47 protein-coding genes and 2 pseudogenes (2 of these 49 running past the window's edge) are annotated in these 57,671 nt (G+C 73.8%); 14 read left to right on the forward strand and 35 right to left on the reverse strand.

All coding sequences use genetic code 11. From position 1 onward, the window contains the following. Both GA0070608_RS01835 and hflX read right to left on the reverse strand, forming a co-directional pair. On the reverse strand, positions 1–1,452 hold the 5' portion of the coding sequence (locus tag GA0070608_RS01835) for an SMP-30/gluconolactonase/LRE family protein (RefSeq protein ID WP_176733611.1). 417 nt of this gene lie to the left of the window's left edge; the window shows 1,452 of its 1,869 coding nt (coding positions 1–1,452); the start codon lies at positions 1,450–1,452; its stop codon lies off the left edge, out of view. Between the two features lie 51 nt (positions 1,453–1,503). Further along, positions 1,504–2,961, reverse strand: a complete 1,458-nt coding sequence (gene hflX, locus GA0070608_RS01840) for a GTPase HflX (RefSeq protein ID WP_091620464.1) — start codon at positions 2,959–2,961, stop codon at positions 1,504–1,506. Between the two features lie 175 nt (positions 2,962–3,136). On the opposite strand from hflX, the gene GA0070608_RS01845 reads away from it, so the two are divergent. Beyond that, positions 3,137–4,603 (forward strand): NAD-dependent malic enzyme, encoded by a 1,467-nt coding sequence (locus GA0070608_RS01845; RefSeq protein ID WP_091620468.1) that lies wholly within the window; start codon positions 3,137–3,139, stop codon positions 4,601–4,603. Between the two features lie 243 nt (positions 4,604–4,846). Here the strand turns inward: GA0070608_RS01845 and dapF are convergent, their stop codons facing one another. From dapF to GA0070608_RS01860, 3 genes are read right to left on the reverse strand one after another with little or no spacing between them, the layout of a single operon-like run. Continuing rightward, positions 4,847–5,698 carry a diaminopimelate epimerase gene (dapF, locus tag GA0070608_RS01850; RefSeq protein ID WP_091620471.1) on the reverse strand — a complete coding sequence of 284 codons (852 nt, stop codon included), beginning with the start codon at positions 5,696–5,698 and terminating at the stop codon, positions 4,847–4,849. Between the two features lie 7 nt (positions 5,699–5,705). Further along, positions 5,706–6,632, reverse strand: coding sequence for a tRNA (adenosine(37)-N6)-dimethylallyltransferase MiaA (gene miaA, locus GA0070608_RS01855; protein WP_091620474.1), 927 nt, complete (start codon positions 6,630–6,632; stop codon positions 5,706–5,708). After that, positions 6,629–7,348: a class III extradiol ring-cleavage dioxygenase family protein gene (locus GA0070608_RS01860; protein WP_091620478.1), complete on the reverse strand. Its 720-nt coding sequence runs from the start codon at positions 7,346–7,348 to the stop codon at positions 6,629–6,631. Before GA0070608_RS01860 ends, miaA begins: the two co-directional genes overlap by 4 nt. A 280-nt stretch (positions 7,349–7,628) precedes the next feature. On the opposite strand from GA0070608_RS01860, the gene GA0070608_RS01865 reads away from it, so the two are divergent. Next, a complete protein-coding gene (locus tag GA0070608_RS01865; RefSeq protein ID WP_091620483.1) occupies positions 7,629–8,837 on the forward strand; it encodes a DUF349 domain-containing protein in 1,209 nt (402 codons plus the stop codon). A 104-nt stretch (positions 8,838–8,941) separates the two neighbouring features. On the opposite strand, the gene miaB is transcribed toward GA0070608_RS01865, so the two are convergent. Next, positions 8,942–10,441, reverse strand: a complete 1,500-nt coding sequence (gene miaB / locus GA0070608_RS01870) for a tRNA (N6-isopentenyl adenosine(37)-C2)-methylthiotransferase MiaB (protein ID WP_091620488.1) — start codon at positions 10,439–10,441, stop codon at positions 8,942–8,944. A 52-nt stretch (positions 10,442–10,493) separates the two neighbouring features. Between miaB and GA0070608_RS01875 the strand changes: the two genes are divergently transcribed. Next, positions 10,494–10,724: a DUF2277 family protein gene (locus GA0070608_RS01875; RefSeq protein WP_091620491.1), complete on the forward strand. Its 231-nt coding sequence runs from the start codon at positions 10,494–10,496 to the stop codon at positions 10,722–10,724. 157 nt (positions 10,725–10,881) lie between these two features. Here the strand turns inward: GA0070608_RS01875 and GA0070608_RS01880 are convergent, their stop codons facing one another. Both GA0070608_RS01880 and selD read right to left on the reverse strand, forming a co-directional pair. Continuing rightward, entirely contained in the window at positions 10,882–11,361 is a 480-nt protein-coding gene (locus tag GA0070608_RS01880; protein ID WP_091620494.1) for a hypothetical protein, read from the reverse strand. Between the two features lie 467 nt (positions 11,362–11,828). Beyond that, positions 11,829–12,824, reverse strand: coding sequence for a selenide, water dikinase SelD (selD, locus tag GA0070608_RS01885; protein ID WP_411970761.1), 996 nt, complete (start codon positions 12,822–12,824; stop codon positions 11,829–11,831). 182 nt (positions 12,825–13,006) lie between these two features. Between selD and GA0070608_RS01890 the strand changes: the two genes are divergently transcribed. Genes GA0070608_RS01890 through GA0070608_RS01905 form a run of 4 tightly spaced genes read left to right on the forward strand, consistent with a single transcriptional unit; the run spans position 13,007 to position 16,418 of the window. Then, positions 13,007–13,762, forward strand: coding sequence for an amino acid ABC transporter ATP-binding protein (locus GA0070608_RS01890; RefSeq protein WP_091620503.1), 756 nt, complete (start codon positions 13,007–13,009; stop codon positions 13,760–13,762). A gap of 58 nt (positions 13,763–13,820) precedes the next feature. Then, positions 13,821–14,702: a glutamate ABC transporter substrate-binding protein gene (locus tag GA0070608_RS01895; RefSeq protein ID WP_091620507.1), complete on the forward strand. Its 882-nt coding sequence runs from the start codon at positions 13,821–13,823 to the stop codon at positions 14,700–14,702. 40 nt (positions 14,703–14,742) lie between these two features. Beyond that, positions 14,743–15,450 (forward strand): amino acid ABC transporter permease, encoded by a 708-nt coding sequence (locus GA0070608_RS01900; protein WP_091620512.1) that lies wholly within the window; start codon positions 14,743–14,745, stop codon positions 15,448–15,450. Continuing rightward, on the forward strand, positions 15,447–16,418 hold the full coding sequence (locus GA0070608_RS01905; RefSeq protein WP_091620516.1) for an amino acid ABC transporter permease: 972 nt from the start codon (positions 15,447–15,449) through the stop codon (positions 16,416–16,418). The genes GA0070608_RS01900 and GA0070608_RS01905 overlap by 4 nt, the downstream gene beginning before the upstream one ends. Before the next feature lie 92 nt (positions 16,419–16,510). Here GA0070608_RS01905 and rny read toward each other — a convergent pair whose 3' ends face one another. The 9 genes from rny to GA0070608_RS01950 all read right to left on the reverse strand — a co-directional run bounded on the left by rny (position 16,511) and on the right by GA0070608_RS01950 (position 27,140). Continuing rightward, positions 16,511–18,277, reverse strand: coding sequence for a ribonuclease Y (rny, locus tag GA0070608_RS01910; protein ID WP_091620520.1), 1,767 nt, complete (start codon positions 18,275–18,277; stop codon positions 16,511–16,513). Positions 18,278–19,185: 908 nt separating this feature from the next. After that, positions 19,186–19,899 carry a 3-keto-5-aminohexanoate cleavage protein gene (locus tag GA0070608_RS01915; RefSeq protein ID WP_091620524.1) on the reverse strand — a complete coding sequence of 238 codons (714 nt, stop codon included), beginning with the start codon at positions 19,897–19,899 and terminating at the stop codon, positions 19,186–19,188. Positions 19,900–20,148: 249 nt separating this feature from the next. Beyond that, the gene (locus GA0070608_RS01920; protein ID WP_091620528.1) at positions 20,149–20,844 is read right to left on the reverse strand and encodes a regulatory protein RecX; all 696 of its coding nucleotides are present in this window, start codon (positions 20,842–20,844) and stop codon (positions 20,149–20,151) included. 14 nt (positions 20,845–20,858) lie between these two features. After that, complete coding sequence (gene recA, locus GA0070608_RS01925; protein ID WP_091620532.1) at positions 20,859–21,905, reverse strand: recombinase RecA; 1,047 nt, start codon at positions 21,903–21,905, stop codon at positions 20,859–20,861. A 184-nt stretch (positions 21,906–22,089) separates the two neighbouring features. Continuing rightward, the gene (locus tag GA0070608_RS01930; RefSeq protein WP_091620536.1) at positions 22,090–22,290 is read right to left on the reverse strand and encodes a DUF3046 domain-containing protein; all 201 of its coding nucleotides are present in this window, start codon (positions 22,288–22,290) and stop codon (positions 22,090–22,092) included. A 4-nt stretch (positions 22,291–22,294) separates the two neighbouring features. Then, entirely contained in the window at positions 22,295–23,665 is a 1,371-nt protein-coding gene (locus GA0070608_RS01935; RefSeq protein ID WP_091620540.1) for an MFS transporter, read from the reverse strand. Positions 23,666–23,742: 77 nt separating this feature from the next. Then, positions 23,743–24,885, reverse strand: coding sequence for an acyl-CoA dehydrogenase family protein (locus tag GA0070608_RS01940; RefSeq protein ID WP_091620543.1), 1,143 nt, complete (start codon positions 24,883–24,885; stop codon positions 23,743–23,745). Between the two features lie 61 nt (positions 24,886–24,946). Next, entirely contained in the window at positions 24,947–25,651 is a 705-nt protein-coding gene (locus GA0070608_RS01945; RefSeq protein ID WP_091620547.1) for a UdgX family uracil-DNA binding protein, read from the reverse strand. A 148-nt stretch (positions 25,652–25,799) separates the two neighbouring features. Next, positions 25,800–27,140 (reverse strand): aminotransferase class I/II-fold pyridoxal phosphate-dependent enzyme, encoded by a 1,341-nt coding sequence (locus GA0070608_RS01950; protein WP_091620550.1) that lies wholly within the window; start codon positions 27,138–27,140, stop codon positions 25,800–25,802. Between the two features lie 34 nt (positions 27,141–27,174). Here GA0070608_RS01950 and GA0070608_RS01955 point away from each other — a divergent pair, with 34 nt between their 5' ends. Both GA0070608_RS01955 and leuE read left to right on the forward strand, forming a co-directional pair. After that, on the forward strand, positions 27,175–28,419 hold the full coding sequence (locus tag GA0070608_RS01955; protein ID WP_091620552.1) for a bifunctional pyridoxamine 5'-phosphate oxidase family protein/GNAT family N-acetyltransferase: 1,245 nt from the start codon (positions 27,175–27,177) through the stop codon (positions 28,417–28,419). Continuing rightward, the gene (gene leuE / locus GA0070608_RS01960; RefSeq protein ID WP_091620556.1) at positions 28,416–29,084 is read left to right on the forward strand and encodes a leucine efflux protein LeuE; all 669 of its coding nucleotides are present in this window, start codon (positions 28,416–28,418) and stop codon (positions 29,082–29,084) included. Before GA0070608_RS01955 ends, leuE begins: the two co-directional genes overlap by 4 nt. Positions 29,085–29,327: 243 nt before the next feature. Here leuE and GA0070608_RS01965 read toward each other — a convergent pair whose 3' ends face one another. The 10 genes from GA0070608_RS01965 to GA0070608_RS02010 all read right to left on the reverse strand — a co-directional run bounded on the left by GA0070608_RS01965 (position 29,328) and on the right by GA0070608_RS02010 (position 39,823). Further along, positions 29,328–30,254 carry a sporulation protein gene (locus GA0070608_RS01965; RefSeq protein WP_091620559.1) on the reverse strand — a complete coding sequence of 309 codons (927 nt, stop codon included), beginning with the start codon at positions 30,252–30,254 and terminating at the stop codon, positions 29,328–29,330. A 306-nt stretch (positions 30,255–30,560) separates the two neighbouring features. Further along, complete coding sequence (locus GA0070608_RS01970; protein ID WP_091620562.1) at positions 30,561–31,625, reverse strand: hemolysin family protein; 1,065 nt, start codon at positions 31,623–31,625, stop codon at positions 30,561–30,563. Beyond that, complete coding sequence (locus GA0070608_RS01975; RefSeq protein WP_091620565.1) at positions 31,622–32,971, reverse strand: hemolysin family protein; 1,350 nt, start codon at positions 32,969–32,971, stop codon at positions 31,622–31,624. The genes GA0070608_RS01970 and GA0070608_RS01975 overlap by 4 nt, the downstream gene beginning before the upstream one ends. A 246-nt stretch (positions 32,972–33,217) precedes the next feature. Next, positions 33,218–33,550, reverse strand: coding sequence for a monovalent cation/H(+) antiporter subunit G (gene mnhG / locus GA0070608_RS01980; RefSeq protein WP_091620569.1), 333 nt, complete (start codon positions 33,548–33,550; stop codon positions 33,218–33,220). Beyond that, positions 33,550–33,819 (reverse strand): MrpF/PhaF family protein, encoded by a 270-nt coding sequence (locus GA0070608_RS01985; protein ID WP_091620573.1) that lies wholly within the window; start codon positions 33,817–33,819, stop codon positions 33,550–33,552. The genes mnhG and GA0070608_RS01985 overlap by 1 nt, the downstream gene beginning before the upstream one ends. A gap of 3 nt (positions 33,820–33,822) precedes the next feature. Next, positions 33,823–34,392, reverse strand: a complete 570-nt coding sequence (locus tag GA0070608_RS01990; RefSeq protein ID WP_091620577.1) for a Na+/H+ antiporter subunit E — start codon at positions 34,390–34,392, stop codon at positions 33,823–33,825. Beyond that, complete coding sequence (locus tag GA0070608_RS01995; RefSeq protein ID WP_091620584.1) at positions 34,389–35,894, reverse strand: Na+/H+ antiporter subunit D; 1,506 nt, start codon at positions 35,892–35,894, stop codon at positions 34,389–34,391. Before GA0070608_RS01995 ends, GA0070608_RS01990 begins: the two co-directional genes overlap by 4 nt. 70 nt (positions 35,895–35,964) lie before the next feature. Further along, positions 35,965–36,444, reverse strand: coding sequence for a Na(+)/H(+) antiporter subunit C (locus GA0070608_RS02000; RefSeq protein ID WP_091620588.1), 480 nt, complete (start codon positions 36,442–36,444; stop codon positions 35,965–35,967). Then, positions 36,441–39,275 (reverse strand): Na+/H+ antiporter subunit A, encoded by a 2,835-nt coding sequence (locus GA0070608_RS02005; RefSeq protein WP_091620592.1) that lies wholly within the window; start codon positions 39,273–39,275, stop codon positions 36,441–36,443. The genes GA0070608_RS02000 and GA0070608_RS02005 overlap by 4 nt, the downstream gene beginning before the upstream one ends. Before the next feature lie 161 nt (positions 39,276–39,436). After that, complete coding sequence (locus GA0070608_RS02010; protein ID WP_176733612.1) at positions 39,437–39,823, reverse strand: hypothetical protein; 387 nt, start codon at positions 39,821–39,823, stop codon at positions 39,437–39,439. Positions 39,824–39,995: 172 nt separating this feature from the next. On the opposite strand from GA0070608_RS02010, the gene GA0070608_RS02015 reads away from it, so the two are divergent. After that, positions 39,996–44,651: an ATP-dependent helicase gene (locus tag GA0070608_RS02015; protein WP_091620599.1), complete on the forward strand. Its 4,656-nt coding sequence runs from the start codon at positions 39,996–39,998 to the stop codon at positions 44,649–44,651. A gap of 248 nt (positions 44,652–44,899) precedes the next feature. On the opposite strand, the gene GA0070608_RS02020 is transcribed toward GA0070608_RS02015, so the two are convergent. After that, on the reverse strand, positions 44,900–45,499 hold the full coding sequence (locus tag GA0070608_RS02020; RefSeq protein ID WP_091620604.1) for a hypothetical protein: 600 nt from the start codon (positions 45,497–45,499) through the stop codon (positions 44,900–44,902). A 217-nt stretch (positions 45,500–45,716) separates the two neighbouring features. Here GA0070608_RS02020 and GA0070608_RS33215 point away from each other — a divergent pair. Together GA0070608_RS33215 and GA0070608_RS33220 are read left to right on the forward strand one after the other, a co-directional pair. After that, positions 45,717–46,064: pseudogene (locus GA0070608_RS33215) on the forward strand (GNAT family N-acetyltransferase); the annotation flags it as partial. A 213-nt stretch (positions 46,065–46,277) separates the two neighbouring features. After that, entirely contained in the window at positions 46,278–47,066 is a 789-nt protein-coding gene (locus GA0070608_RS33220) for an SAM hydrolase/SAM-dependent halogenase family protein (RefSeq protein WP_245716060.1), read from the forward strand. A 55-nt stretch (positions 47,067–47,121) separates the two neighbouring features. Here the strand turns inward: GA0070608_RS33220 and GA0070608_RS02030 are convergent, their stop codons facing one another. After that, positions 47,122–48,330, reverse strand: coding sequence for a hypothetical protein (locus GA0070608_RS02030; protein ID WP_091620611.1), 1,209 nt, complete (start codon positions 48,328–48,330; stop codon positions 47,122–47,124). A 110-nt stretch (positions 48,331–48,440) separates the two neighbouring features. Here GA0070608_RS02030 and GA0070608_RS02035 point away from each other — a divergent pair, with 110 nt between their 5' ends. Together GA0070608_RS02035 and GA0070608_RS02040 are read left to right on the forward strand one after the other, a co-directional pair. Then, complete coding sequence (locus GA0070608_RS02035) at positions 48,441–49,298, forward strand: zinc finger domain-containing protein (RefSeq protein WP_091620615.1); 858 nt, start codon at positions 48,441–48,443, stop codon at positions 49,296–49,298. A 301-nt stretch (positions 49,299–49,599) separates the two neighbouring features. Then, the gene (locus GA0070608_RS02040) at positions 49,600–53,250 is read left to right on the forward strand and encodes a hypothetical protein (protein ID WP_091620619.1); all 3,651 of its coding nucleotides are present in this window, start codon (positions 49,600–49,602) and stop codon (positions 53,248–53,250) included. Here GA0070608_RS02040 and pspM read toward each other — a convergent pair whose 3' ends face one another. The 6 genes and pseudogenes from pspM to rimO all read right to left on the reverse strand — a co-directional run. Further along, a complete protein-coding gene (gene pspM / locus GA0070608_RS02045; RefSeq protein ID WP_091620622.1) occupies positions 53,251–54,030 on the reverse strand; it encodes a phage shock envelope stress response protein PspM in 780 nt (259 codons plus the stop codon). Positions 54,031–54,053: 23 nt separating this feature from the next. Further along, the gene (locus GA0070608_RS02050; RefSeq protein WP_091620625.1) at positions 54,054–54,926 is read right to left on the reverse strand and encodes a PspA/IM30 family protein; all 873 of its coding nucleotides are present in this window, start codon (positions 54,924–54,926) and stop codon (positions 54,054–54,056) included. A 205-nt stretch (positions 54,927–55,131) separates the two neighbouring features. After that, entirely contained in the window at positions 55,132–55,569 is a 438-nt protein-coding gene (locus tag GA0070608_RS02055) for a helix-turn-helix domain-containing protein (protein WP_091620628.1), read from the reverse strand. 319 nt (positions 55,570–55,888) lie between these two features. Further along, positions 55,889–56,395: pseudogene (locus tag GA0070608_RS02060) on the reverse strand (CinA family protein); the annotation flags it as partial. Between the two features lie 147 nt (positions 56,396–56,542). Further along, positions 56,543–57,136: a CDP-diacylglycerol--glycerol-3-phosphate 3-phosphatidyltransferase gene (gene pgsA, locus GA0070608_RS02065; RefSeq protein ID WP_091620636.1), complete on the reverse strand. Its 594-nt coding sequence runs from the start codon at positions 57,134–57,136 to the stop codon at positions 56,543–56,545. Positions 57,137–57,213: 77 nt separating this feature from the next. Next, positions 57,214–57,671, reverse strand: the end of a protein-coding gene (rimO, locus tag GA0070608_RS02070; protein WP_245715665.1) for a 30S ribosomal protein S12 methylthiotransferase RimO. Its footprint extends 1,099 nt past the window's final position; the window shows 458 of its 1,557 coding nt (coding positions 1,100–1,557); the start codon falls outside the window, past its right edge; the stop codon is at positions 57,214–57,216.

Genomic DNA, 57,671 nt, shown 5'->3' on the forward strand with positions numbered 1-57,671 from the left:
GCCGCCGGGTGGTGGCCCACCAAAGCCGGGCGGGCCACCGACGGGCGGGCGAGCGCCGCCGTAGACACCGGCACCGCCGCTGCCAGCGGCCGGACGGGCGCCTCCGTAGACGCCACCGCCGGCCGGGCGGACTCCGCCGTGGCCCCCGCCACCGGTGGGCGCGACACCGCCGCGCCCACCACCGGCCGGGCCGCCGTAGACACCGCCGGCCGGCGCACCGCCGTAGACACCGCCCCGTCCCCGGTCGCCAGGCGGCAGGAAGCCGTCGTCCGCCGACCCACGCCGGTCGTCGGCGACGACGCCGTCGCGGTCAGGATCGTCGTCGCGGGTGGGCGCCGGCTTGCGCCGGGCCCGCAGGATGCCGAAGACGCCGGCCGCCACCATCAGCGCGCCGACCACCCCCACGGCCGCGATCAGGTACGTGATGTCGCTCAGGCTCAGGCCGTCGATCCAGGACTGGCCTTCCTTCTTCGGCGCGTCCGCCCCGCCGGCCACCGGCTTCGCGCCCTCCGTGGAGGGCGTGTAGCCGAGGATGTCAATGGGGGTGTCCTCGTCGAGCTGGCCGCCGTCGGAGACGGTGAGGAAGGTCTTGCCGTCGGGGCTGTAGGTGATCGCCTCACCGAACGGGTCGGCGAGCGCCGTCACCCGGGGCTTGCCGCTGGTCAGGGCCGCCACGACGTTCCCGCCGGTCACGTCGTACTCGAAGGCGTCGGCGTAGGTGCGCAGCACCACCCGGGAGCCGTCGGGGGACCGGGCCGCACCGGTGATCGCCACGCGCCCCGGAGCGCCGAGCCGGTTGTCCGTGTCGGTCGCCGGCAGGGCGATCTCGCCGACCTGCTTCATCGGCACCGCCGGGGTGTCCCCGCTCTTCAGGGGCCCGGTAGGGCTGAAGATCTGGGCCTTGCCGGACATCACCTTGGTGATGATCAACGGGTTGCCGTCGTCGCCGATCAGCAGCGCCTCGGCGTCGTGCGGCTTGCCCTCGGGGTAGCCGAGGCGGTGCAGCACCGGCCGCTTGGACCCGTTGACCGGCATGCTCCACAGCGCCACCCGCTCGCGGCGCTCGCGGCTGGTGACGTTGTCGCCGGTGTCGGCGATCCAGAGCGTCGTGCCGTCCGGGGAGAGCGCCAGGTCCTCCGTGTCGAACGGTCCCTGTCCCGAGTAGCGGACCGGCTCCTTCGCGATTCCACACTTGGCGTCGAGGAAGAAGACCCGCTTGCGGCTCTCCACGTCGGTGCCGTCGTTGATCACGATGTAGCCGCTCTTGGTGGCCACCAGGCCGGACAGCTCCCGCAGCCGCTCGTCGGTGACCGTGCACCGCTTCTTGCCCGGGGCGGCTGCGAGCGGGGACGAAGCCGAGGCGGGCGCCGCCGCCAGGGCGACCCCGGTACACGCCACGGTCGCCCCCAGCAAGCCGAGGACGACCGTGACCGAAGAAACAGCGCGGCGCATTGAATCAGTGTCGCATGCCGGACGTTTCCGCCGGGTGACGCAGGGAGGCCGTCATCGCGCGCCCGCGACCGGCTGGCCTTCCTCCGATCGGAACGGCGCCAGCTCGGCGGCGAGCGCCTCGCCGACCCGGACGTGCACCAGGGTGCCTTCCGGCAGGTGGGAGGTGCTCAGCACCTCGCCCTGACGGTGCACCCGGGCCACCAGGTCACCCCGGTCGTACGGCAGCACCGCGCGGATTTCCACCGCCGGGCGGGGCAACCGCGCCTCGACCACCTCGCGCAGCCCGTCGATCCCGCGACCCGTGTGCGCGGAGACGAAGACCGCGTCCGGCCAGAGCCGCTTGAGCCGCAGCAGCGTCTCCTCGTCGGCCGCGTCGGTCTTGTTGACCACCAGCAGCTCGGGGAGCCGGTCGGCGCCCACCTCCGCGAGCACCTCGTGGACCGCCCGGACCTGCTCCTCCGGATCCGGGTGGGTGCCGTCGACGACGTGCACCACCAGGTCGGCCTCGGCGACCTCCTCCAGGGTCGAGCGGAACGCCTCGACGATCTGGTGCGGCAGGTGCCGGACGAACCCGACCGTGTCGGAGAGGGTGTAGAGCCGCCCGTCGGCCGTGGTGGCCTTGCGGGTGGTCGGGTCGAGGGTGGCGAAGAGCGCGTTCTCCACCAGCACGCCCGCCCCGGTCAGCCGGTTGAGCAGGCTCGACTTGCCGGCGTTGGTGTAGCCGGCGATGGCCACGGCCGGCACGGCGTTGCGGGAACGCCGGGCGCGCTTGGTCTGGCGTACCGTCCGCATGCCCTTGATCTCCCGGCGCAGTCGGGAGATGCGGTGACGGATCCGGCGCCGGTCGGTCTCCAGCTTCGTCTCACCGGGGCCGCGCAGACCCACGCCACCGCCGGCGCCGCCGCCACGACCGCTACCACCGGACTGCCGGGACAGGCTCTCACCCCAACCGCGCAGGCGCGGCAGCAGGTATTCGAGCTGGGCGAGCTCGACCTGCGCCTTGCCCTCCTTGCTCTTGGCGTGCTGGGCGAAGATGTCGAGGATCAGCGCGGTGCGGTCGACCACCTTGACCTTGGTGCGCTGCTCCAGGTTGCGCAGCTGGGACGGCGACAGCTCGCCGTCGCAGATCACCGTGTCGGCGCCGCTGGAGAGCACGACCGCGCCGAGGTCGTCGACCTTGCCCCGACCGATGTAGGTGGCCGGGTCGGGGCGGCTGCGCCGCTGGATGAGCCCCTCGAGCACCTCCGAACCGGCGGTCTCCGCCAGCGCGGCCAGCTCGGTGAGGGAGTTCTCGGCGTCGTTCTGCGTGCCCTCGGTCCAGACGCCGACGAGGACCACGCGCTCCAGGCGCAGTTGGCGGTACTCGACCTCGGTGACGTCCGCGAGCTCGGTGGAGAGGCCGGGGACCCGCCGCAGCGCCTGCCGCTCCGACAGCTCGAACTCACCGGTGGTCGTGGTGGCGTCGAGCTCGTCGTCCTCGTAGGGAAGAAGGGTCTCCTGGTTGTGCAAGCCGGTCTCCTGTCCGTTCTGTCACGTACCGAGCAATCCTGACATGTGTCAACGCGGAACGCACCCGCTATATGCCCACCGCGATAAGCCACAAAAGTGGGGGCGGCTGCCTGACGGGACGGCCGGGGCGAGTAGAAATGCGGGGCGAGCCGTTCAGCGTCGACGGAGGGATCCCGTGGCCATCACCCGACTTCCAAGTGCCGGATTCTCGATCACGATCCGGATCGCCGTACCGGCGGACGCATCCTCGATCGGCCGGCTGACCACCTCCGTCGGTGAGGCCGGGGCGATCGTCACCGCGCTCGACGTGGTGGACTCCGACCCCACCCACGTGCTCGTCGACCTGACCTGCGACACCGCCGACGCCAGCCACGCCGACCAGGTGGTCGACGCGTTGACGGCGCTGGACGGCGTGGACGTACGCAAGGTCTCCGACCGGACCTTCCTCCTGCACCTCGGCGGCAAGATCGAGGTCAGCTCGAAGGTGGCGCTGCGCAACCGTGACGAGCTGTCCCGGGCGTACACCCCGGGGGTGGCCCGGGTCTGCATGGCCATCGCGGAGAACCCGGCCGATGCCCGCCGGCTGACCATAAAGCGCAACACCGTCGCCGTGGTCAGCGACGGCTCCGCCGTGCTGGGCCTGGGCAACCTCGGGCCGGCGGCGTCGCTGCCGGTGATGGAGGGCAAGGCGGCGCTGTTCAAGCGCTTCGGTGGCGTGGACGCCTGGCCGGTGGTGCTCGACACCCAGGACACCGACGAGATCGTGCAGATCGTCAAGGCGATCGCCCCGGCGTACGGCGGGATCAACCTGGAGGACATCGCCGCGCCGCGGTGCTTCGAGATCGAGGCGCGGCTGCGCGAGGCGCTGGACATCCCGGTCTTCCACGACGACCAGCACGGCACCGCGATCTGCGTGCTGGCCGCGCTGACCAACGCGCTGCGGGTCGTGGGCAAGCAGCTCGCGGACGTCCGGGTCGTGGTCTCCGGCGCGGGCGCGGCCGGCACGGCGATCATGAAGCTGCTGCTGCGCCAGGGCGTCGGCGACATCATCGCGTACGACCGGCAGGGCGCCCTGCACCGTGGGATGACCGGGCTCAACGCGGCCTGGCAGTGGCTGGCCGAGCACACCAACAAGGAGAACTACTCCGGTGACCTGGCCGGGGCGGTACGCGGCGCGGACGTCTTCATCGGGGTGAGCGCGCCGAACCTGCTCACCGGCGACGACATCGCCGCGATGGCCAAGGACTCGATCGTCTTCGCGCTCGCCAACCCGGACCCGGAGGTCGACCCGCGGGAGGCGCGCAAGTACGCCGCCGTGGTCGCCACCGGCCGTTCCGACCAGCCGAACCAGATCAACAACGTGCTCGCCTTCCCGGGCGTCTTCCGGGGCATGCTGGACGCGCACGCCGAGGAGTTCACCGAGGAGATGGCGATCGCGGCGGCCCGGGCCATCGCGGACGTGGTCGGCGAGGACAAGATCAACCCGACGGTGATCGTGCCCAGCGTCTTCGACTCCCGGGTCGCCCCGGCGGTCGCCGCGGCGGTCCGCGCCGCCGCCCAGAACCCGGCCCCGCCCCCCGCCGCCGACCCCGGCCCCGCCGACCTCCCCGAACTAGCCGCCGAAGCCTCCGCCACCCCCTAACCCCCGCCCTCCCCACCCCCGCCCTCTCCCCCGCCCTCTCACCCCCGCAGCGCACCCTCCTCCGCCCTCCCCTCCGCCCCGCACCCCGGCCGGGCGGGACGGTCGCGCTCGTCGATCTCGCACTTTCTGCCCCAGCATTCCGGACGAAGCCGACAATTCGTGGGCCAAAAGTGCAAGATCGGCGCGCGGAGGTGGGGTAGGGCCGCGAGGGCGCGGGGGTGGGGTGGGGTTTGGGCGGGTGGGCTAGGCGGGGGTGGTGAGGGGGGTGGGGTCCAGGGTGCCGGTGGCGACCAGGATCGCGGGGCCGGCCAGCCAGCAGGAGTCCTCGGTGATCGTGACCGAGAGGCGCCCGCCGGGGACGTCCACCGCCAACACGCCGGTGTCCCGACCCGCGTCGCGCAGGGCCACAGCGGCCACCGCGCAGGCACCCGTGCCGCAGGAGAGCGTCTCGGCGGAGCCGCGCTCGTACACCCGCATCTGCACGTGCCCGTCGGTGCCGTCGACCGGCTCGCCCGGAGCGGTGAACTCCACGTTCACCCCAGCCGGAAAGATCACCGGGTCGACGTCGGGGGCCCGCGTCAGGTCGAGCGCGGTCAACTCCAGCCCGGTCGGCAGCGCGCAGACCAGGTGCGGGTTGCCCACGTCGACCGCCGTGCCGGGCAGGGTCAGGCTGCCGAGGGTGGCGGTCGACGTGTCGTACAGCCGGGGGCGGCGCATCTCGACGGCGATGGCGTCAGCCGTGACCAGCGCGCGCACGACGCCGGCCCGGGTGGCCACCGGCAGCGCCTCCCCGGCCGGCTCGGCCAACCCGGTGGCGACCAGGTAGCGGACGAAGACCCGGGCGCCGTTTCCGCACATCTCCGCGAACGACCCGTCGGCGTTCCAGTAGTCCATGAACCACTCGGCCTCGCCGGCCAGGTCGGCGCCCACCGGATGCTTCGCCGCCCGGACCACCCGCAGCACGCCGTCACCGCCGATCCCGCGTCGTCGGTCGCAGAGGGCCGCGACCACCCCCGGTGTCAGGTCGAGCCGGTTGTCCGGATCGGGCAGGATGACGAAGTCGTTACCGGTGCCGTGGCCCTTGGTGAACTGCACGCCCCCATCATCGCGCAGCGGCGGGCAGCAGGCGCAGGGCGGCCGGGATCAGGTCCGGCGCGGACGAGTCCAGCCAGTGGATCCGCGGGTCGCGGCGGAACCAGGACCGCTGCCGCCGGACGAAACGCCGGGTGGCCCGGACGGTCTCGTCGTGCGCCCCGGCCTCGGTCAGTTCCCCGGCGAGCAGGCGCAGCACCTGCTGGTAGCCGAGCGCACGGCTGGCCGTACGACCCTCGGGCAGCCCGCGCCCGACCAGGTCCCGCGTCTCGGCGACCAGGCCGTCGGCCCACATCCGGTCCACCCGCAGGGCGATCCGCCCGTCCAGCAGCGCGGTGTCCAGGTCCACCCCGAGCTGCACGCAGGGGTAGTACGGGGTCGGGTCGGGCAGCGAGGCGGTGAACGGCTCCCCGGTCAGCTCGATGACCTCCAGGGCGCGGACGATCCGCCGGCCGTTGCCGGGCAGGATCCCCGCCGCGGCGGCCGGGTCGGCCTCGCGCAGTCGGGCGTACAGGGGGGCGGGGCCGACCTCGGTCAACTCCCGTTCCAGCCGCTCACGCACCGCCGGGTCGGTGCCGGGGAACTCGAAGTGTTCCAGCACCGCCCGCACGTAGAGACCGGAGCCGCCGACCAGCAGCGGCACCCGGCCCCGGGCCAGGATGTCGTCGACGGCCGCGCGGGCCAGCCGCTGGTATTCCGCGACGCTCGCCGGCTCGGTGACGTCCCAGATGTCCAGCAGGTGGTGCGGCACCCCCTCGCGCTCGGCGGGGGTGAGCTTGGCGGTGCCGATGTCCATGCCCCGGTAGAGCTGCATCGAGTCGGCGTTGACCACCTCACCGTCGAGGGCGTGCGCAAGGGCGATGCTCAGCGCGGACTTGCCGGCCGCCGTCGGCCCGACCACGGCGACGACCGTCCCGACCGGTGGGCGGCCCGTCACGCCGGCGTCCAGGACGACACGAAGTAGGCGACGCCGTAGGGCGCCGAGTGGTGGCGCAGCTCGCCGCGCCAGTCGCCGCCCGTCGCGCGGACCGCGCCGGCCAGCACCTGCCAGGGCGCGCGGCCGGCGGCCTTCAGCTGCGCCGACAGGGACGGGTCCAGGTCGAGCAGGGCCTCGGCGTCCGCGTCGGCCAGGGCGCGGGCTACCCCGTCGTCGTACGCCCCGGCGCGCGGGTCGTCGTAGCCGGGCGACTTCGGGCCGCGGCAGGCCGACCCGTCCGCCGTCACCAGCAGGGCGGTACGCGGTTCCGACTGCGCGCCGAGCGCCGCGCCCAACTCGGCGCACTGTGCCGGGGACGCGTCGGCCGCGACGGACCGGGCCAGCCGGGGCAGTTCGGTGCGGGAGCGGCCGACCAGCCACGCGCCGACGGTCAGGCTCAGCGGCAGCCGCTCGCCCCCGGCGCAGTTCACCTTCCAGAGCCGCACGTACCGGTCGAGGCCGTACTGCCGCAGCGAGCCGTAGTCGGCCGAGTTGAAGCGGGCGGTCTCCGGCCCGCCGCCGACCAGGACGATCACCTCGGGCTCGGCGGCGAGCAGCCCGGCGACGGCGGCGTCGCAGGCGACGCGGAGCTCGTCCAGCTCGGGTGCGGCGGCACCGGCCAGCTCGGGGACGATAAGCGGCGGGTGGGGGCAGACGGCGGCGGCGACCAGGGGCACCCGGCAACGGTATCGGCCCGACCGCGCCCGGCGCCCCGCACCCGGCCCGGGCGTTCCTGGCCCGGGTTCCCGGCCGATCGGTTCGTACGGCGTACGCCAGATTCCGACACTCCTCTCAGGGAGCCTGTCCGCAGGCGGTAGGACACCGTATGGTCACGGTCGGCGATAGGCGCTCGACGGGAACGGGGTCGCACCTGTGACAATGCCTGGGGAAACTTTGCTGCGCCGTGGCGGCGATCGCGGGACTGCTCCCCGACGCCGGGAGAACGAGGATGGGCACATGAGCGACTGGACTGCCTTCGGACGGGTGGACGCGGACGGCACCGTGTACGTCAAGACCACCGACGGTGAGCGGGTGGTCGGATCGTGGCAGGCGGGAGCGCCCGAGGAGGGACTGGCGCACTTCGCCCGCCGCTTCGACGACCTGGTGACGGAGGTCAACCTGACGGAAGCCCGGCTCAAGTCGGGCGCCGCCGACGCCGGCCACTCACTGACCACGATCCGGCGGATCCGTGCCTCGCTCGCCGAGGCGCACGTCGTCGGCGACATCGACGCGCTGGCGGCGCGGCTGGACCGGCTCGCCACGGTCGCCGAGGAGAAGGCCGGCGAAGCCAAGGCCGCCCGGGACGCGGCCCGAGTCGAGGCGCTCGCCCGCAAGCAGGCCCTGGTGGAGGAGGCGGAGAAGCTGGCCGCCGAGTCGACCGGCTGGAAGACCGCCGGGGACCGGCTCAAGGAGATCCTCGACGAGTGGAAGGCCATCCGCGGGGTCGACAAGAAGACCGACGGTGAGCTGTGGAAGCGGTTCGCCGCCGCGCGGGACGGCTTCACCCGCCGCCGGGGTGCCCACTTCGCCTCCCTCGACTCGCAGCGCAAGCAGGCGCAGACGGTCAAGGAGGAGTTGGTCGCCGAGGCCGAGAAGATCAAGGACTCCACCGAGTGGGCGGCCACCGCCAACCAGCTCAAGGACCTGATGAACCAGTGGAAGGCCGCTCCGCGGGCTTCCAAGGAGGCAGAGCAGAAGCTCTGGGAGCGGTTCCGGGCCGCGCAGGACGAGTTCTTCACCCGGCGCAGCGAGGTCTTCTCCGCCCGCGACAACGAGCAGCGGGGCAACCTGGAGCGCAAGCAGGCGCTGCTCGCCGAGGCCGAGGCGCTGGACGTCGACGGCGACCCGAAGGGCGCGCAGGCCAGGCTGCGGGACATCCAGGCGCAGTGGCACGAGGCCGGCCGGGTGCCCCGTGAGGCGGCAACCGGGCTGGAGCGCCGGCTGCGCGTCATCGACGAGAAGGTCCGTGAGGTGATGGACTCCGCGTGGCGGCGTACCACCAAGGAGGACAACCCCCTGCTCGCCCAGATGCGGGTGCAGGTCGCCGAGGCCGAGGAGCGGTTGGCCCGGGCCCAGGCGGCCGGGGACGCCCGCCGGGTCAAGGAGGCCGAGCAGGCGCTGGCCTCCAAGCGGCAGTTCCTCCAGCTCGCCGAGCAGGCCGGCTGAACTGAACCACCACGGAAGCCCCCGGTCCCTGAGGGACCGGGGGCTTCCGTCAGTCTTGGCACACCGACCGGGGGCCGCCACGCGGAGCCCCGGCTGGTGTCGGGTCAGTGCGCGGTGCAGCCCGTCGTCGGCGCGGGCGCCGTGGCCGGCGCACCGATCGTGGGCAGCCCGAGCAGCACCCCCGGCGTACGCGGGGCACGCCCCGCCTCGGCCGCGTCGCCGGCCCGGGTGCGCCGGTGTGCCAGCGGCTCGCCGTCGGCGTTGAGGTGGTGCGGGGCGGCGTAGGTCACGGTGGTGCGCACGATGTCGCCGGGGCGGATCCGACCGTCGTACGAACCCGCCGCGAAGTGGACCAGACGGCCGTCGCGGGCACGGCCGGACATCCGACCCGTGCGCTCGTCCTTGCGCCCCTCACCGACGGCGACCAGCACCTCGACGGGCTCCCCCACGAGCTTCCGGTTCTCCGCCCAGGTGATCTCCTCCACGCAGGCGATCAGCCGTTCGTAGCGCTCCTGCACGACCTGCTTGGGCAACTGGCCGTCCATTGTGGCGGCCGGCGTGCCGGGGCGCTTCGAGTACTGGAAGGTGAACGCGGAGGAGAAGCGGGCCGCACGGACCACGTCGAGGGTGCGCTCGAAGTCGGCGTCGGTCTCACCGGGGAAGCCGACGATGATGTCCGTGGTGATCGCCGCGTCCGGCATCGCCGCCCGGACCTTTTCGATGATGCCCAGGTAGCGGTCGGCCCGGTACGAGCGGCGCATCGCACGCAGCACGTCGTCGGAGCCCGACTGGAGCGGCATGTGCAGCGAGGGGCAGACGTTGGGCGTCTCGGCCATCGCGGCGATCACGTCGTCGGTGAAGTCCTTCGGGTGCGGGCTGGTGAACCGGACCCGCTCCAGCCCTTCGATGCCGCCACAGGCGCGCAGCAGCTTGCCGAAGGCGAGCCGATCGCCGAACTCGGTGCCGTAGGAGTTGACGTTCTGCCCGAGCAGCGTCACCTCCAGCACGCCCTCGTCGACCAGGGCGCGGACCTCGGAGAGGATGTCGCCGGGGCGGCGGTCCTTCTCCTTGCCCCGCAGAGCGGGCACGATGCAGAACGTGCAGGTGTTGTTGCAGCCGACGGAGATCGACACCCAGCCGGCGTACGTGGACTCGCGGCGGGTGGGCAGGGTCGAGGGGAAGACGTCGAGGGATTCGAGGATCTCCACCTCGGCCGCCGCGTTGTGCCTGGCCCGCTCCAGCAACACCGGCAGCGACCCGATGTTGTGCGTGCCGAACACCACGTCGACCCAGGGCGCCTTGCGGACGATCTCGCCCCGGTCCTTCTGGGCCAGGCAGCCGCCCACGGCGATCTGCATCCCCGGGTGCCTGGCTTTGACGGGGCGCAGGTGACCGAGGTTGCCGTAGAGCCGGTTGTCGGCGTTCTCCCGCACGGCGCAGGTGTTGAACACCATCACGTCCGGGTTGTCGTCGGCTTCGGCGGTGCGCACGTAGCCCGCCTGCTCCAGCAGGCCGGAAATGCGCTCGGAGTCGTGCACGTTCATCTGGCAGCCGTAGGTGCGCACCTGATAGGTGCGCGGGCTGCTCGCCGCTGCGGTAGTCATGACCCGGACAGCGTATCCGGGCCCACCCGAACGGATCGAACGAGGAGGAGCCATGTGTCGGAGCATCAAGACCCTGCGTGAGCCGTACGTCGCCGAGGTGAGCCCGGCCGACGTCGACGCCGCGGCGTTGCAGTACGTCCGCAAGATCTCGGGTTTCCGCAAGCCCGCCGCCCACAACGCCGCAGCCTTCGACACGGCGGTCGCCGCGGTCGCCGCAGCCACCGCGACCCTGCTCAGCGAGCTGGAGGTACGCGGCGCCCGCTCCGCCGGCGCGGCGACCTGACCTCTTCCCCGCCGGGCGGCGGGTGGACACCGGACAACTGGTGAAGCTGACCGGGGCGGACCTGGTCGGCCGCCGGGCCGGCCCGGGGACCCGTCGCGCGGGCCGGCCTGGGGACCCGTTGCGCGGGCCGGCCCGGGACCCGTTGCGCGGGCCGGCCTCAGGCGGCGGCGAGCGCGGGGAGCACCGAGTCCGGCGCCCAGCGCGAGCGGTGGCACTGCGACCAGCCACGGCAGCGGGGATCCGCCTCGGTGCACAGGCGCTGGTTGGCGAGCAGTTCGCCGTCGTCGGTCTCCCGGACGTCGAAGTGCACCGGCCGGATCGTGCCGTCGGGCGCGACGAGCAGGTGCCGACCGGCGTCGAGGGTGTCGTCGCGCAACAGGCAGTTGCGCTCCAGCAGCCGCGCCAACGCGGCTATGCTGCCGTGCTCGGAGAGCTGGTCAGGCACCCCGTAGCAGTCCACGATCGTGGCGAACTCCCCCGGCGCCTGCCAGACGTCGCAGATCACCGCGTACGTCGGCAGTCGGGCGGGATCCGCCGCCGCCAGGGGCATCACCACCCGGCCGAGCGCCTCGGCCAGTGCCGGGTAGACCTCCACCGGCCGCACCCGGTCGATTCTCCAGTTCCACAGCTCGGTCATGCCGCGCCTCCTCGCTGTGCTCGTCCCACCGGCCTCCGGATCGGGCCTTACTGACGATGGTGGGGGGCATATGACCTCAGCCGGGGGCAAGTTACCGGTCTGTGACCATTCCGGGCAAAATTCCCGTGGGCATCATTGCTCAGAGTAGCGGGAAGATGACAGTTTATCGGGTACGGTAGCCCGCCAACACGCCCCACCCCACCCCGACACCCACCCTCGCACCCCGCCCGGTGCCCACCCTCGCGCCCGCCCGGCGCCCACCCGACGCCCGCCCGACGCCCGCCCGACGCCCGCCCCGGCGATCTTGCACTTTGTGCCCCGACAAACCGCACGAAGCTCGTGTTTCGTGGGCCAAAAGTGCAAGATCGCGAGGGTGTGGGTGCGCGGAGGCGGGGAGGCGGGGAGGCGGGGAGGCGGGGAGGCGGGGAGGCGGGGAGGCGCGCCGGGGTTCGGGTACGGGTTGGGACTCAGCGCACGACGACGCGGTGTTGCCCGGGTGGCAGCAGCTCGCCGATCACGGTGGCGCCCGGCAGCTCACCGGCGACCAGCAGGCCGCCCGAGGTCTGCGCGTCTGCCAGCAACAGCCGCTCGTCCTCGCCGGTCCCGCCGAAGTCGGTCCACCCGGTGACCCACTCCAGGTTGCGCCGGCTGCCGCCGCTGACGTGCCCGTCGCGCACCGCGTCCCGGGCGCCGGCCAGGTAGGGCACCCGGGCCGCGTCGATCGCCACCGTCAGCCGGCTCGCCCGGGCCAGCTTGGACGCGTGCCCGAGCAGGCCGAAGCCGGTCACGTCGGTGCCGCAGCGGACACCGGCCGCCACCGCGGCCCGCGCCGCGTCCCGGTTGAGGGTGGTCATCGCGGCGACCGCCTCGGGGAAGCTCTCCCCGGTGGCCTTGTGCCGGGTGTTGAGCACCCCGACGCCGAGCGGCTTGGTCAGCGACAGCGGCAGGCCGGCCCGGCCCGCGTCCAGGGTGATCAGCTCCTCCGGCCGGACCACCCCGGTGACGGCCAGCCCGTACTTGGGGCCCTCGTCGTCGACGCTGTGCCCGCCGGCGAGGTGGCAGCCGGCGTCGCGGGCCACGTCCTGACCGCCGCGCAGCACCTCCCGGGCCAGCTCCAGCGGCAGCACGTCGCGCGGCCAGCAGAGCAGGTTGAGCGCGACGAGGGGGGTGCCGCCCATGGCGTACACGTCGGAAAGGGCGTTGGTCGCGGCGATGCGCCCCCAGTCGTACGCGTCATCGACGACGGGGGTGAAGAAGTCGGCGGTGGTGACCAGGCCGGTGCGCTCGTCGAGCCGGACCACGGCGGCGTCGTCGCCGTGGTCGAGCCCGACGAGCAGCTCGGTGGTGCCGGTGGCCGGGCCGAGCCCGGCGACCATGGTCTCCAGCTCTCCCGGGGGAATCTTGCACGCGCAGCCGCCACCCCGGGCGTACCGGGTCAGCCGTACCGGTTCGGTCATCCCCACATGATCTCCGGGCCGCCCGGGCACCGCTACTGCGGCGGGCCGGATCGGGGTCAAAATCGGACTCTTGACCCCGATCGGAACTGGTGTTATCGCTCCGTGACCAACTGAGTTGCGTGCCGCCACATCCCCCCGCCTACAGTTGCGCAACCGGGGGTCAACCGACCCGCGCGACGACAGGGACGGTGAACGACGTGACGACGGGCGAACCGCTCATCGTGCTGGACTCGGTCAACAAGTGGTTCGGGCCGCTGCACGTGCTGGACGACGTCTCACTGTCGGTCGGGCGCGGCGAGGTGGTCGTGGTGATCGGCCCGTCGGGCTCCGGCAAGTCGACGCTGTGCCGCACCATCAACCGCCTCGAACCGATCAGCTCCGGCACGATCACCTTCGACGGGCAGCCGCTACCGGCCGAGGGCAAGGCGCTGGCGAAGCTGCGCAGCGAGGTCGGCATGGTCTTCCAGTCGTTCAACCTCTTCGCGCACAAGACGATCCTCGAGAACGTCACTCTCGGACCGGTCAAGGTCCGCAAGGAGAAGCCTGCGGCGGCGCGCGAGCGCGGCCTGGCCCTGCTGGACCGGGTGGGCATCGCGAACCAGGCCGACAAGTTCCCGGCCCAGCTCTCCGGCGGTCAGCAGCAGCGGGTCGCGATCGCCCGAGCGCTGGCCATGCAGCCCAAGGCGATGCTCTTCGACGAGCCGACCAGCGCGCTGGACCCGGAGATGGTCGGCGAGGTGCTGGACGTGATGACGTCGCTGGCCCGCGAGGGCATGACCATGGTCGTGGTCACCCACGAGATGGGCTTCGCCCGGCACGCGGCGAACCGCGTCATCTTCATGGCCGACGGCCAACTGGTCGAGGACGCGCCGCCGGCCGAGTTCTTCGCCAACCCGCGCAGCGAGCGGGCCAAGGACTTCCTCTCCAAGATCCTCACGCACTAGGCGTCCGTACCTGGAGCGCGCCGTCCCCCGGCGGTTCCGTCGAAGCAAGGAGATGAACATGCGTATCACGCGCGTAGCGGCGCTCGCCGCGGCCGCCACCCTGGCGCTCGGCTTGACGGCCTGCGGTGGCGACGACGCCGAGGAGGGCACCGGCGCCGGCAGCAAGTCCTTCGCCGCCGGCAGCACCATGGAGCGTCTCAACAAGGCCCAGGCCATCAAGATCGGCACGAAGTTCGACCAGCCCGGCTTCGGCCAGAAGGGCCTCTCCGGCAAGCCGGAGGGCTTCGACGTCGAGGTCGCGAAGATCATCGTCAAGGAGCTCGGCATCCCCGAGGACAAGATCGAGTGGGTCGAGGCCCCCTCGAAGGTCCGCGAGGACGTGATCGTGAACGGCACGGTCGACCTGGTCGCCGCCACCTACACGATCAACGACAAGCGCAAGGAGCGCATCGCGTTCGCCGGGCCGTACTACGAGGCCGGCCAGAACATCATGGTGAAGAAGGACGACACCACCATCACCGGGCCGGACTCCTTCAAGGACGGCACCAAGAAGGTCTGCTCGGTGACCGGCTCCACCCCGGCCGAGGAGATCAAGAAGCACGTCAAGGACATCGCCACCCAGGTGGTGCTCTTCGACACCTACGACAAGTGCCGTGACGCCCTCAAGGGCGGCCAGGTCGACGCCGTCACCACGGACAACGTGATCCTGCTCGGCTACATCGCCAAGGACGAGACGTCGTCGTTCAAGCTGGCCGGCGACAACTTCACCAAGGAGCCGTACGGCCTCGGGGTGAAGAAGGAGGACACCGACTTCCGCAACTTCGTCAACGACACGCTGGAGAAGGCGTACGCCGACGGCAGCTGGAAGAAGGCCTGGGACGGCACCGCCGGCAAGTTCGGCGCCACGCTGGGTTCCGCGCCGGCCGTCAACCGCTACTGAGTGATTCGTTGATCTGGAGGGTGGGGAGGAAGACCGGCCCGTGAGTGTGCTCATCGACAAGTTCGACGTCTTCGCGGGTGGTTTCTGGCTCACCCTCCAGATCTGCGTACTCGCCGCGATCGGCGCCCTGATCCTGGGTGCCGTCGTGGCGGTGCTGCGGATCTCCCCGGTACCGCCGCTGCGGGCGCTCGGCACCGGCTACGTCAACGTCTTTCGCAACATGCCGCTGACCGTGGTGATGTTCTTCGCCGCGTTCGGCCTGCCCGCGCTCGGCTCCAACGCGGACTTTCTACGGATCCCCGGTCTCGACGCGGTGTTCAGCCGGCTCGACACGGATCTGCCCTACTTCCGCTTCGCGCTGATCGCGCTGGTGCTCTACACCGCGGCGTTCGTCTGCGAGGCGCTGCGGTCCGGCGTGAACGCCGTGCCCGCCGGCCAGGCGGAGGCCGCCCGGTCGCTGGGCCTCACCTTCGGCCAGAACCTGCGGTACGTGGTGCTGCCGCAGTCCTGGAAGGCCTCGGTGGTCCCCCTCGGTTCGGTCATCATCGCGATGATCAAGAACTCGGCCCTGATCGGCTTCTTCGGCGTGGTCGGCGACCTCTCGGCGACCGCCGACCAGCTCACCTCGGCTGAGGGCTACGCCTTCGTACCCGTCGCCATCGGCATCTCGATCGGATACCTGATCATGACCGTCCCCCTCGGCGCGCTCCTCGACCGGATCGAGAAGCGGCAGGCGGTGGCCCGGTGAGCCAGCAGACCAGCGTCCTCTACGACGTCCCCGGTCCCCGGCAGCGCCGAATCACGCTGGTCGGCAGCCTCGTCGCCACCGTCGTGCTGTTGGTCGGCGCATACTTCCTGGTCTACCGCCCGCTGGACGCCAAGGGCCAGTTCTCGATGGAGCTCTGGGGGCCGCTGATCGACCCCTCCAACGAGAACTTCTCGCTGGTGTGGGACCGGATCGGTGTCGGCCTCAAGAACACGCTGACCGCCGCCGCCCTGGCGATCGTCTCCTCGCTGGTGGTCGGCACCCTGCTCGCGGTGCTCCGGATCCAGCTCAAGAGCCTGACCCGGCGCCGGTTCACCGGGCTCGCCGCCCCGCTGGCCTACCTGCTGCGCGGGCTGAGCGTGCTGCTGTCGGCGGTCACCCGGGTCTGTGTCGAGGTGTTCCGGGGCCTGCCCGTGGTCATCACGATCTTCTTCGCGGCCCGCGGCTTCCCCGAGTTCGGCGTCTCGTTCGACACGCTGTGGTACCTGGTCATCGGCCTCACCATCTACAACTCGGTGGTGATCGCCGAGATCCTCCGCTCCGGCATGGAGGGCCTGCCCGGTGGGCAGGCCGAGGCGGCCTCCGCGATCGGCCTCTCCCCGTCGCAGACCACCCGGATGATCCTGCTGCCGCAGGCGTTCCGGATCATGCTGCCGGCACTGATCAGCCAGCTCGTCGTCGTGCTCAAGGACACCTCGCTGGGCTTCATCATCAGCTACGAGGAGACCCTGAACATCGGCAAGCAGATCATCGGCGTGCTGGACAACCCGATCCAGGTCTACGTCGTGATCGCGGTGATGTTCATCCTGGTGAACTACTCGCTGTCGAAGCTGGCCCAGTACGTACAGCGGCGGCTCTCCCGCGGTCGCAAGACCGCCGGCACCCCGGCCCAGAACCCGCCCCCGGCGGCCCTCGCCTCCCAATCGGAGAGCAACGGCGCCAGCCCCTGACCCTGACGCACGTCAAAGGGCCGGCCCGATGATCGGGCCGGCCCTTTCGCATTACGCCGTCAGTGGGGAAGTCCCGGTGCCGCCTCGCGCCGTCAGCGGGCGATCTCGGTGACCCGGGACTCGCGGACCACGGTCACCCGGATCTGGCCCGGGTAGGTCAGCTCCTCCTCGATCTGCTTGGCCACGTCCCGGGCCAGCACGGCGGCGCCGATGTCGTCCACGTCGTCCGGCTTGACCATCACCCGGATCTCCCGGCCGGCCTGCATGGCGAAGACCTTCTCCACACCGAGCTTGCCGGCCGCGATCTCCTCGATCCGCTCCAGCCGCTTGACGTACGCCTCCAGGCTCTCCCGCCGGGCCCCCGGCCGACCGCCGGAGCAGGCGTCGGACGCCTGGGTGAGGACGGCCTCGACGGTCTGCGGCGGCACCTCGTTGTGGTGCGCCTCGATGGCGTGCACGACGTCCTCGCACTCGCCGTACTTTCGGGCCAGATCGGCGCCGATGATGGCGTGGCTGCCCTCCACCTCGTGGGTGAGCGCCTTGCCGATGTCGTGCAGGAACGCCGAGCGCTTGATGATCGGCACGTCCAGCCGCAGCTCGGCGGCCATGATGCCGGCGATGTGCGCCGTCTCCACCAGGTGCTTGAGCACGTTCTGCCCGTACGACGTCCGGTAGCGCAGCCGGCCGAGCAGGGTGACCAGCTCCGGGTGGATCTCGGTGATGCCGACCTCGACCAGGGCGTCCTCGGCGGCCCGCTGGCAGAGCTGCTCCACCTCGTGCCGGGCCAGGTCGTAGACCTCCTCGATGCGGTGCGGGTGGATCCGCCCGTCGAGGACCAGCTTCTCCAGGGTCAGCCGGCCGACCTCCCGGCGCACCGGGTCGAAGCAGGAGAGCAGCACCGCCTCGGGGGTGTCATCGATGATCAGGTTGACGCCGGTGACCGACTCGAAGGCTCGGATGTTGCGACCCTCCCGGCCGATGATCCGCCCCTTCATCTCGTCGCCGGGCAGGTGCATGACGCTGACCACACTCTCGGCGGTCTGCTCGCTGGCGACCCGCTGGATGGCGTCGACGACGATGTGCCGGGCGCGCTGCTCGGCGGTGCCGCGGGCGTCGGATTCGATGTCCCGGACCAGCAGCGCGGCCTCCCGCTTGGCCTGGACCTCGATCGCCTCGATCAGCTCCGCCCGGGCCGCGTCGGCGGTGAGCCCGGCGACCCGCTCCAGCTCGCGCCGCCGCCGCTCCTCCGCCTCACCCAACTCGACCTCGCGCTGGGCGAGCGTGGCCTCGCGCGCCGACAGGGCGGCGCTGGCGGCGGTGAGCTGCCGCTCCCGCTCGGCGAGCCGCTCCACCTCCTCGGTGTGCAGCCGCTCGCGCTCGTCCATCCGGGCCGCCCGTCGCTCCACCTCGGCGGCCTGCTCGCGGGTGGTGGCGGCGAGCACCGCGACCTCCCGCTCGCCGCTGCGCCGGGCGGTGGCCCGTAGCTGTTCCGCGTCGGCCTCGGCCTGCTTGTGGGCTCGGTCCAGGACAGTGTCGGCCTCCGCCCGGGCGTCATCGAGCACCCGGCCGGCCTCGGCCCGGGCAGCCTTCGCCTCGGCCTTCGCGGCGGCCGCCTCGGTGCGGGCCGCCGCGGCGGCGGACTTCGCCACGTCGATCGTGCTGTTGGCCTCGTCGGCGGCGGTGCGCAGGGCCGCGAGGGACTGCTCCTGCCGGTCCTTCTCGGCGATGAAGGCGGGATCCGCCGGCGCCGGCGCCGTACCGAACCGGCGCAGCGCCCGTACGCCGAGCAGCACCGCCCCGAGCACGACCACCGTAAGGATCAGCACCACCGCGAGGATCACGACGTCGAACCCGCTCATGCCGACGCCCCGTCCCGCCCGATGACCACGGGGCCCGGCCCGACGCCCGGCCCGTTCATGCCGGCACCCCGGTGCAACTGCGCCGCCTCGCCATGGCCGCCTCCCCTGAACGTCGGGACCGCAGCGACCGTGCCGATGGGCACGCACCCTGCGGCTGTGGACGCCCGACCGGAGCGACTGGCCGTGGGGTGGCTTCCGTCGGCGGTGCCCACTCGGGGGCATCGCCGACGGCCGGGTGCAGTTGTCGCGCCAACCTCGGACCGGCCAGTCCGAAGCTGCCGCCAGTGACCGACCGCGTCGGTCAAAGTGATGCTGTTCTGTTACGCGATCTATGTTGTGTGCTTAGCCTGCGCTTGGTCGGGCAATGTGAGCCTGTACGGCGAGGCTAGGTCTCCCAGGGTGCTCTGGTCAAGAACTCATGATCAAACCCCCCGAACGGAGAGAAGTTGTCGCGTCACGCAAAGCTGATGCACGCCCGGACACCGACGGACAAAACGGCGGCGAACCGGGTCCGGTGGCATGTCGGCCCTGCTCAGCCAGGCCGCGCGCACGTACCCGCCGGAGCACCGACCGGCCGACTGTGACACAACTGTCGCCGGTCCGCGTCAGCCGGGCACCAGGTTGCGTCCGCCGGGCACCGGTCCGCGTCAGCCGGGCCGAGCCGGAACCACTCGGACGCACCACTCCTCTGATCGTTTGTCGCTGAGCCGGCAGTTCGGGGTGCCTGAGGCCCGGCCCTCGTCAACCGATCATGAGCCACGGGTCGGTGCCGGCGCGCGGCTTAGGCAGCAGGCAACGGGCGACATAGGCCGCAGGCGGCGCGCGACTTAGGCCGCAGGCGGCGCGCGGCGGGGTGGTGGAGGCGTCGGGCTGGTGGAGGCGTCGGGCTGGTTCTGGTGCCGGGCGGGTCAGCGGGCACCGGCGGCCAGCGCCGCCACCACCAGTGCGGCGTTGTCGGGCGCGATGGAGCCGTCGGGCAGCAACAGCGTGTCTTCCAGCCCGACGCGGCTGTGCAGTCCCCGGTGCACCGCCTCGGCCAGCACCGACCAGGTTGCCGGCCCCTCGGCATGCAGCAGCACCGGTGGGCCCTCGGCCGCCGAAGGTGGCAGCGCCGAAAGCATGGCGGCGGCGTCGGCCAGCGCCACCGCCGGGTCCTCGGCCATGCACTCGACCAGGATCCGCCCGGCCGGCACCCGCCATCGCGCGTACGTCTCGACCGCGTCGACCGTCCAGAGACCCGCCTCGACCAGGACGCCCCGCTCGCGCAGCGCCGCCGCCACCGCCTCGGCGCCCGGCTCGTGCGCGTTGACCGAGGCGAAGTCGGGCAGCACCGTCCAGGCCCGGACGGCAGTCACCCGGGCGGCTGGCTCCGGCTCGATCCAGGCCCCGGTGCTCACCCCGACCGGCACCTCCGGGCAGGCGGCCCGGATCGCGTCCAGCGCGGCGGCGATCACCGACGGGTGCAGGGACTCCCGGCCGGCGGCGTCCCGAGGATGCACGTGCACCGCGCCGGCACCGAGCCCCGCGCAGCGGGCAGCGTCGGCTGCCAGCTCGGCCGGGGTGACCGGCACCGCCAGGTGCTCGTCGCACCTGCGGGCTCCGTTGAGGCACGCCTTCAGCATTGGAAGTCTCCCTCCGCCCGCCCCACGACTCAGCGAGCCTCATGGCGACACGCCTACAGCGCAGAGCCTGCCACCCGGCTCAGAACCCATGGCGGCAGGCCGCCAACCCAGAGACCGCCACCCGGCTCAGAGTCCATGGCGATGCGCACCCCGACTCCACCGATCGACCCGGCCGGCTGCGCCTCCCGCCCGACCCGGCTTGCTCGCACGCCTTTCAGGACAGAGATCCCGCTCCGCCTGCCGCGCTGCTCACCCGGCGGAGCGGCTGTCCCGGTCGAGCTCGCCCTCAGCGTCGGCGAGCGCGTCAGCGTCGATCTGCTCGGCGAACTCGGCCGCCTCGGCGCTCTGCGCGGCGAGCGCGTCCTTCACCGCCCGGATCGCCACGCCCGGCGGGTAGCCCTTGCGGGCCAGCATGGCCACCAGCCGCCGGAAGACCGCGTCCGGCTCGCCCCGGGCGGTGCGCAGCTTCCGCTCGACCAGGGCGCGGGCGGTCTCGGCCTCGGTCTCCTCGTCCAGCTCGCCGAGCGCCTCGCTCGCGACCTCGCCGTCCACCCCGCGCTGGCGCAGCTCGTTGGCGAGGGCCCGGCGGGCCAGGCCCCGGCCGGAGTGCCGGCTGGCCACCCAGGCCCGGGCGAAGGCGGCGTCGTCGATGATGCCGACCTCGTCGTAGCGGTCGAGCACCTCCGCCGAGACCTCGTCGGAGATGCCCCGCTTCGCCAGCGCCCCGGCCAGCTCGGCCCGGGTGCGGGGCCGCACGGCGAGCTGGCGCAGGCATATCTCCCGCGCCAGCTCCCCCTCGGCGCGCGGTGGGGCCGGAGGTGCCTCGGGGTCGGTCTCCTCCGCCCGGCCGCGCCGGGCCCGACGGGGCCGGGGCGCACTGTCGTCACCCGCGCGGGCAGGGCTGGCATCCCAGCCCCGCCCCGTGCGGGCGCGTCGTCCTGCCACGGATCAGGGGCCGGTCAGAAGTCGACCGGCGGCAGCTCCGGGCCACCGGCGGCGTCGCCCGCGCCGACCCCGACGCCGAGCTTCTCCAGGATCTTCTTCTCGATCTCGGCGGCGACGTCCGGGTTCTCCCGGAGGAACTCGCGGGCCTTCTCCTTGCCCTGGCCCAGCTGGTCACCGTCGTAGGTGTACCAGGCGCCGGACTTGCGGATGATCGCCTGCTCGACGCCGACGTCGATCAGCGAACCCTCGCGGGAGATGCCCTTGCCGTACATGATGTCGAACTCGGCCTGCTTGAACGGCGCGGCGACCTTGTTCTTCACGACCTTGACCCGGGTGCGGTTACCGACCACGTCGGTGCCGTCCTTGAGGCTCTCGATGCGGCGCACGTCGAGCCGGACCGAGGCGTAGAACTTCAGCGCCCGGCCACCCGTGGTGGTCTCGGGGCTGCCGAACATCACGCCGATCTTCTCGCGGAGCTGGTTGATGAAGATCGCCGTGGTGCCGGTGTTGTTGAGCACGCCGGTGATCTTCCGCAGCGCCTGGCTCATCAGCCGGGCCTGGAGACCCACGTGGCTGTCGCCCATCTCACCCTCGATCTCGGCGCGCGGCACCAGCGCAGCCACCGAGTCGATCACGATGACGTCGATCGCGCCGGAGCGGACCAGCATGTCCACGATCTCCAGCGCCTGCTCGCCGGTGTCCGGCTGGGAGACCAGCAGGGCGTCGGTGTCGACGCCGAGGGCCTTCGCGTAATCCGGGTCGAGCGCGTGCTCGGCGTCGACGAAGGCAGCGATGCCGCCGGCCCGCTGGGCGTTGGCCACCGCGTGCAGGGCCACCGTCGTCTTACCGCTGGACTCCGGGCCGTAGATCTCGACGACCCGGCCGCGGGGCAGGCCACCCACGCCGAGCGCCACGTCGAGCGCGATCGAGCCCGTCGTGATCACCGACGTCTGGATGACCGGCCGCTCCCCGAGCCGCATCACCGAGCCCTTGCCGAACTGCTTGTCGATCTGAGCGAGAGCAAGGTCGAGTGCCTTCTCCCGGTCGGGCCCTGCGGCCATGTTTGCCACCCCTGCCTTCGCCGGCGTCTTTCCTGAGCTTCGCGTCACGCGGACACGCTAGGCGCTGGGTCCGACAGAAAACCAGCCGACCGGCCGTGAGCTGTGGACGAGCACCCCGCTGTGGACAATAGCCGAACAGGTGTACGAGGCGGCAGGCGACACGCGGAAGCCACGAAACGGCTGCTCAGCGTAGTCGTGCGGGCACCCGGTCGGGATAGGCGGCGCAGACCGCACGCCACACCACGTGGGTCTGCTCACCCGACGCCAGGGCCTGCTCGATGGTCCGCCCGCCGAGCTGCGAGAGCACCTGGTCGCGGGCGATGCTGCCCGCGTAGCCGGGGCCGAACGCCTCTGCCAGCCTGGTCCAGAAGTCGGTCAGCCGCACGTGATCAGTCCTCCTCGTCCGGTGCCCCCACCGGCACCGGCCGCAACGCTAGCGTCACCAGAGGCACCACCGCGACCGCCGCGAGCAGGGTGAGCACCGGATAACCGGCCGCCTCCACCACAAACCCGCTGGCCGCCCCGGCAGCGGCGCCCGCCAGCCCCATGGTCAGGTCGGAAAGCCCCTGGACGCTCGGCCGGATCTCCACCGGCACCGACTCCGACAGCAGCGTCGAGCCCGCGACCATGGTCCCCGACCAGCCCAGGCCGAGCAGGAACAACCCGACCGAGAGCCAGGCCGTGCGGTGCCCGGCCGTGCCGGCGACCGCGCACGCCACGAGCAGCAGCCCGACGCCACCGAGGATCACCGCCCGACGGCCGACCCGGTCGGTGAGCCAACCCGCCACCGGGGCGAGGGCGTACATGCCGGCGATGTGCAGACTCAGCACGAGACCGACCACCCGCAGCACGTCGGCGTCGTCGTGCCACTCGTGCAGACGCACCGGGGTCATCACCATCACCGCGACCATGACCAGGTGGCCGACCGCCACCGCGACGATGCCGAGCCGGGCGTCCGGCCTCGTGCGTACCACCGACCAGGCGGCCCGCATGCCCGCAACGCGCCGGGCGGTCGACACCGGCGCGACGACGGCGGTCGCCGGGGTGTCAGCCGGGCCGGGGGTCGCCGAGGTGCCAGCCGGGCCGGCGGGCACCGGGATACCGGCAGGGCCGGTGGACGCCAGTCGGCGCGCCGTGAGCAGCGGGTCCGGCCGCAGCAACGCCATGATCGCCCCGGCGGCCAGCACCAGCGCGACGGCGCTGAACGCGAACGGACCGGCCAACGTCGGCAACCCCCAGCCGCTGGTGGTGCGATCGGCGAGCGACGCGAAGTTCGGTGCGGCGACCGCACCGATGGTGGTGGCCCAGACGATCAGCGAGAGCTGGCGGCCCCGGCGTGCCGGGGCCGCCAGGTCCACCGCGGTGTAGCGGGCCTGGAGGTTGGCCGCGCTGCCGCCGCCGAACAGGAGCATGCCAAGGAAGAGCAGCGGAACCCACCGGGTGACCGCGGCGAGGACCACCAGCGCGCCGCCGGCCGCGCCGGTCAGGTACGCCACGACCAGGCCGGGCCGCCGGCCGTGGACGGTCATGATCCTGGTGACCGGCACGGCGAGCAGCGCCCCGCCCACCACCGCGGCGCTGCTGACCAGACCCGCGACGGCGGTGCCGGCGATGTCGGAGGCGAGCAGCGCCCCGACGGCGACGCCGATGGTCACCCCGATCCCGCCGATGATCTGGGTGACGAAGAGCAGCCGCAGGGTACGCCGCTGGATCCGCGCGACGTCGGGCGTGACGAGCGGCGCGGCGAGGCCGGTGGCCATGGCGGCTCCTTCGAGGTAAGGGGTGGAATGCGGTCTCATCCTTGCGCACCCACCCCGCCACCCGGCAGTCGGTTCAGCTACAGGCCGAGGCCGCGACCGATGATCTCCTTCATGATCTCGGTGGTGCCGCCATAGATCGTCTGCACCCGCCCGTCCAGCCAGGCCTTCGCCACGGGATACTCCAGCATGTAGCCGTAGCCGCCGTGCAGCTGCACGCAGCGGTCGGCGACCCTGTTCTGCAACTCGGTGGTCCACCACTTCGCCTTGGCCGCGTCGGTGACCGAGAGCCGGCCGGCGTCGTACTCCGCGACGCAGTGGTTGACGAAGGTGCGGGCGATGGTGACCTCGGTGTCCAGCTCGGCCAGCAGGAAGCGGTTGTGCTGGAACGCGCCGATCGGCCGGCCGAACGCCTGCCGGGAGCGGGCGTAGTCGAGGGTGACGGCGAGCAGCCGCTCGGCGGCGGCCACCGCCGCGACCGCGATGCTGAGCCGTTCCCGGGGCAGGTTGGCCATCAGGTGGTAGAAGCCGTGGTTCTCGGTGCCGATCAGGTTCTCCGCCGGCACCCGGCAGTCGTCGAAGAACAGCTCGGCGGTGTCGTTGGCCCTGAGCCCGACCTTGGCCAGCCGCCGGCCCCGGGAGAAGCCGGGCGTGCCGCTCTCCACCGCGACCAGGCTCACCCCGTGCGCGCCCTGCTCCGGTGCGGTACGCACGACCACGACCACCATGTCGGCCAGCTCCCCGTTGGTGATGAAGGTCTTCTGGCCGTTGAGCACCCAACTGTCGCCGTCGCGGACCGCGCTCGTGCGGATCCCGGCCAGGTCGGACCCGGCGCCCGGCTCGCTCATCGCGATCGCGGTGACCAGATCGCCGGAGCAGAACCCGGGCAGCCAGCGTTTGCGCTGGTCGTCCGTGGTCAGCTCGGTCAGGTACGGCGCCACCACGTCGTTGTGCAGGCCGAAGCCGAGCCCGGTGCAGCCGGCGGCCACGATCTCCTCGTCCAGCACGGCGTTGAACCGGAAGTCCCGCTGCCCGCCGCCGCCGTACTCCGTGGCGACGTCCATGCCCAGCAGGCCGGCGGCCCCGGCCCGGCGCCACACCTCGCGGTCGACGATCCCGTCGGCTTCCCAGCGCTCGTGGTGCGGCACCGCCTCCCGGGTCAGGAACTCGCGGCACAGCTCGCGGAACTCCTCGTGGTCGCGCTCGTAGAGATGCTGCTCCATGGCGGCAAGTGTGGCACCGCTCACCCGCCCTGCCCAGCGCCGACGAACCGGCGCCGACCACTCAGCCGGCGAGGGCGCGGGCGGCCACGGTGAGGTCGGCGACCAGCCCCTCGTACGCCTTGTCCTGGTCGTCGGCGCGCAGCACGGCGGACGGGTGGATGGTGGCCAGCAGCCGGGCCGGCGGCGCGTCGGCAACGGCGCCGGTGGAGTCCACCGGCACCCGCCGGAAGTCCTCCGGGTGCTGGGCCGACTCCGGCCAGGGCAGCAGCTCGCCGCGCTGCCGGGTGACCCGGAACGTCGGGCCGAGCAGGGCCTTGGCGGCGGTGGCGCCGAGCACCACCACGATCTCCGGGCGCAGCTGGGCGAACTCGGCCACCAGCCAGGGCCGGCAGGCGGTGATGTGCACCCGGTCCGGGGTCTGGTGGATGCGCCGCTTACCGCGCTGCTCGAAGCGGAAGTGCTTCACGGTGTTGGTGAGGTAGATGTGGCCGGGGTCGAGCCGCGCGTCGTCGACGGCCTTGCGCAGCAGCCGGCCGGCGGGGCCGACGAACGGTAGTCCCCGCTGGTCCTCCATGTCGCCCGGCTGCTCACCGACGAAGACCACCCGCGCACCGGCGTCGCCTCGGCCGAAGACCGTCTGCGACGCGTCCCGGTAGAGCTCGCAGCCCCGGCAGCCGGCGGCGGCGGCGCGCAGGTCGTCGAGGGTGTCGGCCCGCGGCGGGATGAACTTCTGCGCGCCCGGCGCGGTCTCGGTCTGCTCGGCCATGGCGACTGTTCTACCCCGCGCGGGAGGGAACACGCGCGGGGACCCGCCGAGCGGGACACACCGGTGTGAACAAAGTGGACGGTGTGGGCGGAGTGACGACACGGCGTCGCCCGCACCGGGCCGTCCGGGGTCGCCTCGGGCTCCCCGCTCACGCCGTGAAGCCGGCGGCCGGGGCGGGCCGGACCGCCCGGGCCACCGCCGCCGCCAGCGCCGGGATCTCCGCCTCGTCGAGCGAGCTGACGGTGATCCGCAGCGCCGGCGGGCCGGCGATCCGGTTGAGAGCGCCGGGCGCGACCGCCCAGCCGGCGTCCCGCAGCGCGGTCAGCACGCTGGTCTCGTCGTCGACCGGCAGCCAGACGTTGATGCCGCTGCGACCGTGGGCGACCAGGCCGTGGTCGGCGAGCGCCCCGATCAGCGCCGTGCGCCGCCGCTCGTAGCTGCCGGCGGCCCGGTCCACCAGCCGGGCCACGGCGGGGTCGCGCCAGAGCGCCAGGACCAGCCGTTGCAGCACCGTGGAGACCCAGCCGGCGCCGACCCGGGCCCGCCCGGCCACCCGGGCCACCGTGGTCTCGTCGCCCACCAGCACGGCCAGCCGCAGGTCCGGGCCGAACGGCTTGCTCACCGAGCGTACGAAGGCCCACGTCGGGGTCGCCCCCGCGAGCGGGTGCAGCGGTACGCGGGCCAGCTCAGCGGCGTGGTCGTCCTCGATCAGCAGCAGGTCGGACCGGCCGGCGAGCAGGGCCCGTAACTCCCTGGCCCGCTCGGCGGAGATCGCCGCGCCGGTGGGGTTCTGGGCCCGACTCGTCACGATCAGTGCCCGCGCGCCGGCGGCGAGGGCGGCGGCGACCCCGCCGGCGAGCGGACCGTCGTCGTCGACCGGCACGCCGATCGGCCGCAGCCCGAGCGCGGCCACCAGGTCGAGCAGGTTGGCCCAGCCCGGGTCCTCGACCGCAACCGCGTCCCCGGGGCGCAGGTGTGCGCCGAGCAGCCGCTCGATGCCGTCCAGCGCGCCGCCGGTGACGGTCAGCTCCGCCGCCGGCACGCCGTCGGCGGCCAGCCGCTCGCGGGCCGCCTCGGCCAACTCGGGCAGCACTCCGGCAACGGGGTAGCCGACCGACTCCCCCGCGGCGGCGGCAAGGCCGGCCAGGTGCTCCCCGAGGGGCGGCAGCAGCCGCGGGTCCGGCTCGCCCCGGGACAGGTCGCGCAGGCCGGGGGCGGTCGACGGGCGCAGCGCGGAGCGGCGGGCCGCCACCGGTGGGCGGGGCCGGATCCGGGTGCCGTGCCGCCCGGCGGTGACCACCAGGCCCCGCTGACGCAGCTCCTGGTAGGCCCGGGCCACGGTGGCCGGGCTCACCGCGAGCTGGGCGGCGAGCTCCCGTACCGGCGGCAGCGCGTCGCCGGGAACGAGGGCAGCGGAGCGGATGCCCGATTCGATGCTGGCCGAAATCCCGGCGGCCGTCGTACCGGCGACCTGATAGCGTGCTGACACAAACCAGGGATTGTACTAGAACAAAGGTCGAGCCATGTACGCACCCACCGACCGGACCACCGCCAGCCGCTCCCGGGACCGGATGAGCTACGACGAGGCCGCCGCACACGCGGTCCTCGACGAGGCGTACGACTGTGCGCTCGGGTTCACCGTCGACGGCGAGCCCCGGGTCCTACCCACCCTGCACGTCCGCGTCGACGACACCCTCTACCTGCACGGCTCCACCGGCAGCCGGCCACTGCTCGCCGCCCGGGGCGACGGGCTGCCGGTATGCGTCGCCGTCACCCTGCTCGACGGCCTCGTCTACGGCCGCTCGCAGTTCCACCACAGCGCCAACTACCGCTCCGTGGTCGTGCACGGCACCGCGCAACTGGTCACCGACGAGCGGGAGAAGGCCCGGGTGATGACCGCCCTGGTGGAGAAGGCCGCCCCGGGGCGCAGCACCGACAGCCGTCCCCCGTCACGCCGGGAGTTGGCCGAGACCGCCGTGCTGGCCCTGCCGCTGCGCGAAGTATCGGTCCGCGCCCGCACCGGCGGCGTACGCGAGGAGGAGACCGACCTCGCACTGCCGCACTGGGCCGGGGTGGTGCCGCTGCGGCTGACCGCCGGACTGCCCGAACCCGACGCCGGGGTGACCGCGCCGGTGCCGGCGTACCTGCACCCGGAGACCTCGCCGTGGCTCGACCCGGCGGTGCTGCGCGGCGAGCACGTGGGGCTGGAACCGCTCGACCTGTCCCACGCCGACGAGTTGCACCCGGCCACCGACGATCCCGAGGTCTGGCGGCACCTGGGCAGCCCGGCACCGGTCGACCGGGCCGAGATGCGTGCCGTGATCGGCGCGGCGCTGGCCGCGCACCACCGGGGCGAACGGGTGCCGTGGGTGCAGCGCTGCGCGGTGACCGGCGCCGTGGTCGGCACGACCTCCTTCTACGAGGTGGACCCGCAGCGCCGGACGGTGGCCATCGGCTACACCTTCCTCGGCCGGCCCTGGTGGCGTACCGGGATCAACACGGAGGCGAAGCTGCTGCTGCTCACCCGCGCCTTCGAGGAGTTGGACGCGGTGCGGGTGGTCTGGCACACCGACATCCGCAACGAGCGCTCCCAGCGGGCGATCGAGCGCCTCGGCGCGTCCCGCGAGGGGGTGCTGCGCAGGCACAGGCAGCGCCCGGACGGCTCGTGGCGGGACACCGTGCAGTACTCGATGACCGTCGATGAGTGGCCGAACGCACAGGCCACGCTCCGGGAAAGGCTTCGCCAGGCGGCGTCCGTGGCCTCATGATGGCGGGCGTGCTGGGCATCACCGACATCTGGACGTACGTGCTGGGCACCGTGGCGATCGTTCTGCTGCCCGGGCCCAACTCCCTCTTCGTGCTCTCCACCGCCGCGCAACGGGGCGTGGCGACCGGTTACCGGGCGGCCGGCGGGGTCTTCGTCGGCGACGGAGTGCTGATGGTCCTTTCCGCCGCCGGCGTGGCGTCACTGGTCCAGGCGTACCCGCCGCTCTTCCTCGTGATCAAGTACACCGGTGCCGCGTACCTCGGCTATGTGGGGTTGACGATGCTGCGCGGCGCGTGGCGGCGCTGGCGGACGCGCAACGACCCGGCCACCCCGCGGCTCATCGACGCCGCGGAGCCGGCGGCGATGCGCAGCCCGTTCCGCAAGGCGCTGGTGATCAGCCTGCTCAACCCGAAGGCGATCCTCTTCTTCGTCTCGTTCTTCATCCAGTTCGTGGACCCGGGCTACGCCTGGCCGGCGCTGTCCTTCCTGCTGCTCGGGCTGATCGCCCAGGTCACCAGCGTGCTCTACCTGACCGCGCTGATCTTCACGGGAACGTTCCTGGCGGCCCAGTTCCGCCGACGCCACCGCCTGGCCGCCGGCGCCACCACCGGCGTCGCCGCGCTCTTCCTCGGCTTCAGCCTCAAACTGGCCACCGCCACCGCCTGACCCCCACCCCCACCACCCTCACCACGCTCCGCCCTCGCGCTGCCGCGCCCCGCGCCCTCGCGCTGCCGCGCCCCCACGCTGCCGCGATCTTGCACTTCCTGCCCTTGTCATGGGCGGAAAGACCGATCTGTCGGGGCCCAAAGTGCAAGATCGGCGCGGCGGGGGCGGCGGGGGCGGGCGAGGGGCGCGGTGGGGGCGGCGAGGGCGCGGCGGGGGGTGGGTGGGGGGGCGGGTGGGTGGGGGTCAGGTGCCGTCGCCGCCGCCGGAGCCGCCGATGCCGGCTCCACCGGCGGTGCCGCCCAGTCCGAAGCCTGGTGGGACGGGCTGGTCCGGCGGGCGACTGACGTGCGCCGACTCGGAGATGGTCGCGGACCAGTCGGCGTGTGCGGCGGCTGCGGCATGCCGGTTGATCGCCGCGCGCAGCCAGGCGTCCACGGTCGCGACCCAGTCCCGCTGGTCGGCGCCCGCGTGCCAGACCCGGAACCGGCTGATGCTCTGGTGGGTGATCCCGGCCAGGGCCAGCCGCCGATCCATCCAGAGGATCACCTCCAGGCCGGCCGGGTCGGCCATGAAGATCAGCTCCAGCTCGGTGATCGGCCCGGCGTAGAGCGGCGCCACCCAGTAGCCCAACCGCTGGTGCAACGGCAGGGTCTGCGCCACCCCGGGTAGCCGCCCGTCGACCAGGCCGGCCTGGCGCATGCTGAAGCCGAGCGTGTCGAGGGCCGCCAGGACGTGCGCCTGGGTGGGCAGCGGATGCACGAAGACCGGCACCATCGCGCCCTGGTCGAGCCGGGGCTCGACCGCCACCTCCGTACGCAGTCCCATCCTCAGGCTGAGCAGGGGCACCCCGCCGAACACGGTCACCGGGGTCTCCCACGGCAGCGACAACTCGAACGGAATCGACCGGCCCCGACCGGCCCGCAGCACGAAACCGTCGGCCACCGTCGCCTGGTGGAACTGCACCAGGCGACGGGGCGCCTCCGGGTCGTCCGGCTCAGCCGTGGTGACCAGGCCGAGCCGGACGTGCAGGACTGGTACGTCGGTGGAGCCGGCGATGACGGTGACCCGCCCCGGCAGCCGCAGCCCTGGGCGGGTGCTCGGGTTGGCCAGGGCCGTCCGCACCGACAGGCCGGTCCAGCCGGACTCGGGTGACACCCCCGTCAACCGCACGGCACTCCCCCGTCCACCACCGGGCCGACCCTGCCCAACCCCTCGCGGATCCCGCCTCAACAGGGCCCGCGGCGATCGCACAGACCACGCCCCCGGCGGGCCCGCGACGATCGTCACGGACCCGCCTCGACGGACCGCCCCACTCGTCACGGACCCGCCTGGCGGACGCCTCAATCGTCGCGGACCCGCCTGGCGGACCGCCTCAATCGTCGCGGACCCGCCTCGACGGAACCGCCCCAATCGTCGCGGACTCCGCGCGTGGCCACCCCGACTTCGACGAAGAGCGACCACCCCTCCGCTCTAATCTCATCTCATGCGTCGTCCGCGCGGCACCGGGTCCGTCTCGTCGTCGAACTCGCCGATGACCTCCTCCAGCAGGTCCTCCAGCGCGACGAACCCCACCGGCCTGGTCGGCCCGGCGCCGTTGCGCACCAGCGCGAGCTGGGACTGCCGGGCCCGCATCGCCGCCACCGCCTCGGTCACCGAGGCCGACGCCGGCAGGGTGAAGGCACTGGTCATCAGGTCACCCGCCGTGAGCGGGCGCCCCGTGGTGGTGGCCCGGACCGCCTCCCGGACGTGAACCAGGCCGCAGACGTCGTCGTTGGCATCCAGCACCGCCAGGCGCGACCGGCCGCTGTCGCGGCTGACCTGCTCGATCCGGTCGGCCCCCTCGTCGCGGCGCACCGTCACCATCTGGTCGAACGGCTCCATCACCTGCGCAACCGTGGTGCCCTGCAACTCCAGCATGCTGGTCAGCAACCGGTGCTGCTCCACGCCGAGCAGCCCGTGCTCGCGGGACTGCTCCAGCAGCATGCGCAGCTCGTCGGGGCCGTGCACCTGGGCGAGCTGGTCCTGCGGGTTGACCTTGACCAGCCGCAACATCGCGTTGGCCATGGCGTTCATCACCGACAGCACCGGCCGGGCGACCCGCGCGAAGGCACGGAACGGCAGGGCCAGCAGCACCGCCGAACGCTCCGGGTCGGTGATCGCCCAGGATTTCGGCGCCATCTCGCCGACCACCAGGTGCAGGAAGGTGACGACGCTGAGCGCGAAGATCAGCGCGATCACGTGACTCGCGGCGTCCGGCAGCCCGACCGCGTGCAGCAGCGGGCTCAGCAGGTGCTCGATCGCCGGTTCGGCGAGCGCGCCGAGACCCAGCGTGCAGAGGGTGATGCCGAGCTGGGCGCCGGCGAGCATCAGCGACAGCTCGCGTACGCCCTCCAACGCGGCCTTGGCGGCCCGCCCGCCACCGGCGGCGGCGTGCTCCAGTCGGTAACGCTTGCTGGCCACCAGGGCGAACTCGGCGGCCACGAAGAAGCCGTTCAACGCCAGCAGGATCACCGACGTGAAGAGCGCGACGCCGGGGCTCATGCGGACACCTCCCCGGGCTCGGCGATCCGCAGCCGCACGGAATCGGCCACGTGCCGGTCGACGGCCAGCACCTCGACCAGGGCGCGCGGCTCGGCCGCGCCGCCCTCGCCGTCGGCCGGCAGGCTGATCTCCAGCCGGTCACCGACCTCGGGCACCCGCCCCAGCTCCCGCATGACCAGGCCGGAGAGCGTGTCGTACTCCGGGGCCTCGGGCAGCGCGATGCCGGTGCTGTCGGCGACCTCGTCGATACGCCAGCGGGCCGGCACCACCCAGGAGCCGTCCTCCTGCCGGGCCGGGGCCCGCTCCGGCGGGTCGTCCTCGTCCCGGATCGGGCCGACGAGTTCCTCGGCGATGTCCTCCAGCGTGATCACGCCGGCGAAGCCGCCGTACTCGTCGACCACGCAGGCCAGCTGCCGGTGACCGGAGCGCAGCCGGTCCAGCACCGTAGGCAGCGGCAGCGTCTCCGGCACCAGCAACGGTGGCCCGGCGACCGCACTGACCGGGGTGGTCGCGCGCTGCTCCGGGGGTACGCCGAGCACGTCGGCGATGCCGACGACGCCGACCAGGTCGTCGACGCCCTCGGTGCCACGCACCGGGAAGCGGGACTTGCCCGTGTCCAACAGCTCGACGACCCGGCTGAGCGGCTCGTGCGCCCGTACGGTGTGCACGTCGACACGGGGCACCATGGCCTCACCCGCGGTCAGCCCGCGGAAGTCGAGCCCTCGGTCGAGCAGCGTGGACATCTCGGCGGTCAGGTGCCCCTCCTGGCGGGACTCGGCGATGATCTGTTCCAGGTCCTGCGGAGTGGCGCCGCTGGGCAACTCCTCGATCGGCTCGATGCCGATACGGCGTAGCAGCCGGACCGCGGCGCGGTCGAAGAGTTTGATCAGTGGACCGGCGATCCTGAGGTAGATCAGGGTGGAGCGGCTCAGGGCCTTCGCGAGTTGCTCGGGCCGGGCGATGGCGAGGTTCTTCGGGGCGAGCTCGCCGAGCACCATCTGCACCACGGTGGCGAGGGTCAGGGCGAGGACGAGTGAGAGCGGCAGGCTGACCGCCGTGGAGACGCCGGCCACCCCGAGCAGCTCGGCCAGCCCCGCGCCGAGGAACGGCTCGGCGACGTAACCGACCAGCAGGGCGGTGACGGTGATGCCGAGCTGGGCGCCGGACAGCATGAACGACAGCCGTCCGGTCACCTCCAACGCCCGGGCGGCCGACTGGTCACCGTCGTCGGCGAGCTGCTTGAGCCGCCCCCGGTCGACGGCGACGTAGCCGAACTCCTGGGCCACGAAGTAACCGGTGGCGACGGTGAGCACGATGATGAGTAGAAGACCAACGACGATCAACACGGGTCGCTCAGGGCTCCCGGGGACGTCGGGGTCGGGATACGCCGGGCAGGACCCGGCTGGCTACTGCTGCCCTCCTGGGCAGAAGAGTCGATCATGTGGCCCATTTTATCGGGCGCGGCTGGATGTCCGCTGAGGGTAGCGCCGAAGGCCCCGACGTCCGGTTCGCCGGGTGAAAGCAAGGTTTCCTTCCTTTCACCCCAGCCCGCACGAGTCACCCAGCCCGCACGGGGCGCGGGGGCGCGGCGGTCAGCGGTCGGCGAGTTCGTCGGCGTCGAGCAGGGCCGGGTCGACCCGGCCGGTGCGGTAGGCGGCTCGGCCGATCATCTGTGCCGCCACCGGGGCGGTGGCCAGCTGGAAGATCCCGACCAGCGCCACCATGCCCAGGTCGGCCGGGGTACGCAGCCGCAGGGCCAGGCCGAGCAGCAGGAGCAGCACCCCGAGCACCTGCGGCTTGGTCGCGGCGTGCATCCGGTCCAGGGTGCCCGGGAAGCGCAGCACCCCGATCCCCGCGGCGAGGCTCAGCAGGGCGCCGACCACCAGGCAGCCGCCGCCCAACCAGTCGGCCAGCGTGCCCCACATCAGGCCTCCCCGTCCTCGCGGACGGCGAAGCGGACCAGCGACACCGAACCGACGAAGCCGAGCATGGAGAGCGCCACCAGTACCGGCAGGGTGGTGGCGTGGCGGTTCACCGCGGCCTCCGCACCGACGGCGCCCACCATGGTGGCGAGCAGCATGTCGGCGGCGACCACCCGGTCGATCAGCGACGGCCCCCGGTAGAGCCGGATCAGGGCCAGCAGCGCGGTCACCGAGAACAGGGTGGTGAGGGTGACGGCGAGGAACGTGGTCACGGGTCAGGGTCCCCTCTCGACGGGATCGGCGCTCACCTGGCGGACCTCGGCGGCGGAGCCGACCGCGCGGACGAGCCGTCGTTCGACGGCGAGGATCCGCTGCCGGCTGCCGATCAGGTCCTGTGGGCCGTGGGTGTCGAACACGTGCACGTACAGGACGCCGGCATGCCGGTCCACCTCGACGATCAGCGTGCCCGGCACCAGCGAGATCGCCTCGGCGGTGAGCGCCAGGTTCAGGTCGGTGCGCACCCGCAGCCGCAGCGCGATGATCGCCCCCCGGGGCCGGTAGCCGGGCTGCACCGCGACCCGGGCGACGTGCGCGCTGGCACTGACCAGTTCGCTGACGAAGCGCACCGCGAAGACGAGCAACGGTCCGGGGCGCAGTCGGCCGCCGAACCTGACCGGCGGCAGCGGGAAGAACAGCAGCACGGCGCCGGCCACCAGCATCCCGCCCGCGAGGTTGCCCCAGGAGAAGTCTCCCCAGAACAGGCTCCAGACCAGCACCAGCCAGCCGAAAGCGATCAGCCGGTCCCGCCGCCGCCCGCGCGGCGGCCCCCCGGCGCCCCGGCTCACGGGGCACCGGCCGGCAGCACGGAACGGATGTACGGGGTGCGCTCGCGCAGGTCGGCCGCCGCGTCCGCGGTGACGTCGAACAGCGGCCCGGCGACGACGGTCAGCGCCAGCCCGAGCCCGACCAGTGCGATCGTCGCGCCGACCATCAGCCCGGGCAGGCGGACGACGGGTGCGGCGGTGGCCAGTTGGGGGGCACGCCAGAAGGCGATGTTCCACACCCGGGAGGCCACGTAGAGGGTGAGCAGGCTCGTCACCGTTCCCGCCGCGACCAGCACGCCGGGCAGCGGCTCGCCGGCCGCGACGCCGGCCTGGAGCAGGCCGAGCTTGCCGAGGAAGCCGGAGAAGGGCGGTACACCGGCGAGGTTCATGGCCGGGACGAAGAAGAGGACGCCGAGCAGCGGGGCCGCCCGGGCCAGCCCGCCGATGCGGCGCAGGTCGGTGCTGCCGGCCCGCTCCTCGACCAGCCCGGCGACCAGGAACAGGGTGGTCTGGATGGTGATGTGGTGCACCACGTAGAAGATCGCGCCGGAGAGCCCGGCAACGGTACTCAGCCCCACTCCGAAGATCATGTAGCCGATGTGGCTGACCAGGGTGAACGAGAAGAGCCGCTTCATGTCCGACTGGGCCACCGCGCCGAGGATGCCGACCACCATGGTCAGCCCGGCCACCACCATCAGCAGCCCGGAGAGGTGGCCGCCGGGGAAGAGCAGCGTCTCGGTGCGGATGATCGCGTACACGCCGACCTTGGTGAGCAGGCCGGCGAAGACCGCCGTGACGGGGGCCGGCGCCGTCGGGTAGCTGTCCGGCAGCCAGGCCGAGAGCGGGAAGACCGCCGCTTTGATCCCGAAGGCGAGCAGCAGCATCAGTTGGAGCATCAGCCGTACGCCGTCAGGCAGTGCGTCCAGCCGGTGCGCCAACTGGGCCATGTTCAGGGTGCCGGTCGCCGCGTACACCAGGCCCACCGAGGCGAGGAAGATCATCGAGGAGAGGATGCTGACCACGACGTACGTCGAGCCGGTGCGGATCCGGGTCTCGGTGCCGCCGAGGGTGATCAGCACGAAGCTCGCGGCCAGCAGGATCTCGAAACCGACGAAGAGGTTGAACAGGTCGCCGGCGAGGAACGCGTTGGTCACGCCGGCGGTCAGCACCAGGTAGGTGGGGTGGTAGATGGTCACCGGGACGGTCTCGCCGAAGTCCCCCTGCCCCTGGCCGACGGAGTAGAGCAGCACGCACAGGGTCACCGCCGAGGAGACCACCACCATCAGCGCGGCGAGCTGGTCGGCGACCAGCACGATGCCCACGGGCGCCGGCCACCCGCCGACCTGGACCACTACCGGTCCGTGCCGGTACGCCTGCACCAGCAGCACCACCGCCACCGCCAGCGTGACGGTCAGGCAGGTCACGCTGACGACCCGTTGCAGCCCCGGCCACCTGGCCAGCAGCAGGGTCAGCGCCGCGCCCAGCAGCGGCACCACCACGGGCAACGGCACGAGCTGGCTCATCGGGCACCCCGCCGGACGTACCCTGGCCGCGACGTGAGGGACGCTTTCAGGAAGTGACCCGCGTACCCGCTCATCCGGGGCCGTCCCCGCGTCGGAGCCGGCGCGGCGGCTCGGGGTCGACCTGCTCGGGGTCGGCATCCGGGCCCTCGCCGCCGAGGTCGGCGGCGGCCAGCTCGTTGCGCTCGGCCGCCTGCCTGACCTCCCGGTCCTCGATGTCGTCGGGGACCTCGTCGTCGCCGGTGAGGTACCAGCTGCGGTAGCTCACCGCCAGCAGGAACGCGGTCAGCCCGAAGGTGATCACGATCGCGGTGAGGATCATGGCCTGCGGCAGCGCGTCGCTCAACGTGCCGGCTGGCGCCGTGCCGACCAGTGGGGCGGCCCCCGCGCGCCCGCCCAGCAGGATGAGGACGTTGACCCCGTTGCCGAACAGGATGACGCCGAGCAGGATCCGGCTCAGGCTGCGTTCCAGCAGGAGGGTGACCCCGCAGCCGACCAGCACCCCGGCGGCGACGACCAGCACCAGGGTGGGTCCCGCGACGCCTGTACTCATGTCCGCCCGCCCTCCCGGTCGACCCGCAGCCCGCCCCCGGACTCGCCGGCCGCCTCGATGTGCCGGTCCACCTCGGCGCCGAGGCTGCGCAGGATGTCCAGCACCAGCCCGACCACGACCAGGTAGACGCCGACATCGAAGAAGAGGGATGTGACCAGGTAGAACTTGCCGATCAGCGGCAGCCACAGGTCGATCCGGGCGCTCTCGAGCACCGTCTCGCCCGCGAGCAGGGCGACGGCCCCGGTGCCGATCGAGACGAACAGGCCGGCGCCGAGCACCGTGCCGGCACCGACCGGGGCGGCATCGGCCAGCTCGTAGCGGCCGCCGGCCAGGTAGCGCACGGCCAACGCCAGGCTCGCCACCAGGCCGCCGGCGAAGCCGCCGCCCGGCGCGTTGTGGCCGGAGAAGAGCAGGTACAGCGAGAAGACCACCACCGTGTGGAAGACCAGCCGGGTCACCACCTCCAGCACGATCGAGCGCTGCCGCTCGTGCAGGGTCGCCCCGCCCCGCAGCCAGACCCGGTGTCCCGGCCGTTGCACCCGGCTCAACGGCTGCGGGCGGCGGGGCCGAGGGCCGGTCCTGGACTGCTGGAAGACCAGGCTGGCCACGCCGGTCGCGGCCACCACCAGCACCGACAGCTCGCCCAGCGTGTCCCAGGCCCGGATGTCGACCAGGGTCACGTTGACCACGTTGCGGCCGTACCCGTGGGCGACGGCCAGGTCCGGGAACGCGTCGGAGATGGTGGGCGCCTGCCGGGCCGAGGCGGCGGTCAGGGCCAGTCCGCCGACCACCACGCCGACGACCACCCCGATCGTGCGGCGTATCCAGCGCCGGTGCTTGGGGCGGGCCGAGAACCGCTCCGGCAGTCGGCGCAGCACCAGCACGAACACCGCGATGGTGGCGGTCTCGACGAGGAACTGGGTCAGCGCCAGGTCCGGCGCGCCGTAGACCACGAAGAGCATCGCGGTGCCGTAGCCGGTCATGCCCACCAGCAGCATCGCCGTCAGCCGCCGGCGGGCGCCCACCGCGAGCACCGCCGCGACGGCGACCACCGCCACCACCACGACCTGCAACGGGCTGTCCCAGAGGGCGACCCGGTCCCGCCACGGACGGGTCGCCAGCATCGCCCCACCGGGCACCACGGTGAGCACGAGCAGGATGATGCCGAGGTACTGCGGCAACGAGCCCCGCTGGGTGGCGCCGGTGACCTCGATGGCCAGCCGGTCGAAGCGGCGGGTGAGCCACTCGTATCCCTGGTTGCCGCCGACCGGGACGTGCAGCCGGGCCAGCACCGGCGCGAGCGGGCCGCGCAGCGCGTACAGCGCCGCGCCGCCGGCGACGGCGAGCGCGGAGAGGCCGAGCGCGGGGCTGAGGCCGTGCCACAGCGCCAGGTCCTTGCCGACGACGCCGAACAGCTCGGCGTACGGGCGGAGCAGTCCGTCGAGGATCCCGGCGGCCGGGCCGGCGGCCAGCCCGACGGCGGCCAGCAGGGCCGGCGGGGCGAGCATCGACGCGGGGATCCGCCCGAGGACGGTCGGCTCCACGCCCGGCCGGGTGGCGAACGCACCCCAGACGAACCGGGCACTGTAGGCGACGGTGAGCATGGTGCCGGCCACCAGCACGGCGAGGACGACAGGCTGGTCGGTGAAGGCGGCCAGCACGGCTTCCTTGGCGACGAAGCCGACCAGCGGCGGCAGTCCGGCCATCGACGCGGCGGCGAGCACCGCCACGGTGACGAGCAGCGGGGAAGCGCGCCCCAACCCGGACAGTTCCCGCAGGTCGCGGGTGCCGGCGCCGTGGTCGATGATGCCGACGACGAGGAAGAGCGGCGCCTTGAACAGCGCATGGGCCAGCAGCATCGCGACGCCGGCCAGCGCCGTGTCCGGGGTGCCCGCCCCGACCGCCACCGCGAGCAGGCCGAGTTGGCTGACCGTGCCGTACGCCAGTAGCAGCTTCAGGTCGGTCTGCCGCAGCGCCGCCCAGCCCCCGGCCAGCATGGTGGCCAGGCCGGCGACCACCACCACCGGCCGCCACGGGCCGACGCTCGCCAGCACCGGGGCGAGCAGCCCGATCAGGTAGATGCCCGCCTTCACCATCGCGGCGGCGTGCAGGTACGCGCTCACCGGCGTGGGCGCCGCCATCGCCACCGGCAGCCAGGAGCTGAACGGCAGCACCGCCGACTTGGACAGCGCCCCGGCGAGGATCAGCCCGACCGCCGTGACCAGGTACGCCCCGCCCGGCAGTTGGCCGGCCGTGATCTCCGACCACCGGTAGCTGCCGGCGTGCGCGCCGAGCATGATGAACCCGACCAGCATCGCCAGCCCGCCGAGCGTGGTCACGATCAGCGCCTGCGCCGCCGCCCACCGGCTGGAGCGCCGCTCGGTGCTGTGCCCGATCAGCAGGTACGAGAAGATCGTGGTGAGTTCCCAGCACACGTAGAGCAGCAGCAGGTCGTCGGCGAGGACCAGGCCGAGCATCGCCCCGGCGAAGGCCACCAGCACGGCCGCGAAGCGGGCCACGCCGGCGGACTCCCGGCCGAAGTAGTGGGCGCTGTAGACCAGGACCAGCGCGCCGACGCCGCCGACGAGCAGGGTCATCAGCCAGGACAGGGTGGTCAGCCGCAGCGCCAGGTCGAGGCCGAGTTCCCGGATCCACGGGTACGTCTCGACCACCGCGCCACCGTCGCGGACGGCGGGTGTGCGGGCCAGCGCCCACCCGAACGCGGCCGCCGGCGCCAGCGCCAGCGGGTAGCAGGCGCGCGAGCCCCACCATCGGACGAGCAGCGGCGCGAGCAGGGCCGCCACGAGGTGGAGGATCAGCAGTACGAGCACCCGCGCTCCCGGTCGAGGTGGCTGCGGCGCACGCCGGAGGTGGGACGGCACCTAGCTGCGATCTCACGCCAGTTCGTCGCCCGGCGGGCTATTTTGCGCGAATTCGTCCCAGTTACCCGCCACGGGAGCAGTCGGCGGGGGCGGAAGTCGCCTGCGGCTCGTCAGCCGACGGTGATGTCGATGGTGGGGGTGACTGGCTCGCGGGTCGGGCGCTCGCGGCGGGGCTCCACCAGCAGGTCGGGACGGCCGAGCTGGATCACGACCTTGTTGACCACCCGCTGGGCGGCGGCGAGGGAGCGCACCGGAAGCAGTCGGCCCCGGCTCTCCCGACGCAGCACGAAGTAGTGCACCGCGGCGCGGACCTGACCCCGGTCGGCCGCGCTGGCCTGCGCGGTGGAGACGACCAGCTCCCGCAGCGCGGCGGCGAGCCGCTCGGCCAGCTCCAGCTCCGGGCCGGACAGCCCGGCACGGACGGCGGCGAGGTGGCTGTCGACCTTGCGGATGAGCACGTCGGTGCCGGGCTCGAAACTCCGCCGCTCGACTGTCAATCCGATCCCCTCCACCCCGGCCGTCGCCCGGAGTGAAGTTACTTTATGTTGTGGGTCACAAGCAAGCAGTTAAGTGAGACTTAACGGATTCAAAGCCGCGAACAGCGCGTATGAGTTGGATCGAGACAGTCCGCTCCCGCCGAGGGCCTGGACGTCACACCACCGAGGCAGGATGGATGGCGTGACGGATGCGATGGCGGGTTTCGGTGCGGCCACCCGGGAATGGTTCGGCGCCGCCTTCGCCGCGCCCACCGCCGCCCAGGCCGGCGCCTGGAGCTCCGTCGCGGCCGGGCACAACGCGCTGGTGGTGGCGCCCACCGGCTCGGGCAAGACGCTGGCCGCGTTCCTCTGGTCGCTCGACCGGCTGGCTCGCGAGCCCGCCCCGGCCGACCCCCGGCACCGGTGCCGGGTGCTCTACGTCAGCCCGCTCAAGGCGCTCGCGGTCGACGTCGAGCGCAACCTGCGCACCCCCCTCACGGGCATCCGGCAGGCCGCCAACCGGCTCGGCATCGCCCCACCGGAGATCACCGTGGGGATGCGCACCGGCGACACCCCCGCCGACGAGCGACGGGCCTTCGCCCGCACCCCGCCGGACATCCTCATCACCACCCCCGAGTCACTGTTCCTGCTGCTCACCTCCGCCGCCCGCGACTCCCTGCGCGGCGTCGAGACGGTGATCATCGACGAGGTGCACGCGGTCGCCGGCACCAAACGCGGGGCTCACCTCGCGCTCTCCCTGGAACGCCTCGACGAGCTGCTGCCCGCCCCGGCGCAGCGGATCGGTCTCTCCGCAACCGTCCGGCCGGTCGACGCGTGCGCCCGCTTCCTCGGCGGCGCCCACCCTGTCGACGTGGTCGCGCCCCCGACCGCCAAGACGATCGAGGTGAGCGTCCAGGTTCCCGTCGAGGACATGACCCGCCTCGACGAGCAGGAGTCACCGGGGGACGACCTCGGCGGTCCCGGCCCACGCCGGGCGTCCATCTGGCCGGCCGTGGAGGAACGCGTCTTCTCCCTGGTCAGGGCACACCGCTCGACCATCGTCTTCACCAACTCCCGGCGTTCCGCCGAGCGCCTCTGCGCCCGGCTGAACGAGCTGGCAGCCGGGGAGCTGGGGTCCGCGTCCGCCACGGGCGGCGCGCGACCCGGCGCGGACGCGTGGGATCGGGAGGAGTTGGAGCCCGCGTCCGCCACTGGCGGCACGCGACCCGACACTGACGCGTGGGCTGGGCCGGTCGGGCCGGCGCGGCAGCCCGCCGAAATGATGGCGCAGGCCGGCGCGGTGGCCGGCGCGGCTCCGGTGGTCGCCCGCGCCCACCACGGCAGCGTCTCCCGGGAGGAACGCAAGCACATCGAGGAGGCCCTCAAGTCCGGCCAACTGCCCGCCGTGGTGGCAACCTCCAGCCTGGAGCTGGGCATCGACATGGGCGCCGTCGACCTGGTGGTGCAGATCGAGGCGCCGCCCAGCGTGGCCGCCGGGCTGCAACGGGTGGGCCGGGCCGGGCACCAGGTCGGCGCGGTCTCCCGTGGGGTGGTCTTCCCCAAGCACCGGGGCGACCTGCTCTCGTGCACCGTGGTGGCCGAACGGATGGTCGACGGCGCCATCGAGGAGCTGCACCATCCGCGCAACCCACTCGACGTGCTGGCCCAGCAGATCGTCGCCATGGTGGCGCTGGAGCCGTGGCGCGTCGGTGACCTGGCCGTGCTGGTCCGCCGGGCGGCGCCCTTCGCCGAGCTGCCCGACTCGGCGCTGCACGCCGTGCTCGACATGCTCTCCGGCCGCTACCCGTCCACCGCGTTCGCCGAGCTGCGGCCCCGGCTGGTCTGGGACCGCGCCACCGACACGCTCACCGGTCGGCCCGGCGCGCAGCGGCTCGCGGTGACCAGCGGCGGCACGATCCCCGACCGGGGTCTCTTCGGCGTCTTCCTGGCCGGGGCCGAGCGGGCCGCCCGGGTCGGCGAGCTGGACGAGGAGATGGTCTACGAGTCGCGGGTCGGCGACGTCTTCCTGCTCGGCTCGTCGTCCTGGCGGATCGAGGAGATCACCCCCGACCGAGTGCTGGTCTCGCCGGCTCCGGGGCAGGCGGCGAAGATGCCGTTCTGGAAGGGCGACCAGCTCGGCCGGCCCGTCGAGCTGGGCCGGGCCATCGGCGCCCGGGTGCGCGCGCTGCTGCGGCAGGACGACGCGACGGCGGTCGCCGCGCTGCGGGCCGGCGGGCTGGACGACTGGGCCGCCGGCAACCTGATGGCCTACCTGCGCGAGCAGCGCGCCGCCACCCGGTCCCTGCCCGACGACCGCACGGTCGTGGTGGAACGGTTCCGCGACGAGCTGGGCGACTGGCGACTGGCCGTACACAGCGTGCTCGGTGCCCGGGTCAACGGGCCGTGGGCGCTGGCCATCGGCCGCCGGCTCGCCGAGCGCTACGGCGTGGACGCCCAGGTGATGCCGTCCGACGACGGCATCGTGGTCCGCCTGCCGGACACGGCGGACGAGCCACCCGGCGCCGACGTGGTGGTCTTCGAGCCGGAGGAGATCGCCCAGCTCGTCGAGGAGTCGGTCGGCACGTCCGCGCTCTTCGCGTCCCGGTTCCGGGAGTGCGCCGCCCGGGCGCTGCTGCTGCCCCGGCGCGACCCGCGCCGCCGCCAGCCGCTGTGGCAGCAGCGGCAACGCGCCGCCCAACTGCTCGACGTCGCCCGCGAGTACGCCGACTTCCCGGTCACCCTGGAGGCCGCCCGGGAGTGCCTCCAGGACGTCTTCGACCAGCCCGCGCTGGCCGAGCTGATGCGCGACCTGGCCGCCCGCAAGGTGCGCCTGGTCGAGGTGGAGACCGCCCAGCCGTCGCCGTTCGCCCGGTCGCTGCTCTTCGGCTACGTCGGGGCCTTCCTCTACGAGGGCGACGCCCCGCTGGCCGAGCGCCGGGCCGCCGCGTTGGCACTGGACTCGACCCTGCTCGGCGAGCTGCTCGGCCGGGTCGACCTTCGGGAGCTGCTCGACCCCGTGGTGCTGGCCGAGACCGGGCGGCAGTTGCGCTGGCTGACCGAACAGCGCCGCCCGCGCGACGCGGAGGACGTGGTCGAGCTGCTCCGCGTGCTCGGCGACCTCTCCGAGGCGGAGCTGGCCGAGCGGGGTGCCTCCCCCGGGTGGCTGACCGAGCTGGCGGCGGCCCGCCGGGTGCTGCGGGTGCGCGTCGCCGGCGAGGAGCGCTGGGTGGGCGTCGAGGACGCGGCCCGGCTGCGCGACGCCCTCGGCGTGGCCCTGCCGGTCGGGGTGGCCGAGGCCTACCTCGCCCCGGTGGCCGATCCGCTCGGCGACCTGGTCGCCCGCTACGCGCGTACGCACGGGCCGTTCGCCGCCGCCACCTGCGCGGCCCGCTTCGGGTTGGGCGTCTTCGTGGTGGAGCAGGTGCTGCGCCGGCTCGCCGCCACCGGGCGGGTGGTGGCCGGTGAGTTCACCCCCGACACGGCCGGCAGTCAGTGGTGCGACGCGGAGGTACTGCGGCTGTTGCGCCGCCGGTCCCTGGCCGCGCTGCGCCGGGAGATCGAGCCGGTGCCGCCCCGCGCGCTGGCCGCATTCCTGCCCCGGTGGCAGCAGGTGGGTTCGTCCGGGCGGGGGGTGGAGGCGCTGGCCGCCGTCGTGGAGCAGTTGCAGGGGGCGGCAGTGCCGGCGTCGGCGCTGGAACGGCTGGTGCTGCCCGGCCGGGTCGCCGACTATGCCCCCGCCCAACTCGACGAGCTCTGCGCGAGCGGCGAGGTGCTCTGGGCCGGCTCCGGGGCGATCTCCGGCGGGGACGGCTGGGTCACCCTCGCGTACGCGGACGTCGCGCCGCTGCTGCTTCCCCCGCCCGACGAGGCGCTCACCCGTACCCCGCTGCACGACGCGGTCCTGGACGCGCTCGGCGACGGGCAGGCCCTGTTCTTCCGGTCGCTGTCCGACCGGGTCGGCTCGACCGACGACGCCGCACTGACCGCCGCCGTCTGGGACCTGGTGTGGGCCGGTCACCTCACCAACGACACCCTGGCACCGTTGCGCGCGGCACTCGGCGGCGGTGGGGCGCACCGGTCCCGTCCCACCGCGTCCCGCACCCGCTACCGGCGTCCCGGGCGGGTGGCCCTGCCGACGCGCGGCGGCCCGCCGACCGTCGCCGGCCGCTGGTCCCGCCTGCCGGAACGCGACACCGACCCGACCCGCCGCGCCGCGGCCCTGGCCGACGTGCTGCTCGAACGACACGGGGTGGTGACCCGGGGCGCGGTGCTGGCCGAACAGGTGGCCGGCGGCTTCGCCGCGGTCTACCCGGTGCTCTCCGCGCTGGAGGAGCGCGGCACGGCCCGGCGGGGCTACTTCGTCGAGGGCCTGGGCGCGGCGCAGTTCGCGGTGCCGGGTGCGGTGGACCGGATCCGGGCGCTGGCCGAGCCGACCGACGGCGGGCGGGGGCGCGGCGGGCCCACCCTGGTGCTCGCCGCGACGGATCCGGCCAACCCGTACGGTGCGGCGCTGCCCTGGCCGGAGCGGGTGGTCGACTCGGGCGACGGGGCTGCCTCGGTGACCGGGCACCGGGCGGGACGCAAGGCCGGCGCCGTGGTGGCGCTGGTCGCCGGCGACCTGGTGCTCTACGTCGAACGCGGCGGGCGGACGATCCTCTCCTTCACCGATGACGCCGACCTGCTGGCGGCGGCCGGAAAGGCACTCGCCGACGCGGTCCACTCCGGTGCGTTGGGCGCGATGTCGGTGGAGCGGGCCGACGGCGAGGCGGTGCGCTCCTCGCCGCTGGGCGACGCCCTCACCGCCGCCGGGTTCCGCGCCACCCCACGTGGCCTGCGCCTGCGCGGCTGACCCCACACCGACACGTCCGGCGGGGGCACGGGGGTGGCGCCGCTGCGGCAGGGCCCACCCCCAGCGGTGGCGGGCGGTGGGTGGAAATCTCAACCGACCGACCGACCGACCGACCGACCGGACCAGCCGGACCGGTCAGAGCACTCGGGAGGCCGGGGTCGGCGGTCCCACACACGGGGCAGCTCGACAGCGTCTCCGGACACGTCCCGCCCGGCGGGCACCACGTGGTCACCAGCCGGGTCGGACGATCAGCGCAGGCCCGTAAGGACCTTCTCGTACCTGGCGCGGTCGGCGGCTGGGGTCTTCGCCTCCAGGTAGTTGAGCACCACCGTGCCCCGCCGGAACGACTGGCCGCCCCAGGTCTCGGCGATGTCGCCGGCGCTGGTCTCGTCCGGGAAGACGTACACGGTGACGGCGTCGGTCGCGACCAGCTCGGAGCAGCCCAGGCCGAGCCCGTCCGGCCCGCATTCGACCGACCGGTCCCGGGGGTTGGGCACCTTCAGTCCGGCAGCCTTGAACGCGTCCACGACCTGCCGCGCGCCCGGTGTGCCGGTCGGCCGGACCGGCAGCTTCACCGGCGGCGGGGCGGCGGGACGACGCTCGGTCGGCCCTCCGGTGCTCGGGCCGACCGGGCCTGCCCTGGTCGGCGAGCCGCTCGGCGGGGCGGCCGGTGTCGCCGCTCCTCCGGGCGCGCCGGTCGGACCCGACGAAGGTACGTCGGCCGGGGTCGACGCCGAGGCGGCCGGGGGCGCGGCGCGCGGCGGGTCCTCCGCGTCGTCCCCACAGGCGGCGGTGAGGGCGGCGGCGATCACGAGCACCGCGACGGCGGGCAGGCTCCGTTTGGTCACCCCTGGCAGTCTGCCCAACCGGATCCCGTCCCGGCAGTGGCCGGTCGGTCAGTGCAGTTGTCCCATTTCCGCCAGCCCGCCCCCGGTCGACCGGGCCGCACGGGCCACCCGGCACGGCACGCCCGGCACGGTGACCGGTAAGGCCCCGGGATACCCGGCGGCGGTACTATCCCGACCCGGTCGACGAGGGGAGCCGACGATGACCGGGGCGAACGGAATGACCGGGGTGGCGGTCCGGCCGGTGCGGGCCGGGGACCGCGCGGCGGTCGACGCGCTGCACGAACGCGAGTGGGGCGGGCCGTACGTCGTCGCCCACAACACCCGCCACGACCTGCGTACGCTGCCCACGCTGGTGGCGACCGACGGCGCCGGCGCGGTCGTCGGGGCGCTCGTCCACCGCGACGACGCCGACGGGCTGGAGGTGGTCAGCGTGGTGGCCGCGGTGTCCGGCGGCGGCGTCGGCACGGCGCTGCTGGCGGCGGCCAAGCAGGTGGCCCGGGCCGGGGGTCGGGACCGGCTCTGGCTCGTCACCACCAACGACAACCTGCGGGCGCTGCGGTTCTACCAGCGGCGCGGGCTGCGGCTGGCACGCGTGGACCAGGGCGCGGTGGACCGGGCCCGCCGGCTCAAGCCGAGCATCCCGGCGGTCGGCGACGACGGCATCCCGCTGCACGACGAGTTGGTCCTGGAGCTGCGCCTCGCCGCCGACGGACGGTTCCCCGTCGGCCGCCCGGTCCACGGTGAGCAGGTCGCCACCGGCCGGCCCGACACCGCGTGGATCTCGTTGACCACCGACTACGGTCTCGCCGACGGCTTCGTCGCCGCCTGCCACGGGGTGATCGCGCGGTTGGCGCCGGAGGCCCGGGTCATCGACGTGACCCATCTCGTCCCGCCGGCCGACGTACGCCGGGGCGCGGCGGTGCTCGCGCAGACCGTGCCGCACCTGCCGGCGGGGGTGCACGTGGCCGTCGTCGACCCGGGCGTCGGCACGACCCGCCGGGGCATCGCGCTGGCCACACCGCGCGGGCTGCTGGTGGGCCCGGACAACGGCCTGTTGGTCGATGCCGCCGAGGTGCTGGGCGGGGTGACCGCGGCTGTCGAGCTGACCGACCCGGACCAGTTCGCGCCCGAGGTGTCCCGCACGTTCCACGGCCGGGACGTCTTCGCGCCGGTCGCCGCCCGGCTGGCGCTCGGCGCACCGTTGGCCGGGGTCGGCCCGGCCGTCGACCCGCAGTCTCTCGTCCGGCTGCCGGCGCCGGTGCTCCGGCGGGAGGCGGACGGGTTCACGGCCGAGGTGCTGACCGTCGACCACTTCGGCAACGTGCAGCTGGCCGCGCCGGACGACCTGCTGGCGCCGCTGCCGGCGCGGGTCCGGGTACGGGCGGGCGCCGGGTCCGGGCCCGGCCGGGAGGCCGTGCACGGGCGTACCTTCGGCGACGCCCCACCGGGCGGGCTGGTGGTGCACGGCGACTCGGCCGGCCGGGTCGCCGTGGCGGTCAACGGCGGCCGGGCGGTGGACCTGCTGGCGGTGACGCCCGGTGACCTGCTGCGGGTCGCAGCCGGCTGACCGCCCGCCGAGGCTGGACTGGACCGGCCGGCCCGGCGGGCGTACCCGTCAGGGGTCAGCAGAGCGGCACCGTGCCGCCGTAGACCGCCGAGACGTACGCGTGACTGACGTACTGGCCGCTGGCGAGGCGGTTCCACCGGTTGGTGGTCCGGTACGGGCCGGCGACGGTCTGCCCCGTCACGTAGCACTGGATCGGCACGTTGGCGTACCGGGCGGCCAGGCCGCGCACCGCGTACCCCGTGCCGGCGCCGGCGCGGATGTTCAGCGGGCCGTCGCCGACCACGCCGCGCGGGCCGCTGCCGGTCCACAGGTACGCCACGTCCACCCAGGCGTTGGTGGTCAGCTGCAACCCGTCCCAGAAGGTGCCGTCGGCGAGGTCGACACCGGCCGGGTTCAACACCACCCGGCCGAACTGGTCCCGCCCGCCGTGGTAGCCGTTCTGGTAGGCGGCCTGCGCCTGCGGCCGGCCCTGCGGTAGGTCCTTCCAGTTCTCCCGGACGGCGCCGAGGTTCCAGTAGTCGTCCCGGGTGTTCCACGGGCCGACGTCCCAGACCGGGGCGTACTCGCAGCGGCTGCCGGTGGTGGTGCAGACCCGGACGGTGTAGTCGCCGGTGTTCGCCGGGGCCAGGCCGCGCCGCGACGGCAGCGCGACGAAGTGGTCCCGGGCCACGATGGTGTGCCCGTTGGCGGTCACCTCGCCGACCAACCCGATCCGGGTCGCGTACACCCGGTAGGTGAGGCCGGGCGTGGCAGCCGAGGCGGCGGCGACGGTATCGGCGGTGAGCCACATGGCGCGCACCTCGGCGGTGGCGCCGGACCGGCTCCCGGTGAGCACCACCCGGGCCTGCACGCGGGTGACCGGCCGGTCGAAGACGGCCCCGCCGGTGGCCTCGCGCCACTCGGTCCAGCCCGCCGCCCGCCAGCCCCGCACCTGGGCCTCGACGGTGGTGCTGGTGGCGGTGCGGGCGTCGACGGCGGCGCGGACCCGGGTGGCGGGCCGGGCCAGGGTGCGCGGCGCCGCGAGGAAGATTCCCTCGGCGACCGCGCTGCGGGGCGCGCGGGCCGGCGCGGGGCGGGGGTCGGCCAGGCGGAGCCCGGCGCGGGTGTGCCGGACGTTGACGTCGTCGGCGTCGACGCGGGAGAGATCGGTGGCCCACCGCTCGCCACCGGCGGCGGCGAGCGCGGGGCTCGGCGAGGGCAGGAGCGCGAGAGCGAGGATGACGGTCAGGGCGGCGGTACGAGCACGACGTCGGGGCAGAATCATGGGCATTCTCCTCAGAACTCCCCGATGATGCCCTTGTCAGTAGATCGACAGGAACCTCCATACAAATAGCGACACATGCGAATTCGGCTCGGACGGGAGAGGATGGACGGGTGCCCGAAGGCGACACCGTCTGGAACACCGCCCGCGTGCTGCACCGCGCCCTGGCCGGCACCCGGCTGACCGGCAGCGACTTCCGGGTGCCGCAGCTCGCCACCACCGACCTCGCCGGCTGGACCGTGCGGGAGTCGGCCAGCCGGGGCAAGCACCTGCTGCTACGCCTCACCGCCCCGACAGACGACACGGCCCCGCCCGCCGACGCGGCCCGCCCGGACGAAGCGACACGGACGGGCGGCGGGGCGCGCTGGACGTTGCACTCGCACCTGCGGATGGACGGCGCCTGGCGGGCGTACGCGCCGGGCGAACGATGGACGGCCCGGCCGGCACACCTGATCCGGGTCGTGCTGCACGGCGACCGGGCCGTCGCCGTCGGCTACCACCTGCACGAGCTGACGCTGGTGCCGACCACCGAGGAGGAGTCGCTCGTCGGGCACCTCGGCCCCGACCTGCTCGGCGCGGACTGGGACCCGGCCGAGGCGGTACGCCGGCTGGCCGCCCACCCGGACGCCACCATCTCCGAGGCGCTGCTGGACCAACGCAACCTGGCCGGCGTCGGCAACCTGTACCGGTGCGAGGTGCTCTTCCTGCGCGGCGTCTCGCCGTGGACGCCGGTGCGCGCGGTGCCGGACCTCGGCGGCGCCGTGGCCCTGGCGCAGCGGCTGCTCGCGGCGAACCGGGGCCGCTGGACGCAGAGCACCACGGGGTCGCTGCGCCGGGGGCAGACCAGCTACGTCTACGGCCGGCGCGCCCAGCCGTGCCGCCGGTGCGGCACCGCCATCCGCAAGGAGGAACTGGGCGAGCGGGTCACCTACTGGTGTCCGGTCTGCCAACCCGAACGCCAAGCGGACTGACCCGGCCGGGCTGGCACCGCCCGCGGCCCGGCGCAGGCACGTCACCACCGACTGACGCGGCAGGCCGACGTGGCGTCGCGGCGCGGCGGGCAGGGCATCCCCCGGCCGGCGTGTCGGGCAGGACACTCCGCCGGTACGGCGGCGAGTCGCATCCCCGCCACAGATACGGACGATTGGGTACTTCCTAACCCGGCCGTCGAGGTCGCATGCTGCGGTGGACTCCTCACGCAACGTCAGCGAAGCGCGCCCGGGTCCGCCACGCCGCCGTGGCGGGCGCCGCGCCCGGACACCGGGGAGAGCCATGGACCTGTTCCGCAGACTCCGGATCCCCTGGGCCGACCGGGCGACGGCCCGCACCGGAGACGACGCCGCCGGCGGGAACCCGGCAGCGACCGTACCGGCGGCCCGGCGCACGCAGGAGCCGGCCCCCGCAGCGGCCAGCCTCGACCCGGCTGCCGTCCCGCGCTACTTCGGTCCGGTGCCGAACCACGCGCGCAGCCCGCTGCCGGTCGTCGACACCGACGGATCCGTGCTGCCCGGCACCGGCATCCGCAAGTTCGTCGACGCGCTGCCCCGCCCCGGCACGCGCGGCCGTACCGAGCTGGGCGGTCACCTGCCGGTGGCGGTGCCGGACACCACCAGCTACCCGGGCTGCGACTACTACGAGATAGGCCTGGAGCAGTACGCGCAGCGGCTGCACCGGGACCTGCCGGCGACCCGGCTGCGCGGCTACCGTCAGCTCAACCTCGGCACGGACGCCCACGGGCACAACACGGTCGCGCCGGCGGGGCGTCCCTGGCACCTCGGCCCGCTCATCCTGGCCCGGCGGGACCGGCCGGTCCGGGTCAAGTTCATCAACCAGCTCCCCACCGGCCGCTCCGGCGAGCTCTTCCTGCCGGTCGACCCGACCGTCGACGGCGCCGGGGCCGGCCCGCTCGACGGACCGGCGCCCTACCCGCAGAACCGGGCCGTGCTGCGGCTGGCGGGCGCGCACACCGGCTGGATCAGCGCCGGGAACCCCTGGCAGTGGGTGACCCCGGCCGGCGAGATCACCCCTTACCCGACGGGACCCGGCCTGGCCCACGTCCCCGACATGCCCCCGCCCGGGGTGGGCGCCACCACGCTCTACTACCCGAACGAGCAGAGCGGCCGGCTGTGCTGGTTCCACGACAACACCGTCGGCCTGGCCCGGCTCACCGTCTACTCCGGGCAGGTCGCGCTCTACCTGCTCACCGACCCCGCCGAGGAGCGGCTCGTCGCCGACGAGGTGCTGCCCGCCGACCAACTGCCCCTGGTGATCGAGGACAAGACCTTCGTGCCGGAGGACACCCAGCTCGCCGGGGAGGACCCGACGTGGGACCGGGACCACTGGGGTTCCCGGGGCAGCCTCTGGCACCCGCACGTCTACCAGCCCCGACAGAACCCGCACCGGACCGACGGGACGAACCCGACCGGCCGGTGGGACTACGGCCCGTGGTCGCGTACGGCCGACGACACCGGGCAGCGGGAGCACGGCGGGACGCGCCACCGGGCGGACCCGGTGCCGAACCCGCACCACGACCCCGTCACCGAACCCGACGAGCCACCGCTCGCACCCGGTGTCCCGCACCCCTCGGCGGTGCCCGACGCGTTCGGCGACACCATGCTGGTCAACGGGGTCGCGTACCCGTACCTGGAGGTCGAGCCGAGGACGTACCGGTTCCGGATCCTCAACGCCTGCCTGGACCGCGCCCTGAACCTCCAGCTCTACCGGGCCCGCTCGGACGGCCCGATGTGGGATCCGGACGGCGGGCTGGCCGACTCCGACGCCGGCGAGGTGCCGCTGGTGGAGGCGGTCCGCGCGCCGGACCGGCCGGCCGGCTGGCCGACGGACGGGCGGGACGGCGGCGTCCCGGACCCGCGGGCCGCCGGCCCGGAACTCGTCCAGATCGGCAACGAGTGCGGCCTGCTCCCCGCGCCGGTGGTGGTGCCGAACCAGCCGGTGGGCTACCGGTACGACCGCCGCGACCCGACCGTGCTCAACGTCGACACGCACGCGCTGCTGCTCGCCCCCGGGGAGACCGCCGACGTGCTGGTGGACTTCTCCGCCGTCCCGCCGGGCGGCACGCTCATCCTCTACAACGACTGCCCGGCCCCGCTGCCCGGCTTCGACCCGCGCGCCGACCAACACACCGGCAGCCCGGACCGCACCGCCGAGGGTGGGGCGGCGCCGACCCGCCCCGGGTACGGGCCGAACACCCGCACCCTGCTCCAGTTCCGGGTCGCCGGCACCCCGGCGCCGCCGTACGACCTGGCCCGGCTGCGCGAGCGCCTGCCCGGCGCGTACGCGGCCAGCCAGCGCCCGCCGATCGTGCCGCAGCCGGCGTACGACGCGGCGTTCGGCACCCGGACCACGCGCGACACAGTGGTCCCGGCGCACGCCGGCTCGGTCAGCTTCGTCCCGGCCGGCGGGGCCGCCCCGGTGCTCCTGCCGCTCGAGGTGAAAGCGGTGCAGCAGGTCTTCGAACCGGACCACGGCCGGCTCGTCGGCCGGCTCGGGGTCGGGCACCCGCTCGCCGGGCCGCTCTCCCCCACTGTCCTGCCGCTCGGGCCGACCGACCCGGCCACCGAGGTGCTGCACGTCAGCGACCCGACCGTCGGCGCGGGCGGGCCCGGCGACGGCACCCAGCTCTGGCGGATCCGCGGCAACAGCCGGCAGACCCAGCCGGTGCGCTTCACCGGCTGCGACGTGCAACTGCTGAACCGGGTCGGCTGGGACGGCGCCATCCGAGCACCGCACCCGGCGGAGCGGGGCTGGAAGCAGGTCGTCCGGGTCAACCCGCGCGAGGACGTGATCGTCGCGCTGCGGCCGGTCGCGCCACCCCTGCCGTTCAAGATCGGCGACAGCGTACGGTTGCTCGACCCGGTCCGGCCGGCCGGCGTCCGGACCGGCTCGACCCCGGTCAGCCCGGCGGACGGCCGGCCCGCGATGGTGGTGAACCAGCTCGTCAACCTGGGTTGGGAGTACCACTGGCACAGCCAGCTCGGCGGCCACCGGGACCAGGGCATGACCCGGCCGCTGGTGCTGCGGGTGTCGCCCAGGGCGCCGACCGGGCTGACCGCGACCCCGGCTCCCGGCTCGGCCACCGCGCTGCCGGCCATCGCGCTGGCCTGGACGGGCAACGGCAGTCGCCCGCCGGCCACCAGTCACCTGCTCCAGCGGGCCACCGACGCCGCCTTCACGGCGGGGCTCACGGCGATCACCGTGGCGGCCACCGCGACCCGCTACACCGACGCCACCGTCACCCCCGGGGTGACCTACCACTACCGGATCCGGGCGGAGAACGCGGTGAGCTGCTCCACCTGGTCCAACAGCGTGCCGGCCTCGGTGCGGCTCGCCGCGCCGACCGGGCTGACCGCGGCGATCCCGCCGGCCGCGCCGCTACGGGTCGCGCTGCGCTGGGCCAACCGCTCCTTCGCCACCGGGATCGACGTGCAGCGGGCCACCAACCCGACGTTCAGCAGCGGGCCGGGCACCACCGCGATCGGGGTCGGTGACAATCACCTCGACGCCGCGGTCGCCGCGGACACCACGTACTACTACCGGGTGCGGACGACCTATCTCGGCGCCGCGTCGGCCTGGTCGACGGTGGCCCGGGCGACCACCCCGCCGGCTCCGGGCCCGCCGACCGGGGTGACCGCCACCTCGACGGCGCCCGGTCCGGACACGGCGACGGTGATCCTCGGTTGGACGGCCAGCACCCCGGCCGCGCCGGGCGCCGGGTTCATCGTGCAGCGGGCGTTGGACCCGGCGTTCAGCCGGGAGGTGGCGACCTTCACCGTCACCGGCCGGGGCTTCACCAACACCGGGCTGGCGCGCGGCGTCACCTACCACTACCGGATCCGGTCGTTCAACGTCGTCGGCAGCTCCCCGTTCACCGGCCTGGTGCCGGTGACCACGCCGCCGCCGTGATCAGGGTGTCCGCAGCGGCGCACCGACGCCGCGCAGCTCGGTCAGCGCCGAGGCGACCCCGTGCAGCAGGTCGGTCGCCTCGGTGAGGCGGGAGGCGGCCGGGTGCTCGGCGTCGGGGTGGGCGTCCCCGGCGACGTAGCCCGCAGCGGCCACGACCAGCCGCTCGTACGCGGCGACGCCCTGCTCCAACTGCCCGGTCAGGGCCCGGTGCGCCTCGGCCAGCGCCGGCCGGGCATCCGCCGGGGCGAGCCGCAGCGCACGGTCGACGCCGGCCACCCGCCCGGCGAGGTCCCGCAGCGACCGGTCGGCCTCGGCGGCCTCCAGCAGGGCCGGCCCGGCCAGCCCGGTCAGCCGCCCGGACATCCCGGCTAGGGTGAGGGCGGCCCGGTCCAGTCGGGCCCACGGCTCGGCCGCGCTGGTGCCGCGCAGCGCCACCCGGGAGCGAACCCGGCGGACCTCGGCCAGCACGCCGGGCCCGACGGGGAGCCGCTCCACGGCGGCGACCAGCCTGGCGCGGGACCGCGCGGCGGCCTCGGCCGGGTCGAGCGCCGGCGGCGCCGGCCGGGCGGCCAGCGCCCGCAGGTCGACCCAGCGCCAGGCGGCGAGCACCAGCGCGCCGCCCGCCCCGGCCGCCCAGGCCGCGTCGGGCAGACCCAGCCCGGCGTACGGGGTCAGCACGGCGGCGGCACCGCCCAGACCACCGGCCGTGACGCTCCACCGGCGGGCGGACCGCCGCAACCGGCTCAGCCGCCGGAAGTACCGCGTGCGCTCGTCTGCCACCTCTGCCTCCTCGAACCGGCCGCTCAGCCGGCGGCGGTGGTGTCCCCGGTGCCGCGCTCCCGGCCCATGCTGGCCCGCAGCTCGTCCAGCCGGGCGGCGGCGGCCGGGTCGGCGGCCGGCCCGGCGGGCTGGGCCTGCTCCGCAGCCGGTCGTTCCTGCTTGCCGCCGAGCTGCTCGCCGGCCATGCTCGACCGGATCTGTTCCAGCCGAGAGGAGCCGGCCGAGTCGAGGGTCGACTTCTGGATCTCCAGCATCCGGCCCTCGACGGAGTTGCCGGCCAGTTCGGCGCGACCCATCGCCGTGGCGTACCGCTGCTCGATCCGGTCGCGCACCTCGTCGAGCGAGGGCGTGTTGGCGGGGGCGGTCAGCGAGGACATCGACTCCAGCGAGCGGGCCACGCTCTCCTGCATCTTGGCCTGCTCGAGCTGGCTGAGCAGCTTGGTGCGCTCGGCGAGCTTCTGCTGGAGGATCATCGAGTTGTTCTCGACCGCCCGGCGGGCCTGGGCGGCGGCGGCGAGCGCCTGGTCGTGCAGGGTCTTCAGGTCCTCCGTGGCCTGCTCGGCCGAGACCAGCTGGGTGGCCAGGATCTGCGCGGACTGCTCGTAGCGGCCGGCCTCGGCCTCGTCGCCCCGGGCACGGGCCTGGTCGGCGAGGACCAGTGCCTGGCGGGCGTTGGCCTGCAAGCGCTCGACCTCGGTCATCTGGCGGGACAGCTTCATCTCCAGCTGCCGCTGGTTGCCGATCACGGCGGCGGCCTGCTGGACCAGCGCCTGGTGCTGACGCTGGGCCTCCTCGATGGCCTGCTGGATCTGCACCTTCGGATCGGCGTGCTCGTCGATCCTGGCGCCGAAGAGCGCCATCAGGTACTTCCACCCCTTGACGAACGGGTTAGCCATCTTTGCGTTGCCCCCTCAGTAGCGTCGCTCCGCCTCGACCGCGCCGAGTGCTCCCGGCCGGCTCCGGCGCCGCAGTGGCTCCATCGTTCCAGCCGGACGCCACGGGGGCACCCGGACCGCCGGGCGAAGCGGGCGCCTACGCCGTCCGCGATCAAGCGTACGCGGCGCGGTCGAGGGCGACCATGTGACGTGACAGGGGGGTGGATCAGGCGGCGCAGACCACGTCGCGCTCGCTGCCCCGGACCCGGGAACTGCGCAGGGTGGCCTTGAGCGGGGAGTCCTGACGGACCTGGACGGCGACCGTGCCGTCCGAGCTGACCTGGTGGACGCCGCGGCCCGTGCTTCTGCGTACGGCGACGGCAGGCGCGGTGGGCTCATCCTGCACCGGCACCAGCACGCCGGGCATCTGCTCGGCGAGGGCGACGGTGTCGCTGACCTCGCGCAGCAGCTCGGACAGGCGCGCTCCGAGGGCGTCGCAGATAGCCGCCAGCAGCTCGCTGGACGGTTCCTTCTGGCCGCGCTCGATCTCGGACAGGTAGCCGAGGCTGACATTGGCGGCGGAGGAGACCTCGCGCAGGGTGCGGTGCTGACCCTGCCGGCGCGCCCGCAGTGCGTCACCGATCACGCGGCGTAGCAGGACCACTCGCACCTCCCCCTGAGGGACCACCCGTCCACGCGGCCGTCCGGCACCGTCGTGCCGGACGTGTCGCCGGAGCCTTCCCGCAACCGTACCCGTTGCCGGCCCTCACGACATCCCACCCCGCCCCTCGGATCGCGGGAGAGCGTCACCGCCGCCCCGCGCCGGCCCGCCTGCCGCCGGCCTGGGCCGCGTCGGCCTGGGCCGCGTCGGCCTGGGCCGCGTCGGCCTGGGCCGCGTCGGCCTGGGCCGCGTCGGCCTGGGCCGCGTCGGCCTGGGCCGCGTCGGCCTGGGCCGCGTCGGCCTGGGCCGCGTCGGCCTGGGCCGCGTCGGTCTCCCGGATCCGTTCGGTGAGCAGCCGCAGTGCCTCGATGACCGTGGCGGAGCGGATGTGGTCGCGACCACCAGCCAGGTCGAGCTGCCGGACATGGGTGCCGGACGGCCCGGCCGCCGCGACGTAGACCAACCCGACCGGCTTGCCGTCCTGCGGTTCCGGGCCGGCCACCCCGGTCGTGGCCAGGCCCCAGTCGGCCCCGCAGCGCCGCCGCCCGCCCTCCGCGAGGGCCACCGCCACGTCCGGGTCGACCGGCCCCCGGTCGGCCAGCAGATCCTCCGGTACGCCGGCGAGCCACGACTTCAGCTCGGTGGCGTAGACCACCAGGCCGCCCCGGAAGATCCCGCTGACCCCGGCGATCTCCACGATCGAGGCGGCCAGCAGGCCGCCTGTCAGCGACTCGACGGTGGCCAGGGTCTCGTGCCGCTCGGAAAGGCTGTGCACCACTCCGGCCGCCGGGTTCCCCACCGGCTGCGTTCCGTCTGCGCCACTGTCCATGTCCCGGATCCTTTCCCCGCCCCGCCGGCCCTACTCATCCTCCCCGACCGGCGTGGGCGCGGGCCGACACCCGGTGATCTCCCGGGAGCGGTTCCTTACCCCTGACGGCCTTCGCCGCGACGGCGCCGGCATCAGGACGGGCGCGGATCAGGTGGTGGGGCGGCGGAGCCGGAGGGCCTGGGCGACGTAGTCGAAACCGGTGACCACCGTTACGCCGACCGCAGCGGCCATGATCCACGGGCCGACCACGGCGAGATCGGCCGGCATCGGCCACAGGTACCACGTGATGGCCAGGATCTGGAGAGCAGTCTTGATCTTGCCACCGCGGCTGGCCGCGATCACGCCGTGCCGGATCACCCAGAACCGCAGTGCGGTGATGCCCAGCTCGCGGACGAGGATCACGGCGGTCACCCACCAGGGCAGCTGGTCGTACCAGGAGAGCAGCAGCAACGCCGCCCCGGTGAGCGCCTTGTCCGCGATCGGGTCGGCGACCGTGCCCACCGAGGTGACCAGGGCGAACCGGCGGGCGATCCAGCCGTCCACCAGGTCGGTCGCGGAGGCCACGGCGAAGATCAGGCAGGCGACCATCTGCCAGCCGGCGTGGGTCATCGCCGAGATGACCACGGACGCAGCGAAGACCGGCACCAGGACCAGCCGCAGCGCGGTGAGCGCGTTGGCCGCGTTCAACACGGGCACCCGGGCCACCACCGGCACGGGCGTCGACTCCGTCGCCCCGGTCACCGCCGCACCCTGCTCCGGCCTCCGTGGCGCACCTGACACCCCACCACGTGGCTCCCCCGCTCCGTCCGGCCCCGCCGTCACCGTGTTGCGCCGGGCGCAGCCGAGATCATCTCATCCGGGACCGCGACGAGGTCCACCCCTTCGGTGTCCGTGACGGTCGCCCGCACCAGGTCACCCGGGCGCAACGCGGCCAGATCCACCCCGCCGCCGGACGGGGCGACGAGAGTGGTCGAGCCGTCGACCTCGGGGGCCTGGTGGGCCGCCCGCCCCTCGACCACGCCGTCGTCGACCGAGTCGACCAGCACCTCGACCGTGGAGCCCAGGCGCTCCTCGGCGCGCTGCGAGCAGAGCTCGTCGGCGAGCGCGCCGAGCTTGTCGTAGCGGCGCTTGACCGTGGCGGCGGAGACCTTGCCGGGCAGCCCGGCCGCCTCGGTGCCGTCCTCGTCGCTGTAGTCGAACACCCCGATCGCGTCGAGCCGCGCCTCGGTCAGGAACCGGACCAGCTCCTGGTAGTCGGCGCGGGTCTCGCCCGGGA

The sequence above is a fragment of the Micromonospora peucetia genome (assembly GCF_900091625.1).
Classification (GTDB): Bacteria; Actinomycetota; Actinomycetes; order Mycobacteriales; family Micromonosporaceae; genus Micromonospora; species Micromonospora peucetia.

Coding starts and splice junctions, on each gene's coding strand:
- GA0070608_RS01865 (WP_091620483.1), top strand. CDS start 7,629: ATGAGCGACTGGACTGCCTTCGGACGGGTGGACGCGGACGGCACCGTG.
- miaB (WP_091620488.1), bottom strand. CDS start 10,441: ATGACTACCGCAGCGGCGAGCAGCCCGCGCACCTATCAGGTGCGCACC.
- GA0070608_RS01875 (WP_091620491.1), top strand. CDS start 10,494: ATGTGTCGGAGCATCAAGACCCTGCGTGAGCCGTACGTCGCCGAGGTG.
- GA0070608_RS01880 (WP_091620494.1), bottom strand. CDS start 11,361: ATGACCGAGCTGTGGAACTGGAGAATCGACCGGGTGCGGCCGGTGGAG.
- GA0070608_RS01895 (WP_091620507.1), top strand. CDS start 13,821: ATGCGTATCACGCGCGTAGCGGCGCTCGCCGCGGCCGCCACCCTGGCG.
- rny (WP_091620520.1), bottom strand. CDS start 18,277: ATGAGCGGGTTCGACGTCGTGATCCTCGCGGTGGTGCTGATCCTTACG.
- GA0070608_RS01915 (WP_091620524.1), bottom strand. CDS start 19,899: ATGCTGAAGGCGTGCCTCAACGGAGCCCGCAGGTGCGACGAGCACCTG.
- recA (WP_091620532.1), bottom strand. CDS start 21,905: ATGGCCGCAGGGCCCGACCGGGAGAAGGCACTCGACCTTGCTCTCGCT.
- GA0070608_RS01935 (WP_091620540.1), bottom strand. CDS start 23,665: ATGGCCACCGGCCTCGCCGCGCCGCTCGTCACGCCCGACGTCGCGCGG.
- GA0070608_RS01940 (WP_091620543.1), bottom strand. CDS start 24,885: ATGGAGCAGCATCTCTACGAGCGCGACCACGAGGAGTTCCGCGAGCTG.
- GA0070608_RS01945 (WP_091620547.1), bottom strand. CDS start 25,651: ATGGCCGAGCAGACCGAGACCGCGCCGGGCGCGCAGAAGTTCATCCCG.
- GA0070608_RS01955 (WP_091620552.1), top strand. CDS start 27,175: ATGTACGCACCCACCGACCGGACCACCGCCAGCCGCTCCCGGGACCGG.
- leuE (WP_091620556.1), top strand. CDS start 28,416: ATGATGGCGGGCGTGCTGGGCATCACCGACATCTGGACGTACGTGCTG.
- GA0070608_RS01970 (WP_091620562.1), bottom strand. CDS start 31,625: ATGAGCCCCGGCGTCGCGCTCTTCACGTCGGTGATCCTGCTGGCGTTG.
- mnhG (WP_091620569.1), bottom strand. CDS start 33,550: ATGTGGGGCACGCTGGCCGACTGGTTGGGCGGCGGCTGCCTGGTGGTC.
- GA0070608_RS01995 (WP_091620584.1), bottom strand. CDS start 35,894: ATGAGCCAGCTCGTGCCGTTGCCCGTGGTGGTGCCGCTGCTGGGCGCG.
- GA0070608_RS02000 (WP_091620588.1), bottom strand. CDS start 36,444: ATGAGTACAGGCGTCGCGGGACCCACCCTGGTGCTGGTCGTCGCCGCC.
- GA0070608_RS02015 (WP_091620599.1), top strand. CDS start 39,996: ATGGATGGCGTGACGGATGCGATGGCGGGTTTCGGTGCGGCCACCCGG.
- GA0070608_RS02030 (WP_091620611.1), bottom strand. CDS start 48,330: ATGATTCTGCCCCGACGTCGTGCTCGTACCGCCGCCCTGACCGTCATC.
- GA0070608_RS02040 (WP_091620619.1), top strand. CDS start 49,600: ATGGACCTGTTCCGCAGACTCCGGATCCCCTGGGCCGACCGGGCGACG.
- GA0070608_RS02050 (WP_091620625.1), bottom strand. CDS start 54,926: ATGGCTAACCCGTTCGTCAAGGGGTGGAAGTACCTGATGGCGCTCTTC.